The sequence below is a fragment of the Fluctibacter halophilus genome (assembly GCF_020687825.1).
Taxonomy (GTDB): Bacteria; Pseudomonadota; Gammaproteobacteria; order Enterobacterales; family Alteromonadaceae; genus Fluctibacter; species Fluctibacter halophilus.
In genome coordinates this window covers 518310-574375 of record NZ_JAJEWP010000002.1, presented here as the reverse complement: position 1 = coordinate 574375, position 56066 = coordinate 518310, and the positions used below count along the sequence as shown (strand labels likewise).

Sequence of the window (56066 nt, the reverse complement as noted above, 5' to 3'; positions counted from 1 at the left end):
ACGCAGCATAAATTCGCAGTGTATAAGCCTGGGTCATGACGCCCCCTCTTTCATGCTGCCACGCATGTAACAGGCTTTTTCCGGGATGTCGTCAAACTTGCCGCTTAAGAACGCATCGCAGTCATCCAGTGTGTCATTCAGCGGCACACTGACACCTGCCACCCCGGAATGGGCTTCGGTAACAAAAAAGGGCTGCGTGAGATAACGCTGCAGCTTTCTGGCACGTTTCACCACGCGCTGATCTTCCTGCGAGAGTTCTTCCATGCCCAGCATGGAGATAATATTTTCCAGCTCTTTGTATCGACTTAAATGTTCGCGCACCTGTTGCGCAATGCGGTAATGACGCTCGCCCAGCACGTAGGCATCGACCAACCGACTGCCGGACGCAAGCGGATCAACGGCTGGGTACAGTCCCTGGCTGGCGGCCGCGCGTGAGAGAATAACCCGCGTATCCAGGTGGCCAAGAATTTCACTGACGGCCGGATCGGTCATGTCATCGGCCGGTACATAGACCGCCTGTACCGAGGTGATAGCCCCTTCCGGTGTCGAATTAATCCGCTCTTCCAGCTCAGAAACTTCTGACGCCAGCGTGGGCTGATAGCCGACAGTGGCTGGCATGCGGCCCAGCAGGCTGGATATTTCACTGCCCGCCTGTACAAACCGATAAACGTTATCGACCACAAACAACACTTCCTTTTGTAGCGTGTCGCGCAGATACTCTGCATAGGTCAGCGCACTTAACGCAGCGCGAAAGCGCACCCCCGGCGATTCATCCATCTCGCCATAAACCAGCACCGAGTGCGGTAGCACATTGGCTTCCTTCATTTGGTGCCATAGCTCATGACCTTCCCTGATCCGCTCGCCAATACCGCCAAACACCGCCAAACCTTTATGCAGGTGAGCTATCGCATGCATAAATTCCATGATCAGCATGGTTTTGCCCACCCCGGCGCCGCCAAACAGGCCGGTTTTCCCGCCGCGTACAAACGGACACAGCAAGTCGATAACCTTGATACCCGACGGCAGAATGTCGTCGGTAATAACCGATTCACTTAAGGGACGGGGTGGTGAATGAATATCACGGTAATCACTGATGTCTGCCGCTGGCTGGTTGTCCAGCGGCGCGCCAAAGATATCCAGTACCCGTCCCAGGCAGGCGTCACTGACCGGCACCCGCACCGCAGCACCAGTGTCATACACCAGGGTTCCGCGCTGCAGTCCGGTGCTGCGGTGCAAGATGATGGCGCGAACATGATCATCGTCCAGATGCTGATGCACCTCAAAAAAATAGGTATCACCGTTTACCCTGGCCATCAGGGCACGATTGAGGGGAGGCAGACGATTGCATCGCACCACAATCACCGGTCCCTGCACCTGGGTTACTTCGCCAATCGGCTGCTGCGTTGTTGTCACTGCTATCCTTTCCTGCAAAACAAACCTTTTTGCTCCCCTTAATAGGTTGTAGCAGTGAAAGTTATAGCAGGAAAGAAAACACCGAACTTTGATCCCGAATAACTTTTCCGCCAATGATCAGCGACATGGCTTATGCTGTTGTCATACACTGACACGGCATCGCCGAGAGAATCAGGAGCTGTTATGAACAATAAAAGGATACCTGGCGACACGCCAGCCACCGTGAAGATGCCGGTTCCACCACATCCGCAACAGCGCCATGCGCCACTGCCGTGGAGCCAGCCTAAGTCAGACCGGCATGACGCCAGCATCGATGCCAGAACTCGTGCGATACTCGAAAGCCCAAGCTACCGGCAGGCCGATCAGGACATTGATTACCTCAACACCGATGCCACGCGCGGTACACGGTTGCAGATTGATTATCAGAAGGCCGAAAACCTGCTGACCGAACACAATATCCAGCACACCATTGTGGTGTTTGGTAGCACCCGCATTACCGACGAAGAAACGGCACATGCCAATCTGCAAGCGCTGAATCAGCAGCTAGCGCAAACTCCGGACGATGCCATCCTTCAACAACGTCTGAAAGTCGCCCGCCAGTTACTGATTAAATGTCGTTACTACGATGTCGCAAGGCAGTTCGCCCGACGTGTCAGCGAGGCCAGCAAGATCCTGCCGGACGGACAACTTCTGATCATGACCGGTGGTGGTCCCGGGATTATGGAAGCCGCCAATCGCGGCGCGTTTGATGCCGGCAGTAAGAATATTGGTCTGAACATTAACCTGCCACACGAACAATACCCCAACCCCTATATCACCCCTGAACTGTGTTTCCGGTTCCATTATTTTGCCGTGCGTAAACTGCACTTTTTGTTGCGCACCCGTGCACTGGTGGTTTTTCCGGGCGGCTTTGGCACCCTCGATGAACTGTTTGAAACACTCACCCTGATGCAGACACGAAAACTCAGACCCATGCCCGTGGTCCTGGTGGGTGAAACCTACTGGCGCCAGGCCGTTGACATAGATTTTCTGGTTGCCGAAGGGGTGGTTGATCCGGAAGACCGGGATTTGTTCTGGTATGCCGAAACCGCCGAGGAAATCTGGGAGAGCATTTGCCGCTGGCACCGGTTAAACGGGACGCGACTGCCCTGTGACTGCAGTGACGACTGACGCGGGTTGCTTTCGCGTGAGGGGGTTCTTTGCTGTCATCAGTGTACCGGTTACGTCATCGAAACACGGACAATCCGTCTGGCCCGCGAGCGCAGTGATTTGCCCTGTGTGATAGTCCGCGGCCAGGATCACAACTCCATTCAATTGCCCGCGCGATCTTTTCTCGTCGCTTCAAGTTGACCCATTAAGTCAATGCGCTGGCCATCAATGTTTAGTTCCATCCCGCTCACATCGGGTGCCACATGCTCGCCAGCGCTGAGTGATGTCCTGCCGGCGCCTATATGCGGCTTATTGGCATTGGCTACTGTGCCGGCTTTACCGTCCAACTGCTTATTGCCTGGGTGGTTAAATCAATCGAATAGATTGTATGGACACCTGATTCAATATCCGAGCACATTAATTCCAATGAGTTCCGGTCGCCCCCTGGGTTAACGTTGCCACCGACGTCTTTCATCTCGTTAGTGCTTTCAATAATTTGACCCATCCCTGCAGACCACATCCCAGGCAAAGCACCTTCTTTGGCCACATACTGTCTCGCGGTTGAAGCCAACGCAACCAGAGTGAGGTGAAGTTCCTCTTCACTCGCTTGGCAAGGTCGGGGCACCGAAGCATTGGAGGACAAAGGTAACAACATTAACATCAGGAATACGATGTTTCTCATCTGCATACTCACAAAAAAATGATGCGTTTCCTTTAAAACAGACAATGTATTTTTACCAAACAGGGGTTACAGCAGTCGTCTGTTACTAAACACCTAGTTCTGCAAAAATACTCGAAAAACGCTGTGACAACTTTTCAGATCCAACTGGCATGGCAACAAAGTGCCGTTTCAGTGTTTTCAGATTGTTCAGAGTGGTCTCTTCGATACACCCTATTTCTTTTAAGGACACAATGGTATCCAGTAACAGCCTGTCTAATTCGTCAAGATCGAGTTGGTTATCTTGCTGATTCAGCTCCTTCCTTAGGTGGGCTAACCTGACTAAGTAGTGCTTGTAAGGATCTGACGCATAAAATTCAGACGTGCTACACGTCGATGCCCTTGTGGCATCCGCGCGCACACCATAGGATGTCATAAATACTGCAACCAGAATCGATGCCCTACATGCAATGTTGAGCACGAAATGGCAACTCGTTCGTGATGCCATACAGACTACCTCCCATCGATTAAAAGCACTGAAGACAGAGGCTGCAACCACTGCTGTATGGCGGTATTACTCTGTGCTGCGACCACAATGCACTGTTGTTTATCACAGATAGAATATTGTTTGTATTCTCCATCATCGGTTTCTTCCTTCGCGAACATATGGGTATACCCGTCGATTTCCCTGGCCTCAAAAAAAATCCCGTCTTTGGATGTATTTTTATAGGCCGAAAAAATCTCATCCACGTACGCGACATTGTGGAATTCAACAAATGCATCGGCGTCTCTACAAACATACCGATTGGGCTTCACATAGTGTATGCAGTTGTCCGGAACTGATTGCGGGTTATCAAAAATGTAGACCTCGCTCGAATCCGAATGTAAGGGCAAAAAAAGGAGCGCCAAAAATGTGATTTTTTTCATGCCTGACACCTTAACGGTGGATGTATAAACCCTTGATAGGAATGTGTAAAAACCGGGCCCCAAACCAACGATGTCGTGCCCAGCGAAAAGCCCAGTAATCCCGTTAACGTGTGGCTCAGCCAAATCACGCAAACTGAAAGCCCGCCGGGTACCGATGAAAACCGTCGTAATCCTGTTTACTCAATGGCACCCCGGCTGCACGGAGCGTCGCATAGGCCATGTTGATATGAAACAACATGTTGGGAATGGAAAACAAATGCAGGTAATCCTGTGGACTGAACTGACATTCGGCAAACCCTGCCACCAGGGCGATGGGCTTGTCAGTTGCTTCCTCCCCCTGCTGCGAGGCGGTTTGCAACGCGCTGAGGGTCTGGTTGATGGCCTCCTGCAGCGCTGACCAGGTCACCGCAATCTCAATCTGTTCGCGGTGTTGTGTGCCCAGCAGTGCATTGATGGCGCGGTACACAAACGACAGCGCGGTAGTGAACTGTTGATGCACCGGGAACATGTCATCGCTCAGGCGGGCATGCAACAAGGCCTCTGCCTTTGCTGAATGGGCCTGTGCTTTGTTGATCAGGGCGAGCAACTGTCGGGTGTAGTGGCGGTGCACGGCAAAAGGGTCGGTGGTCATGGCAAACTCATGTCATGGTTGGGGTGTCAGGGGCGCACCTGCTCAGGGGCATCGTCCCCGGTGGGCGGCTGTTCCTCATCCACCACCAGCAGCTGCTCCTGGGCAGTGGCCTCTTCGATACGGGGGTCCATCGCCGCGGCCAGCGGCGAACTGGTGATGTCAGAGGGGCTGACCACGTAATCGGAGTGTTTCATGCGCTCGGCTTTCTGACGATGGTTGATCAGGGTAAGGGCGGTGAACATCAACAACGACAACACCGCAATCGCGCCATACAGGGCTGGGTGACCAAAATATTCCATCACCTGCGACAGCGCCGCAGAGCCTGCCCCGGCACCTCCACCGAAGGCCACCAGCAACGCCGATGAAACCCCCACCCGGTCTTCATCATCGACCCGGGAGTTGGCCAGTGCCGACGATAGCGGATACAGAGTGAAAGCAAACAAACCAAACAGGAAACTCACCACCAGCATCTGGGTCTGACTGAGGGGCAGTAAAAACAGCGCGGCGGCGATCAGGGTCAGGGCCACTGCATTGCTGCGCAATAACACGCTGCGGCGTACCCGATCAGACAGCACACCCATCGGCCATTGGGCCAACAAGCCGGCAAAAATGGTCACCGCCATAAACGATGCAATGCCGGCCGCATCAAACCCGGCCTGGCTGGCGAACACCGGTGCCAGACCGTAAAAACTGCCGTTGATGATGCCGGCAAACATCACCGCGGTCAGTGACTGGGGCACCAGTTTTACATAATTGAAAAAGCCCACCGCCATCGGCCGCAGCGGTTTAGGATGGATGCGACGGGTAATGGCGATGGGTACGATCCCTATTGATACCGCGATACAAACCAGAAACAGCGGCGCATAGCCAAGCTCCGGAAATTGTGACAACGCCAGTTGCCCCACCACGGTGCCGAGATAGGAGGTGATCATGTACAGGGAAAACACCCTGCCGCGGTGTTCGTGACTGGCCTGCTCATTCAGCCAGCTTTCCAGCACCATGTAGTTACACATCATGCCCGCCCCCACAACCAGGCGCAGTGCCAGCCACAGGTAAAGGTTGTCGGACACCCCGTGGGTGGCCACGCAGGCAGTCACCAGCGCCGTGGTAGCAGCAAACGAGCGAATGTGACCCACCGAGCTGATCAGGTAATAGCCGACCTTAGCGCCCAGCAACAGGCCGAGGTAATAGCAGGTGGTCAGCAGACCAATCCAGAACGTCGACACATCGTGCTGGCCCAGATACAACGCCAGGTAAGTGGTCAGCAGACCCGCGCCACCGACCAGGAACAGATTGGCAATGTAAAGGGACAGAAATGAGCGCAATGTATTCTCTCGTCAGTGGACAACGTGCCCTTTAAGGGTAAAAGAAAATCACCGGATGGGAAAAAGGAATTTTCACTTCATGGTGTACAAAACACAACGTAAGTCGTTGCATTTGGTTACTTTTCATCCCTGTACTCGTTGGCGCACATGCCTTAGGCTGGGCGCGCAGTTTCCCAACAAGGACCGTGACGCATATGCTTACCCGGACATTGGCAGGCTTATCCCTCACCCTGCTGGCCCACACCGTCAGCGCCAACGACGTACTGATCCGAAACGTCACCGTTGTCTCCGCGCAGCATCAACAACCACTAACACAACGTGATGTACGGCTGGTCGACGGGCGCATTGCCACGGTGTCTGCTGAACCATTGAGCGCCGATCCAGCGGATACGATGGTGATTGATGGCAGCGGCAAGTTTCTGGTTCCCGGCCTGATGGACAGCCATGTGCACGTTGGCAGTATTCCCGGACTTGGCTTTGTGTCATCGCCACTGGCCCAGCAACATCCCCAACTGGTGGCAGCGTATTTTGACCAGCAGCCACGCAGTTTTCTGTACCACGGCGTCACCCAGGTGATGGATCTGGGCAGCCAGGACGGCCGTGAAGCCTTTACCTCAGCGTCACTGCACCCGGATTTTTACAGCTGTGTACCCATCCCGGTGGTGGGCGGCTATCCCGACACGGACGCCGAATTTACCCTCGGCCACAGTAACACCTTTATCGTGGACGCCAACACACCGCCACTGGAGGGGTACGCGATTGATGCCAGCCAGCACAGCCCGGAAGCGGTTGTGGCACGTATTGCCAAAACCGGCACCCGCTGTATCAAACTGTACCTGGAAGACGGTTTCGGTGCGGCCAGCCACTGGCCACTGCCCTCGGATGATACCCTGCAGCGGGTGCGCAGCGCTGCTGACGCCCATGGTCTGCAACTGCTGGCCCACGCCAATGCCATCGACATGTACCAGATTGCCCTGAAACACAACATCGACGTGCTGTCCCACGGCTTGTGGAACTGGCAATGGCCGGAAGATAAGGGTGAACCGCCGGTTTCCGACACCCTCGATGCGCTGATCGCACAGCGTACCGGCTATATGCCGACGCTGCAGGTGATGCTGGCCCTGCAAAGCATGTTTGATGAGGATTTCCTGGCCGACCCGGCCAGGCGCAAGGTGTTACCCCCGTCGTTAGTGGCGTGGTTTACTACTCCCGAAAGTGAGGCCTTCAAACAGGAGCTGCGGGATGATTTTGGCCCTGACACCCCTGACGACACCATTCATCAATTATTGGGTTATGGACTTGGGCGGGCCAAACGGGCCACGGCTTATCTGGCACAACAGGATTACCCGATGCTGCTGGCGTCCGACTATCCCTCCAGCCCCTCCGTCGCTGCAGCTCCGGGACTCTCGACCTACCACGAGCTGCTGCAGATGCATGACGCGGGCGTTTCGCTGCGCGCCATCTTCGAGGCCGCCACTGTCAATGGCCCGAAGCAGTTCGGCTTAGCGGATGATTACGGCACGGTGGCGGTTGGTAAAGTGGCCAACCTGCTGCTGCTTGCGGGTAATCCGTTATCGGACATCCAGGCCTGGAATGACATCGACACCGTGTTCTTGCACGGCCAACCCATCGCCCGTGACAGCCTGATGGTCAAAGACGATTAATGGGTATGTACAAAAGCTTTTTTGCTAATCCGCCAGCACCATGTCCACATGATCGATGCCACCGTCGTCATAGGGGTCGCTGCACACCACAAAGCCGCGGCGGCGGTAAAATTCAATCACCTCGACCTGGGCACTGAGGCGTACCGGCAGCTCAGGCCAGCGCTGGTGAGCTTCACTCAGGGCGCGGTCCATCAGTTGCCCCGCCAGTCCACGGCCACGGGCGTGGGCCGCGGTGACCACCCGTTCAATTTTGACGCACTGCCCCTGCTCTTCGCGCAGACGCAAGTAAGCCGCCATCTCAGAGGGTTGCCCCCACAGCAGGTGCAGTGATACCTGGTCAAGATCATCCAGGTCGCCATACAGGCTTTGCTGCTCCAGCACGAAGACATCCTGACGCAGTTTCAGCACGGCGTACAATTCATCGCCAGACAGTTCGGAAAAGGATTTGAGGATCAAGGACATGGCTTGCTCTGGTAGTCTACGGACAGGCTTGCTAGGATAACCGCTCTTATAACAATAACAAAGGTTTCCTATGGCCACCGGCACCCTGATATCCCTCGCCCTGTATTTCATCACCATGCTGGCCATCGGCCTCTACGCCTACCGCAAATCCACCAGCGACATGCAGGAATACATGCTCGGTGGTCGCAATCTCAGCCCCAAAGTCACTGCCTTATCCGCAGGCGCGTCAGACATGAGCGGATGGATGCTGATGGGCGTGCCCGGTGCCATGTATGTGTCGGGTTTTTCCAGCGCCTGGATTGCCATTGGCCTGACCATCGGGGCATACCTGAATTACGTGTTTGTGGCCCCCCGTCTTCGGGTGTATACCGAAAAAGCCAAAAACGCCATCACCATCCCGGATTTCTTTGAAAACCGCTTCAATGACACCAGCCGTACCCTGCGGGTGGTGTCCTCGGTGGTGATTATCGTGTTCTTTACCCTGTACACCTCCTCGGGCGTAGTGGCCGGGGGCAAATTGTTCGAGTCCTCCTTCAACACCAGTTATGAACTGGGTCTTTACATCACTGCCGGTGTGGTGGTGGCCTACACCCTGTTTGGCGGCTTCCTGGCGGTCAGCATGACCGACTTCGTGCAAGGTTGCATCATGTTCATCTCGCTGGTGCTGGTACCGGTGGTGGTGATGATGGAGCTGGGCGGCTTCGGGGAAACCGTTGCGGTGTTGCAGACCCAGAATGAAAACCTCACCAACCTGATGGTCGATGCCGCCAGCAACCAGGCACTGGGCGCCATGGCAATCATATCCCTGATGGCCTGGGGACTGGGCTACTTCGGCCAACCCCACATCATCGTGCGCTTCATGGCCATACGCCACGTACGGGAAATGAAAGTGGCCCGACGCATCGGCATGAGCTGGATGATCGTATCCCTCATCGGCTCGATGGCCACCGGCCTGTTCGGCCTGGCCTATGCAGTGAAAACCGGCAGTTTCGACGGTGATCCGGAAACCATCTTTATCTTCCTGTCACAAATTCTGTTCCACCCACTGATTGCCGGATTCCTGCTGGCAGCTATCCTGGCCGCCATCATGAGTACCATCTCGTCGCAACTGCTGGTGACCTCCAGCTCGCTGACCGGCGATATCTACCATGCGTTTTTGCGCAAAGAGGCCAGTCAGAAAGAACTGGTCCTGATGGGACGGATTTCGGTCGCCATTGTCGCGCTGGTTGCTATTTACCTGGCGTATGATCGTGACAGCACTATACTGACCCTGGTCAGCAATGCCTGGGCCGGTTTTGGTGCCGCCTTCGGTCCGATCATTCTGTTCAGTCTGTTCTGGAAGCGCATGACCCGCATGGCGGCGATTGCCGGTATGCTGGTCGGCGCGATCACGGTGTTGTTCTGGATCTATGCACCGGTGACTATCGGTGGTCAGAGCCTGAGCGCATGGATGTATGAAATCGTCCCCGGCTTCTTGGCCTGTAGCCTGACCATCGTAGTGGTCAGTTTGCTCAGCAACGAACCGGATGCAGAATTGCAGGCAACATTTGATGCCGTTGACGCAGAATTGCGCGAGCATTTGTAAGCAAAAAATGGTCCGATGAGTATCTGAACAGATGCCCTTCGGGCCCTTGCTGTTAACGGGCTGTTAACAGTAATAGCTCAGTTACACCATTTTGCTTTTATCTATAGCAAAACATAATACTTAGTGGTGAAAGGATATGTTAAGGTTCTAACCATATAATTCTTTCGTATATAACCAAGCACTCTGGACACATTCATGACGCAGTCAATCCCAACCGTGACCCATCTCAAGCAACTGGAAGCTGAGAGTATTCATATTATTCGTGAAGTCGCCGCGGAGTTTGATAACCCGGTCATGCTCTATTCGATCGGAAAGGACTCATCGGTACTGTTACACCTGGCACGCAAAGCCTTTGCGCCGGGTAAAATCCCGTTTCCTCTGATGCACGTGGACACCACGTGGAAATTCAAGGAAATGATCGAGTTTCGCAACGAGATGGCGAAAAAATACGGTTTCGACCTGATTGTACACATCAATCAGGAAGGCGTAGACATGGGTGTGGGGCCGTTCACCCACGGCAGTGCCAAACACACCGACATCATGAAAACCGCCTCGCTGAAACAGGCGCTGAACAAATACCAGTTCGACGCTGCTTTTGGTGGCGCCCGTCGTGATGAAGAAAAATCCCGCGCCAAAGAACGAGTGTATTCGTTCCGTGACAGCAATCACCGCTGGGATCCGAAAAATCAGCGTCCGGAGCTGTGGAATATCTACAATTCACAGATCAACAAAGGCGAGAGCATCCGCGTGTTCCCCATGTCCAACTGGACTGAGCTGGACATCTGGCAATACATCTACCTGGAAAACATCGACATTCCTTCCCTGTACCTGGCCAAACCGCGCCCGGTGGTTGAGCGTGATGGCGTGCTGATCATGGTGGATGATGAGCGTATGCCACTGAAAGACGGCGAACAGCCTGAGATGCGCTCGGTTCGCTTCCGTACGCTGGGTTGCTACCCGCTGACCGGTGCAGTGGAATCGACAGCAAGTACCCTGCCCGAAGTTATTCAGGAAATGCTGCTGGCCAAAACCTCCGAGCGTCAGGGACGGGTCATTGACCACGATTCCTCTGGCTCGATGGAGAAAAAGAAAATGGAAGGGTATTTCTGATGAGCAACAATATCGTATGGCATCAGCATGACGTGGATAAAGCCCGTCGTGCCGAGGCCAAAGCACAAAAACCCTGTGTGATCTGGCTGACCGGTCTGAGCGGTTCAGGCAAATCCACCATCGCCAATTTGCTGGAAAAACGCCTCGCCGACGCTGGCAAGCACACCTACCTGCTCGACGGTGACAACATTCGCCATGGTCTGTGTGGTGATTTGGGCTTCAGTGACAAAGACCGCGTCGAGAACATCCGTCGCATCAGTGAAGTGTCCAAACTGTTTGTTGATGCCGGCGTGATTGTACTGACCGCGTTCATTTCGCCGTTCAAAGCCGACCGTGCGTTCTGTCGCTCTTTGCTGGATGATGGCGAGTTTATCGAAGTGTTTGTCGATACCCCGCTGGAGGTGTGTGAGTCGCGCGATCCCAAAGGCTTGTACCAGAAGGCACGCCAGGGCGACATCAAACATTTTACCGGCATTGATTCGCCTTATGAGGCGCCCGACGCAGCGGAAATTCACCTGACCTATGACGGTGAAGATGCAGCGGCCTCGGCAGAAAAAATCTTCGCCCAGTTACACCAAAACGGATGGATTTAGACAACATGGATTTAGTAGCACTTGGCGATGGCTTGGAGCGTATCGCCCGCCAGGCTGGCGCCGCCATCATGGACATCTACCAGCAAGACTTTGGTGTGTATGAAAAGCAGGATGCCAGTCCGCTGACCGATGCCGATTTGGCCGCCCACAATGTGATTGTAAAGGGCCTCAGCGGTTTGTCTGAGTTGCCCATCCTGTCCGAAGAATCGGCCGACATTGACTGGCAGACCCGCCAGCAATGGGATCGTTACTGGCTGGTTGATCCTCTGGACGGCACCAAAGAATTTATCAAGAAAAACGGTGAATTCACCGTTAATATCGCCCTGATTGACAACGGCAAACCCGTTCTGGGCGTGGTCTATGCGCCCGCATTGGACGTGTGTTATGTGGGCATTGACCAGCATGGCGCGTTTAAGATCAGCGAAGGCCAGCGCAGTCCAATCACACCCAAGGCACACCAACAGGGTGAAACCTGGAAAGTGGTGGGTAGCCGCTCGCACCAGAGCCCGGAAATCCAGGCATTGCTGGAACGTCTTCCCGGTGATACCGAACTGGTGGCGATGGGCAGTTCGTTGAAACTGTGCCTGGTGGCTGAAGGTGCAGCACACTTGTACCCACGCCTGGGCCCCACCTCTGAGTGGGATACCGGTGCCGCACAAGCGGTCGTGGAAGCTGCCGGCGGCAGTGTGACGGTCATCGACAGCGACGACCCACTGCGCGAAGACGCCGCGCCCCTGCGTTACAACCAGAAAGAATCCGTATTGAACCCCTATTTTTTAGTGAGTTGCTAAGGTCATGAACAGCGAAAACGAATTATTGCAATCTGACATCCTCAAATACCTGGAACAGCACGAGCAGAAAGATCTGCTGCGCTTCCTTACCTGCGGTAGCGTGGACGACGGCAAAAGTACCCTGATTGGCCGCTTGTTACATGACTCCAAAATGATCTACGAAGATCAGTTGGCCGCCATTACCAAAGACAGTAAAAAAGTCGGTACCACCGGCGATAAAGTCGACCTGGCCCTGCTGGTTGACGGTCTGCAGTCCGAGCGTGAGCAAGGGATCACCATCGATGTTGCCTATCGCTATTTCTCCACTGAAAAGCGTAAGTTCATCATCGCTGACACGCCGGGACACGAGCAGTACACCCGTAACATGGTGACCGGTGCGTCTACCTGTGACCTGGCTATCATTCTGGTTGATGCCCGTGGTGGTGTGAAAACCCAGACCAAGCGTCACTCGTTCCTGGTGTCCCTGCTGGGCATCAAACACGTTATCGTGGCGGTCAACAAAATGGATCTGATGGACTTCAGTCAGGACGTGTACGAGCAAATCCGTAAAGACTACCTGGAATTTGCCAAGCAACTGGACATCCCGGATATTCAGTTCGTGCCGATCTCCGCACTGGACGGTGACAACGTGGTTAACCTGAGCGAAAAAGCCCCCTGGTACAAAGGCTTGCCTTTGATGCAAATGCTCGAAACCATTGAAGTGGCTGACGACATCAACACCGAGGACTTCCGCTTCCCGGTACAGTACGTCAACCGCCCGGATCTTAACTTCCGTGGGTTTGCCGGAACTGTAGTATCCGGTGAAATCCGCAAAGGTGATGCGATCACGACCCTGCCTTCCGGCAAGCAGTCCAAAGTGAAATCGATTGTCACCTTTGACGGCGAGCTGGACTATATCCATGCGCCTTTGACGGCGACCATCACCCTGGAAGATGAAATCGATATCTCCCGTGGCGACATGATCGTCAAGTCAGACAATCTGCCCATGCACAGCGATGCCTACAAGGCTCACATGGTGTGGATGGCAGAAGAGCCGATGATGCCAAACAAACAGTATGGGTTTAAATTTGCCACCAAGTTTGTGCCGGGTTCGGTGTCTTCCATCGATCACCTGATTGATGTGAACACCCTGGAGCACACCGAAGGGGTGCATCTGGCGCTGAACGAAATTGCTGTCACCAACATCAAGCTGACTCAGCCGGTGGCCTGTGACCCCTACACCCGTAACCGCTCGACGGGGGCCTTTATCATTATCGATCGCATGACCAACGGTACAGTCGGTGCCGGTATGATCATCGATGCGGTGCAGGACAGTGGCAAGACCGGCGAATACTCAGAGTTCGAACGGGAGCTCAATGCCCTGGTCAGAAAGCACTTCCCGCACTGGAACGCGCTGGATATTTCAGCCCAGTAAGGGACAGGATTGCACAGCATGGAGCTGAATCAACTGCTGGTATTGGCAGTGTTTTTTGCCACGATTGCGGCGCTTGTGTTTACGCACAAGCGCCCTTCTTTTATTTTCGCCGCTGCCATTCTGGTGCTGATCGGCAGCCAGCAACTGTCGTTGCAGAATGTCGCCCATAACCTGACCAACCAAGGGTTACTGACCCTGATCTTACTGCTGATGGTCAGCAACGCGGTGGACAAAACCGCGATCATCAAGAAGCTCAGTCGCACCCTGGTTACGGCCAATTTTAACGGCAGCTTCCTGCGCCTGTTTGGTGTGACCTTTGTGTCCTCCGCACTGCTGAACAACACCGCAGTGGTGGCCAGCATGATTGGGCCGGTCAAGCAAAACCAGTATCATCCGGCGTCCCGGCTACTGATCCCCCTGTCCTACGCAGCCATACTCGGCGGCACAGTGACACTGATCGGTACCTCCACCAACCTGATCGTGGACAGCTTTCTGATTGAACACGGCCACCCCGGCTTTGCATTCTGGGATTTCACCCTGTACGGCGTGGTGGCGGGTCTTAGCTGCGGCTTGTTGATGTTTGTGCTGCAACCCCTGCTACCGACGATTGAAAATCGCCAGGCCGACTATCAGCACTATATGATTGAGGCAGAAGTGGAAGCCGACTCGGAACTGGTCGGCAAAACCGTGGAGCAGAACCATTTACGTAACCTGCCCGAGCTGTTTCTGATTGAAGTGGTGCGTAACGGCAAGCTGATCACCCCGGTCACCCCGGAGCTGGAAATCCACACCGGCGACAAACTGATCTTCTCCGGCAACGTCAAAAATGTCAGCAGCCTCAGTCACATCAAGGGGCTGACCCTGTTCGCGGAGAGCAACGGCTTACTGACCGACAACCTGACCGAAGTGATTGTGTCCAATCGTGCACAAATCATCGGCCGGACCCTTAAAGCCCTTGGCTTTCGGGCCCTGTTCGATGCGGCTGTGGTGGCCATGCGCAGGGACGGCGAGCCGGTATCCGGCAAACTCGGTGAAGTAAAACTGCAGGCCGGTGATTTTCTGTTGTTGGCGACCGGCAAAGACTTTCTCAGTCGTCACAACCTGACCAAAAACTTTTTCATCCTGTCAGAAAAGAAAATCCCCACCAAGCTGACCCCGTTCCAGGAAACCCTGACCATCGGCGGCTTCCTGCTTACGGTGCTGTTGGCAGCAACCGAAGTCCTCTCTTTGGCCACAGGACTGCTGTTTTTCCTGGCCGCGCTGGTGTTGTGTGGCATCACCAACAATGGCGAAATCAAACGCAACTTACCGGTCAACCTGATCATCGTGATCGTCGGCGCCCTGAGTCTGGCCACCGCCCTTGAGCAAACCGGCGTCATTGCCGCCGTGACCACGCAGTTAGGGCCGGTATTGGGCAGTACCGATCCGTTTTGGGCACTGGTGGCCGTTTACCTGTTAACCCTGTTGCTGACAGAACTGGTCACCAACAATGCAGCGGCGGCGCTGATGTTCCCGTTTGCGTATGGTCTGACCGAAGCCCTGGGTGCCCCGCTGATGCCCTTTGCGCTGGCCGTCGCGTTTGGCGCCAGCGCCAGTTTCCTGTCACCTTACGGTTACCAGACCAACCTGCTGGTATTCAGCGCCTGTAATTATCGGGTCAAGGATTTCCTGCGTTTTGGTTTACCCATCTCGATAACCTATTCGGTGATTGTGTTGTGGTTATTAAAGGTTTCTTACGGCTTATGAAAAAACATTTATCGGTTATACCGTTGACGAGTGCATTGCTCACCACTTCGCTCGCCAGTGCCCCCGCTGTTGCTGCCCATACACCCCAGGAGGCGTTTTTTGAACAACTCAGAACACTGTGCGGCCGCGCGTTTGCAGGTGAGATCGTCGAAAACACCCCCGCCGGTGGTAGCTTCGAGGGCAAACGCCTGATCATGCACGTGCGACGCTGTTCGGATAAACAGCTGCACATTCCGTTTCATGTCGGCGATGACGCCTCGCGCACCTGGATCATTACCCGTAATGATGCTGGCCTGGTACTTAAACATGACCATCGCCACCAGGACGGCAGCAATGATGTTCTGACTAACTATGGTGGCCACACGGTTTCTTCCGGCTGGCCACAGGTACAGGACTTTCCGGCCGACACAGAAACCCAGGATCTGTTTGTTGCCCAAGGGATCCCCCAATCCAACGGCAATACCTGGTCGATTTACCTGTACCCGGATCGTTTCAGCTATCGCATGAGCCGTGATGGTCGGGTTTTTCAGGTCGATTTCGACCTCACCACGTCGGTCAAACCACCTGCGGCCCCCTGGGGCCATGAAGACCACTAGGTGATCCCTTCCCCGTCATCCTGACACCCCACAACGGTGTCAGGGTGGCATAAAACCGCCCATCGCGCTGTTGCTCCCTGACCGTTCTGACGTGCTGCTCCCCAGCCTTGTGCGGACCATTGCACGCGGTCACAAAAAAGACACTTGCAAAACCGAACAACATTGCTATACATTATTACTATGCATTACATAGTAACTTTCATTACAAAGTAAAAGGTGAAACATAATGAGCGACACCGCTACAAAGTGGGATGCCCAGTTGCGCAAAGGCTCTCTTGAACTGGTGGTACTGGCAGCACTGGCCCCCGGCCCACGCTATGGCTTGGCATTGCTCAACCACCTGCACCAGTTCGACACCATGCAAATCACCGAAGGGACCCTGTATCCCCTGCTCGATCGGTTGAAGCGGGATGGGGTGATCAGCGCCAACTGGCAGCAACAAGGTGATGAGCGACCACGCAAATACTACGCCCTGACGACCGAGGGACAACAACGACTGACCGATTTAGGCGCACGCTGGCGTCAATCCGTTGCAGACATTGAAGCACTATTGCAGCAAGCGGCATAAACAAGGAGTACCCAATGACCGAACGCGAACAGATCAATACCTACCTGACAACCTTATCCCGGTACCTGTCCCGTCTTGACAAAGGCCAGGCCGACGAAGTGCTGCGGGAAATTGAGTCACATATTTTTGATGTTATCGAAGCCACCGAGCAGCGCGGCCAGGTCGTGGATGCCGACCAGATCCTACAGGGATTTGGCTCGCCTCGCTCGCTGGCACAGAGTTATGTCGAGCATGTTACTCAGGGCACCCCACCACCTGAAGGGTTCGCCGCGATCGGACCGGTGCGCCGCAACGTGACCAAAACCCTGTACTACGGCATGGCCGTATTTGGATTTTCCATCGCCGCAGCACTGATCCTGACCGGTTTTGCCAACCTTATCGTGCCCGATTCGGTGGGCGTGTGGTCGGCCGCTGGCGGCGATTCTATCGTGGTGGGTATGGTGAGCGACAAGGTGCCACCGGGCGATGAGCTGACCGGCTTCTGGTACACCCCACTGGCGGTTATCCTCGGCTACTTGCTATTGCGGCTGACGGTCAGCGTGATGCAGGTGTTAAAGCGTCAACTGGCCTGACGCAAAACACCCGCGCCCGGTTTATCGCGATAAATCGGGCGCCCTGCCCGTCTGGCGCCTGTTTATACCAAAGACCGATGGGCAATCGTCACCAAGCGAGCTATGCTTTACAACACGTCATGATCCCTGGCCTTGGACGTCATTTTGAAAAAACTCATCCTGTGTGGTGTGCTGCTGTTGTTGTCACTGCACTGCAACAGCAAAGACAGCATCCTGTGGTTGACGGATGATCAGGATGATCTCAACCATTATCGCGTATCAGAGCCTTACTCCATCGGCATGGACACCACCAATCTGGTGCTGGCAGCACTGGACGAGTATGACATCTCGTTTGTGTTCTCTTCCGTGGCGCGCATGGACGCGCAACTCAGAGCAACCGCCAATACCTGTGTTGCCAACCGGATAAAAACGCCCGAACGGGAAGCAACCCACCTGTTCAGCCTGCCCCTTAACGTGCACCCACTGGCCCAGTTGTACTACAACGCCACACGCATCCATATTCCACCGTCATTGCGCAACCAGGACGGTCAGGTAACAGACCTCAAAGCCCTGCTGGATGCCAACCCCGGCACCCGCATCGCACTGGTCAAAGGGGTATCCCTTGGCGCAACACTCGACCGTCAGGTCAAAGCCCTGTCCGAAGAACAAATCAGCTACTACAGCGTCGACAACCGCTTCCAATCGGGTCCCAAGCTACTGCTCGACGGATTGGTTGACGCGTCACTGGACTACCCGACCCAAATCGCATTGTTTTTTCCCCAGCGCGCCCAACGTACCGACATCAAGACCGCCGCCATTGCCCAGGAAAAACAGTTTGTGATCAGCCATATCAGTTGTTCACGCTCCCCGCTGGGCCAGCGGGTTATCGATTCCGTGGATCAGGCACTGCGTAAACTATACCGCTCAGCGGCATTTCTGGAAGCGCACCTGCGTCATGTGCCGCAGGAAAACAAAGTCGCGTTGCGCGCCTTTTACGACGAAACCATCAGCCCGTACATCACACCAACATTGACCATGGCAGTGGATCACTTTCCGCCTTACACCGTGCTCAATGACAATCAACCACCCAGTGGCCTCGATGTACAAATCATGCGCGCCATTGCCACGCCATTGCATGCGCAGCTGAATTTTGTCCAATGCCCCTTCGCCCGCTGTGTCAAAATGCTCGAAAATGGCAGTGCCGACGTCTACGTCAGCCTGTTTCGAAGTCCTCAACGGGAAAAACGGATCCATTTTGTCGAACCGGCCATTGCCAAAGAGCCACCGCAGGCATTTTATGTCAGGGCAGACAGTCCGCTGCGCATCGACAGCTACGATGCGCTCAGCAACCTGACCATCGGCGTGCTCAGAGACAGCGAGTACTTCGCTGAATTTGATCAGGACAAAAGATTACGCAAAGTGCCGCTGAGTACCCTCGAAGGCCTGATAGACATGTTGCTCAAAGGCCGCATCGACACTTTTATCGGCTCACAGACGGTGACAGATTACCTGCTCGCCAGCACCGGGCACAGTGAGGAAATCCGCCATGCCAGCTATGTCCACCCGGGCAGCCGGGATGTCTATATCGGCCTGTCAAAAGCATCAGCGAATGCGTACCTGCGCCGCGAAATCGGTGAGATTGTTGAGCAGCTCAAAGCACAGGGCACCATCAACGCCATACTCGGCCAGTCGCCGGGCAAGCCGGCGTCTTCAGCGCCCTAGCACGGCGGTTTAAAAACCCGAACCAGGCGTTTCCAGAAACGCCGTTTCTTCTGCACTGCTGTTGCGGCCTAAAATGGCATTGCGATGGGGATAGCGACCAAAACGATCAATGATGGCTTTGTGACGATATTCATATTCCAGCTGTTCGGCATCCCCCAGCGCGCTGTATAAGCGTACCGCCTGATCATGAATGGCACGGGACTCGCTGTGCATGTAAGGCAGGTACACAAATCCCCGTTGACGTTCGGTCAGGGCCTGATCCTGCTGCAGCTCGACCATCCGTTGGGCCAGCACCAACGCCAGCGGATCACTGGCAAATGCGCGGGCGGTATTGCGGAACATGTTGCGGGAAAACTGATCCAGCACCAACACTTCGGCCAGTGCGCCTTCAGGCTTTTCCCGCCAGTGCCACAGCTCGCCCATGCTTGCCCTGGCGTGCACCGTTGCAAACTGGGCATGAATCGCCTTATCCACCTCGGGGTCAACCTGAAACCATTGTTGTGGCGTCAGGGTGTCAAACCAGAAATGCAGTACATCATCAGGGTACATGGTTAATCCTAATTCTCCGTCAACACGCGTTTGCTGTAACACGCCCGGTCAATGTCTAACACTTCGACGGTCAGTGACACCCGTTGTTGGGACAGTGACAGCAACCCGTTCAGCACAGTATTACTGAGCATAGCCTTTTGTTGCTCGCTGCGCCCGGGCATGATGCGCACAATACAATGGATAAACGCCAGTCTGCCACTGCCACTGCCACAACGGTAATGGGCAATGGGCATAAGGCGGGTCTTGATGTCTTCAGGGTCAAACAGTCCCGAATCGGCGGCGCTTTGATGCACGGCTTCAACCAGGGTGTCTGCACCGAATTGGTCAACCAGCGACTGGCTGGCCTCAATCACGCAATGGGGCATACGCTCTCCTGCAAATAACAGCGGGGCACCTGTCAGGGTGCCCCGCCTTTTGGTCACATTGTTGGCGGCCAAAAGGACGCCCTACAGTTTACCGGAACAACACTTTTTCTTTGTTAAACCAATGCACACAGAAGGCAATCAGGGCGCCGGCGATCAACGCCGTGGAGCCAAAGATACCGACCAGTTGAACATAGTCCATGGTGCCTTTGATCAATTCTTTGATCGCCAGTGCCACATTGGTCAATGGCACCCACGCCCAGCCGTCTTCCAGTTCAACACCGGGCAACATGGCCAGGATGATGGGCACGATCACAAAGATCACCAGGGAACCCATGTAGCTCTGCGCTTCTTTGAAGCTGCGGGCATAGATGGACAGGCTGAGCAAAACGGAAGCGAAGATAGACACCACCGGTACCAGCATCAGGAACATCAGGATAAAGTCCAGTGCGCTGATGGCGCCCATAAACTCGGCGACCATTTCTATCGCCATGCCCTGGCTCAGTACCATGCCCCATATCGCCATACTCGACACCGTGATAAGGGCTGCCACCACACCAGCAAAGGCGATGGTGAAGAACTTGCCCAGTACCAGTTTGTGACGCTCAATCGGTGAGATCAGCAGGGTCTCCAGTGTGCCGCGCTCTTTTTCTCCGGCGCCCAGATCGGTGGCCGGAAACATCGCGCCCTGCAGACACAAAATGAAGATAATGTAAGGCACCAGACCACCAATCCGCTCGCCCCAGTTTTCGCGCTGGTCAGCCACATTGACTTTCTCCAGCACTACCGGTTCAAGCAATGCCGTTTTCTGGTTGTCAGACAGGCCCAGTGTGGTGAAGGCAGCCTGTTGCAATTGCTGGGAGGCGTCATCGGTCAGCTTGCTGACCCGCCGCTGGACCATATTGACGCCGGCATCGTTGAGGTACAACTTGATCACCGACTGGCCGTCCTGAAGCGCGTCGCGAGTAAAGCCGGCGGGAATTTCCAGCACAAACTCGACGGTTTCGGCGTTGATCAGTTCGGCATAGTCGGCACTGGGGTCCACCTCAACCAGAGCAAACTGCTCATCGCTGGCTAACCCTTCAGCCAGCGCCGGTGCATGCTCGGCACCGATGATGGCGTATTTGAGCACCTTGTTTTCAGCATCCTGCAGGGCTTTGCTGGAAAAATACCCCACCACACCGAAAATCATCGGGAACAACAAAATCGGCAATGCGATCATGAAAAACAGGGTTTTGCGATCCCGGGTAAGTTCCTTGATCTCTTTTAAAAACACTAACCACATAACGACACTCCCTATTGAATTGCGGTTAAAAATGACTGGTGCAAAGAACCGTCTGCGAGGTCTGAAAAAGCCGCCAGACTGCCGGAGAACTTGGTCTCGCCCTGGTTGATCACCGTTACCGCATCGCACAGCTCTGCCACTTCATCCAGGTGGTGAGTGGAGAAGATGACCGGCACCTGCTGATCTTTGAGGCGACGAATAAAATCCAGTACGGTCTGGGTCGCCATGATGTCGAGGCCAGTGGTGGGCTCATCGAGGATCACCACATCGGGGCTGTGGATCACCGCGCGGGCGATGGCGGTCTTCTGCTTCATGCCGGTGGAAAAGTTTTCACTGCGCCGGTCGATAAAATCGGCCATGTCGAGCAATTCAATCAACTCTTCCAGGCGACGATCAATCGCACCTTCATCCATACCGTGAAGCTGACCGAAATAGCGGATATTTTCACGTCCGCTCAGGCGCCCATACAAGCCGGTTGAGCCGGACAGGAAGCCGATTTTCTGGCGCGCCAGCAACGGGTTTTTCATCACGTCGATGCCATTGATCTCAACGCTGCCTGCATTGGGTTGCAACGCGGTGGACAACATCCGCAACGTGGTGGTTTTGCCCGCCCCGTTGGGACCGAGTAAGCCCAGCACCTGACCTTTTTCACAACGGAACGAAACGTCCTTTACCGAGTGGAAAAAACGCCCTTGCAGGCGGGGATCTTTCTTCTCTTGCTCACTCAGTTTTTTCGGGTTTTCGACCTTGAATTTCTTGGCTAATTGTTTGATTTCTATCATGCCTTTTCCTTGTTGCGCGTTTTCCATGCCAGCATAGTATGCCCGCCTGCCGATTTTATTACACACAAACGGCAAATTTTTTTGTAACACCCTGGAGTTCTGGCAGACTATGGGAAAAAACAACTCAGACAACAAGGAAATTTGTCCCGATGGAAACTGTATCCAACCCCATCCAGGCCTGTAACGACGTGTTCTTCCGCCCCCGGGCGGTGTTTGCCACGCTCAAGGAGCGCAACAACTGGTCATGGATCCCCTTTGCACTGGTGGTCATGATGGCCCTGCTGCCCAGCTACATGTATTACCAGTTTGTCGACTTCAGTTGGTTTACCGACATGCTGATCGCCAAGGATTATGCCGAAGTGAGTCCTGCCGAACAGGATCAGGTGCGCAATTACATGACCCCCGGGGTGATGACCTTCAATGTGCTGGTGTTCGGCTTTCTGGGCATCGTGGTGATCAACGCCATCATGGCGATTTACCTTAATGTCACCAGTAAAATGGACGACGATTGTGTGATGGGCTTTACCGACTGGTACGGGTTTTGTTGGTGGGCCGGTATGCCGACCCTGATCGGTGGGCTTATCAGCCTGTTGTTGATTGCGTTGGCCAGCGATCACCAATTATCCCCCGCTTATCTCAGCCCATTGTCACTGGCATTTATCGCCGGTGTGGATTTCAGCAGTGAATGGTTCAACCTGCTGTCCGCCATGCGGCTGGAAAATGTGTGGAGTATGTACCTGATTGCCGTCGGTGTTTGTCAGTGGACCAAACTGCCCAGCAACAAGGCCTGGATCATCGCCATTGCCCCTTACCTTATCATCTGGGGCCTGATGGCGGTGTTTGTGGTGGTGTAGGCTTGGGCCTGAACACCGCAGTATTGTCGTAAAATGCTGGGTTCTGGTTATCGGGCCAGAATCCGGGTATGCCCAACAGCGGCAACGGCCGCAGCGGACGCGGTTGTGAAAACGTCTGTTGCTGTTGCAACTGACTGGCCAGCAATGCATCCAATTGATGGCACTGCTCGGCAAACGGCAATTGATGAAAGTCATTCTCCACCGCCACCGCCAACCACTTGCCGGTTAAGGACAAGTGAGGCGTCAATAACATCTCCAGATTGGCGTGTCCGAACACAAACGGGCTGATGGTGTTCCCCCAGGCTTCACGCTTGTTCGCCAGCGCATCGCGCCACTGGTGTTCAGCCATTAGCTCGGGCACCGATGGGTCGGACACCGCCAGTACCACACCACACTCGTCAAAATGGGTGATGTGATTGCGCCGACGGGTACGGGGATGCACACCGTGCGCCGCGATATCATCCATGTGTAAGCGATTTAACAGCGCCTTGGTGCGGGGAAACAATAGCCAGATGATGCCGTTGAACAGGTCATGCCAATTGCGCGAACGGGTTGGAATGATCCCTTCGCTGGCAATGATCTCCTCATAGTACCCCAGCCCTTGTGCCAGACTGTCCTGATCCACAAAAGCAGGCACAGTGGCTACTCCCAGCGCTTCTACCCAGCGGTTTAAGCCATCGGCATCCGGCCAGTCAGGCAAGTGACTGATCGACAACAGATCATTGAGCTGGTTGAACGGTGAGACGTCAGCACGGGCGTGAAAAAGGGCGTTCCAATGCGATGGATGGTCGGGGTTTAGCGACATGGGGCTAGAGCTTGTCAATGGCATTCCTTATACTGGGCGCACGATTAAACCAAGCAGAGACAAAAAATGCAAAAACATCACCTCTGCGGCTTGTTGCTTGCCTCAACACTGGCGGCATGCAGCAATCCGACACCGGCTCCTGACAACTATTCCCAGGTATACAACGGCATCGACGACAGTGCCCTGCGCCTGCACACCAAAACCTTATCCTCTGACGAGTTTGAAGGCCGTTTGCCAACCACTGAAGGGGAAAAGAAAACCCTCGATTACCTGGTAAGCAACTTCAAAGCGATGGGACTCGAACCGGGCAATGGTGACAGTTACCTGCAAGCGGTGGAGTTGATGGAAATCACTGCTGATCCCGACATGACACTGACGCTGGGTAACCAAAAATTGACCTACAAAGAAAACATGGTCGCGTCTACCAAGCGTGAACAGCAAACCGTCAGCCTGAATGATTCCGAACTGGTGTTTGTCGGCTACGGTGTCAATGCGCCGGAGTATGGCTGGAATGACTACGAAGGCCTGGATGTGGAAGGCAAAACCGTGGTTATCCTGGTCAACGATCCTGGCTTCGAGAACCCCGATAGCGGCAAGTTTCAGGGCACCACCATGACCTACTATGGTCGCTGGAGCTACAAATACGAAGAAGCCAGCCGCCAGGGCGCTGCCGGCGCATTGATCGTGCACGAAACCGCCCCCGCCTCCTACGGTTGGTCGGTGGTGGCCAATAGCTGGAGTGGCCCGCAATACAGCCTGGTCACTGACAACGGCAATGCCGATCGGGTGGCGGTAGAAGGCTGGATTTCGCTGGACGCTGCGCAAACGCTGTTCAAAGACGCCGGTCTGGACTTTGCGGCGGAAAAAGCCAAAGCATTGCAGGGCCCATACCATCAAAGCCTGTCGCAAACCGCCAGCATCACGGTTAACAGCCAGTTGAAAAAATCGGTCAGCTACAACGTGCTGGCCACCCTGCCCGGCAGTGAGCGTCCGGATGAACATATCATCTACACCGCCCACTGGGATCACCTGGGTCGTGACACCAGCAAAGAAGGCGACCAGATCTACAACGGTGCCCATGACAATGCCACCGGTACTGCCGCGGCCCTGGTCATGGCTGACAGCTTCGCCAAGCTGGCCCAACGCCCGGCCCGTTCGGTGACGTTCCTGGTGGTAACCGCCGAAGAACAGGGCTTGTTAGGCAGCTTGTATTATGCCGAGCACCCTGTCATTGCCCTCGACAAAACCGTCGCCAACATCAACATGGACGCGATGAACATTCTGGGTCGTACCAAAGACATTTCGGTCATCGGTATGGGCAAGTCTGAGTTGGAAAAATACCTGGCGTCGGCGGCTGAACAACAAGGCCGTTACCTGACCCAGGAAGATCGTCCTGAAGCGGGTTATTACTACCGCAGCGACCATTTCAGCTTCGCCAAGAAGGGCGTGCCGGCGCTGTATGCCAAAGGTGGCAAAGAGCCGATTGATGACGCTACGGCGACTTACCGCAAGCGCACCGGTCTGGTACAGCGCGGTTGCTATCACCAGGTGTGTGATCAGTACCGCGAACACTGGGACTTTGGCGGTATCGTGGAAGATACCCAGTTGTTGTTCGATGTGGGCTACCACATTGCCAACGACGAGCACTGGCCTGAATGGTCACAGACCAGCGAATTCCAGCGCCCCTAGCCCACCCGCAGACACGGGCGCAACGCCCGTGTCTGTAATTTAATTACAGCTTATTCCCTTACGTTGTAAGCAAACCGCACTTTCTCCTTGCATTTTTTAACCAGACTGGCACATTCAAGGTGAGGTCTGCAGTACTGCCGCTTGCCTGTCATTTCCCCTTCCATTGGTGTCAGACACCCCCTTCGTGCTGGAACACAGGGTCGGAAGCGAAATGTCGACAGCCCAACAGCCTGCCCCTCAACACTCATTCATTATTCAACAAGAGAGAACAAAAACTATGTGTGGTATTTTCGGTATTCTGGACGTCAAAACCGACGTGTCAGAACTTAGGACGCAAGCCTTAGAGCTTTCCAAATTGTTACGCCATCGCGGCCCTGACTGGTCAGGTATTTGGAATAATAATAATGCGATCCTATGCCACGAGCGCCTGGCCATTGTCGATGTCGATAATGGTGCACAGCCGCTGATCAGCCGAAATAACCAGCACATTTTGGCCGTCAACGGTGAGATCTATAATCACAAGAAGCTTGAGCAGAATCTGGCCGAGCCGTACGATTTCAAGACCCGTTCAGACTGCGAAGTGATACTGCCGCTGTATCAGCAAAAAGGGGTCGAGTTCATTGACGAACTGGAAGGCATGTTTGCCTTCATTCTGTATGACGAAACCGAAGACGCCTACCTCATCGCCCGTGACCATATCGGCATTATTCCGCTGTACACTGGCTTTGACGAACACGGAAATTTCTATGTCGCGTCGGAAATGAAAGCCCTGGTGCCGGTGTGTAAAACCGTGCAGGAGTTCCCGCCAGGACACTACCTGTGGAGCAAGACCGGTAAGCTGACCAAGTACTATCAGCGCGACTGGATGGACTATGCTGCGGTCGAGAACAACACCACGTCGCTGGAAGACCTCAAAGCCGCCTTCGAACAATCGGTCAAATCACACCTGATGTCAGATGTGCCTTACGCCGTGTTGTTGTCCGGCGGACTGGACTCGTCACTGGTATCCGCCATTGCGGCCAAATACGTGGCCAAGCGGATCGAAGACGAAGACAAAACCGATGCCTGGTGGCCCCGTTTGCACTCCTTCTCGGTCGGACTGGAAGGGGCACCGGACCTCGCTGCCGCGCGCAAAGTGGCGGACATGATCGGCACCGTGCACCATGAAATCCACTTCACCATCCAGGAAGGCATTGATGCCATCCGTGATGTGATTTATTTCCTCGAAACCTATGACACCACCACCATCCGTGCTGCCACGCCGATGTACCTGATGAGCCGTAAGATCAAGGCCATGGGGATCAAAATGGTGTTGTCCGGGGAAGGGGCCGATGAGATCTTTGGTGGCTATCTGTATTTCCACAAAGCCCCCAATGCCAAAGAGTTCCATGAGGAAACCGTGCGCAAATTGTCACGCCTGCACATGTTCGATTGTGCCCGCGCCAACAAAGCCACCTCGGCCTGGGGTGTGGAAGCCCGTGTGCCCTTCCTCGACAAGCGCTTTGTGGATGTGGCCATGCGCCTCAACCCACAGGACAAAATGTGTCTGGACGGGAAGATGGAAAAATGGATCCTGCGTAAAGCCTTCGACAATGGCGAATACCTGCCAGCCGAAGTGCTGTGGCGCCAGAAGGAACAGTTTGGCGACGGTGTAGGCTATTCCTGGATTGACTCGATCAAAGAGCACGTTGAGGACGAAATCAGCGACCAACAACTGGCCACGGCTGAGTTCCGCTTCCCGGTTAATACCCCGGACACCAAAGAGGGCTACTTCTACCGCACCATTTTTGAGAGCTACTTCCCGCAGGAAAGTGCCGCCAAATGTGTGCCCGGTGGCAAGTCCATCGCCTGCTCCACGGTGGAAGCACTGGAGTGGGACGAAAGCTTCAAGAACATGGCGGACCCTTCCGGTCGCAGCGTGATCAGTGTGCACGGCCAGCAACCATCCAAATAATCGGATCTTGGTATTAAAAAAAGCCGCCTTTCTGGCGGCTTTTTTGTCGACGCACAACGTGGTTACACTGGCTCGCTGTAGTACAGTAAACCTGATAAACACGCATTCATGCAGGCCCGTCCAACCAGACTGTCTTCATGAGGCGACTTTTTTAAGGAACAAACCACACTGTGATTGTACTGTTTTTGTTTGGCGTGGGGATGTTTGCTATCGGAACCCTGATGCTGATGCGACCGATGGCGTTTGCCAACGGCATCGCTGCGTTTAGTCGCAAGCGCTGGTTTCATGGCGTTGAAATCACCAGCCGCTTGCTCGTGGGCGTGCTGTTCATCGTGTTTGCCTCCCATTCTCGCTACCCGTGGTTACTGGCAGGGTTAGGTGGACTGCTGTGCTTTGTCAGTGTGTTTCTGATCATGATCGGTGAACAGCGCCATCGACGCTTTGCCTTGCGAACCGCCAGAATTGGCCACGGTTTTCGTCCGCTGGGCGTGATTGCCCAACTGTGTGGCGCGGTTTTCGTTTACGTCAGTCTGCCGCTAGCAGGATAAATTTCTACGCAGCCCCTGGCCAGTCTCTTCTATACTAACGTCAATGAGTCCGGTTCTGCGGTCGCCACCATCCAGCCTTTTTTGATGCGGGCAGAGACATTCCCTGCAATGGAGGCTGTGATGAAACCCCTGCTTTCCCTTATTTTGCTGTCGCTGCTGGGCGGCTGCGCACTGTTTGATGACGATTCGGCCACATCGTCCAAAGTGGCCAAACCGAGTGAAATCCCACTGGCAAGCTACCGGGATCTTAACGTTGCCACAGGTCTGGAAGGTATCACGATAACCGGTTATGACCTGATGGCCCGCACACCGGTCGACAGTGGCCTGATGGACTACACCTTTCGCGCCATTGTTGTCAGTGATGCCACCACCGTGTCCCACGCCACTGAAGGTACAGTGCAGTTACAGGATGAGCGATTCGAGCTGACCGACAACCACGCCATTTTTGGTGATCTGTACCCTGGCGCCACACAGCGCAGTCATACCGGCTTTACCGTGCGCGGTGGCGCCCAAAACGACGTCGTGCTGGATAAGCTCAACTGGCAACTGAACCACAATCCGGTCACCGTGATAGGTCAACAACCCTTCCCTGCTGAGGTAATGAAACGTTTTGAAGAACTCTATCGCGCAGGAGAATTCCTGCCCCAGTTTGTCCTGGGTGACGTCAACGGGGACGGCGTCGCCAACCAGCAAGATGCCAACCTGCTGGGGCGCTACCTTGAACAGCCCGACACTACCCCGGTGAGTTGTCTGGCCGCCGGTGATTTGACCGGTGATGGGCAGATAAGTAGCCAGGACATAGACGCCTTTGGCCATCTGATGGACGGTAAAATGTGGTTCGCCGGCACCGACATCCCGATTGACGGCCCCTTGTTGTATACCCAACCGGCGATGCCCTGTGAATTGCGCGGGCTGTTTTTTGCCGCCACACCCGCCGTCAGCGCCGGGAATACCGCGTCATTGTTTTTCCTCAACCCGGCCATTAACACCCGGCACGTCAGCATTGAGGTGCTCAGCGGTAATGTGACCCTGGCTGCCAATCAACTCAGTTATGGCATCGATGTACTCACCCATGCTGCGATGGGCGTTGGCGAGACGGTGGTCCTCAAACTGGTGGTGCCGACCATGGGCAGCTATTTGTACGCCTTTCCCATTCAGGCCCAGGTCACCACCCTTGCCCTCAAAGGCGGCGACGATGATGGCGATGATCCCACCGACACGCCACCGCCGGCAATCTATGGCGAAGAGGATGAGGCCGACGAATGCCCGGTCAAAGACAACGGCTGCGAAGCACTGCTGATCGACTTTTTCCGCTACGGCGCGTTTTACGATTTGGACATGCGCACCCATGAACTGATCGAACCCCAGCTAACCGCGCTGGGGTGCAATGTGACAGCGGTGTATCCACGCTATCTGCGCGCACCAATATTCGGCAGCCTGTTTACCGGCGGCGGCTCGCAAAACACCTACATCAACAACACGAATATCCGCACCCTTGAGGGCATTGGACAGGCCATCGACCGACATGCCCGGCTGCTGTCGCAAAAACGCGCGCTGGGGATCCAAATGGTACTGGGCCATGGCGATCGGATTGGCTGGGGCGTGTCGTTCTCCGCGCCGTCAGGTCAAACGTACTCAGATAACCCGACCGTGTCCCGCACCTCACTGCATCAACGGGTGTATGACGCGGAGTTCAGCGATGACGAATACAAGGTTTGCGGCAATGTGGCGCTGGATTACAGTTGCCAGTCGGGGTACACCGCCATCAACATTCAGACCCTGAACAACACCGGTAGTGCATCGCGAACCCCTGCCACCAGCACCAACCACACGCTGCATGCCGGGTATGACATGGACGTGGGTCGTGGCGAAGCCCTGATCGGCGATGACGACGGCAGTGTGCGGGAAGGGGTGTTGTCGGATCAGGTTGAAAAAGTCAGCGCCGCACTGGAAGCGGAGAAGACCGCACGGGAAAAAGAGAACCACGCCCCTCCCCGTTATAAGCGGCTGCGCAATCGCCTGCAGGACTATGCCAAGTCTTACCTGTCAGAGTACATGTACTATGTTGACGGTGGCTTTGAGGACGATGATTACGATCACCGCGAGAAGCTGCGTTGAGGGCTTTATTTGCCTGCCAGTAACGTAAAAGTGCCGTTGCGACTGGCTGGCTGAGTGTAAAATAGCCCGGCACATCAAGGTCAGTCAAAAACGTTACTCTCCGAGCTGAGTGCACAACTCACAGTGTCACTGGCGTGTACTGTGGTTTTATCGACATTGACGAAAAAGTACGGCAAACTATTTCCATAGGAAGTGCCATTGTTGGCAAAGGACGAACGACCAAAAAGGAACTTAGCCTTGAAGCGTATTATTTCAGTACTCATCTGCTCTTTTTTCGTGCTTTCCGCCTGTAAAAGCACCCACCGCGTTGCAATTTCCGGACAGGAATACCTGGTCAACTATAAAGCCATTGTACTGACTGGGTTCTCAATGCCTGACGCACTGGAGTACCGTACCGACATCAGAGACTATTACGCATCAAAAGTCACAGACATTTTCGAATCCAGAGGGATCAAGGTCTTCGACGAAAGCCTTTATTTTGACGAGTTTGAAAAACAGAAAGCCCTGGCAGGCGGCTATATTGATGAATACACCGGCAAGGTCGATACTGACAAGCGTAATCAAATCCGTCAAAAAACCCTGCAATCCTTACGTGCGACTCACGGTATAGACAGTGTCTTGTTTTATGACTTACGACGTCGTACTGCGCATTTTGGTGATTATCGAGCCCAGTGGGATGGACAGGAAGAACCCTACGAACTGAGTAACAGTGACCTGACCAATTTCCTCAGCACACTGGTGGCGAATACATCAGGCAAAATCCCGGCGCTTTCTTTGATGGTGTTCATGGAAGATATGGACGGTAAGGAATTGTACATGGGTGCCGGTGGTGTACAGTTGGTTGCCAAACTAAATGATGACGATGAGTTTGAATCTATCCCCGTTGATAAGCTGTTACGCGACGAGGCCAAATTGGATTTTTCTGTCGAAGAAGCGTTCCGGAAACTCTTCAATGATTAAACGGCGATTCTTATACTGTTCTGTCATGCTACTGCTGGTGACGGGATGTCGCATGATCCCTAATCCAGATATCATCGTTCAGGACAATGCCCGTTGGCTTGATCGCCCTGTCAAAACCATCGCAATCTCCGATATCCTCGTGTCTGAGGAGTTGCGCCTGCACCCGCAGTTTAAGCAGGATCTTGAACGTGGCATTCTGGCCATTCTGAAAGACAAAGGGTTTGAAGCTTTGGCTTCGAGCAGATTCCAAACGATCTATGCGCAAAAGCAACGAGAGTTTGGCGGTTTTTTTGATCCGGTGACGGGTCAGAAAGACATTAAGAAATTTAACGCATTCAATGCGTCAGTTGTTGCAACATTGGTCAGCGAGACCGATGCTCAACTACTGGTATCGTTCGAGGTTTTTAAGACCTTTGCCCGCTATTCAGGGAATGTCGCCACCTGGGACAACGCAACCGACAATACCATTCATCCGCCCAACATACTGTTTGACAGCTCAAACGGCACGACACCAGCAATCAGCATCAAGATATCGGTATTTGATATTCAAAATCAGAAGACTTACAGCAAGATTCAGGGGTTGCAAACGATCGTTGACAATGGGACAGGCTGGCATATTCACCCCGATGACCTGAATATCCACCTGATAACCCTCAGCAAAACGTTAAACGTACTCGAAAACCAAGCAACAAACGACGTGCAATAACGTAAAGAGTTGGAGAAACCTCATGCACAAACTATTCGTTATTTTTACGGCAGCCCTGTTAACTGCTTGTGCCCATGTTTCACCACTTGTGAACGAAGCTGACATGTCGAAGGCCATCAAGATCTCAACCAAAAGTGAATTTGCATTATTTGGCGTCGCCTACGCTACTCAAATTCAAAAAGTGTTCGATATACAAGGTAATATCATCATCGATGACCCCGTTGCGTTGGCTACGAAAAGTGCCATTTTGCCAGCAGATAAGTACGAAGTTGTTCTGCGCTGTGACAGCTCATCCTTTTTCATGTTCCGTCGCTATGAATTAAATGCAGAGGAGGGAAATGAATACGTTTTACAGCGCGTGGAAGAAAACGTCAGCGACGATGCCGTGATAAAGTTAGTTCAACGTAAACCTATTTCTGGCGTGTGATCCACACCAGCGTCAATAACGTTCGCAAAAAGGAGTTTTGCCCATGAACATCAGTGCCACCCTGTTTGGCCAGTTTATCGTCGCCTCTGTGGTGATCATCGGTATCTCAAGCTACCTGCTCGGTAAACGCAAAACCAACACTCCGCGACTGGCGGGTTTGATCGGTGTGCTGCTGGCCTTTATGCCACCATTGGGGTTTATTTACCTCGCGTGCATGGTGCTTAAAAATGACGTGCCCACCCCGGCGACGCAGGACTAGCCGCCTTCGAGCACCCAGCAACGTGGGTTTTTCTGAAAGCCCATTTTTTCGTAGTAGTGGTTTGAACCGTCGGTCGCCAGCAGGATCAGTTTGCACCGTGGCCCCAGTTGCTGCTGTGTGAGCTGTTGCAGCTTTTTGCCCAGTCCAAGGTTTTGATAGTCCTTGCGAATGGCCAGCTCCGACAGATAACACGCGCAGTGAAAATCGGTAATGGAGCGCGCCACGCCAACCAATTGCTCACCATGCCAGGCCGACACCAGCACGTCAGCATGGTCGAGAATGCCCTGCATAAATACCGCGTCCTCGACAAGCTCGCGCTCGCCAAGACCGGAAGCGCCGAGCACTTCAGCAAACTGTTGCACCGAAATAGGATGATTGATGGTAAACGTGATAGCCATTCTGTTGTTGTCCCTGACCAGGCATGCTGTGACTCGGCGTGCATACTAACACATTGAAACTAAAAAACTTTATGAAACAGCGACGGACGTGTGTTCGCAGTGACTCAAGGCCAACATTGGCCGATGGGTGATGGTTTGCAACGGTGGCACAGTGCTCGGTCAGCTTTGCGACACAGACCGTTACAACGGGCGCCTTTGAACCGACCCTCTGCATTGCTATATTTACATCCATGAATTCCCTTTTAGCGAGGTGTAAACACGATGCCAAATACCCTTCGTCGTCTTGCCGATGATGAACACCTCGCCGTCGCGCTCTCGCCGGTCATCAACGACATCGTGAAAGACGTCAGGCTGGTGTACTACGCCCCTGATGTGTACATGCCACCACACACTCATTCAGTTGCCCAGCTATCAACATTACTGTGCGGACAGGCCAAAGAACGCACCCTGAACACTGAATTCAGCCAAACCAAGGGCATGGTTGAATACAAGCCGGTCGCCTACCAACACAGCAACCAGATTGGCCCCAACGGTGCGTTATTCCTGTCGATCAACCTCGACGCCGAAGAGGATGAGTTTGTTGCCGAGTTTGGCCACGTAAACTGGCACCTGTCTCAGGTCAAACAGACCAGGTCACTGTGGCGCCAGCTATCTGCTGTGCTATTTAATCCAGCAAATGCCGGGCATGTCGATCTGGAGGCGACAGTACTGGGCATGTTCAGCGCCTCAAAAGGCGACACGCCGTCCTTCAGGCAACCACCGGTGTGGCTGCTACTGGCACAACAGGCGCTACATGAAACATCCATGAATATCCAACAAATTGCTCTGGATGTGGGTGTTCACCGGGTTCACCTCAGCCGGGTGTTCCACGACCATTTTGGGCTATCCATCTCCGAGTACCGGCAATCACTGGCGGTGCAAAAAGGGATTGCAGAAATCCTCAGTCACCGACAGACCATCACGACGGCCAGTGTCAGCGCGGGTTTTGCCGATCAGAGCCACTTTACCCGCACACTGAAAAAGCACTTGGGCGTGACCCCCAAGGCGCTGCAAACATTGCTGGCACACACCCCGCGCAGCGGGGCCTGATGTTACATTTGTTCTATCCCTCTGCCGGCAAGTCTGGTGCAATGGCGTCAATTGAAAAACACAGAACAGAGAAAACATGCGCCCATTGCTTCGACTTACCGCCCTGCTGCTGATGGCAGTCACCCCTAACCTCTGCGCTGAAGAAAGCGCTCTGGACACCGCTTTCCTGAACGCCTTGGTCAACGACATCAAATCCAGCGCCGCACTGCCAAGCGGCACAGCTGTTGCCGTGGTGCACAACGACCGCATCATCTATCAGGATCATTTCGGCTATCTGGACATCGAGAATCGTGTTGCCGCAGATGCCAACAGCCGATTTTACATCGCTTCGGTCACCAAACCGTTCGTTGCGCTGAACTACCTGCTGGACGCCAACACTGACAGCGGCCTTGAGACCGTTACGCTGTCAACGATGTTTCCTGAACTGGCCCTGCCGGATCGCGAAGATCTCACTGCTAAAGCGCTACTCACCCATACCGCGTCAATAAACAACTTCCCGCTGGTGCTTGCCACCGCTTACAGCGGCGTTCACAGCCCGGCCTCACTGGCGCGCCTGGTAACAGAATACTCAGCGCCGTCGTCAGAGGCGGTCGGCGAGTTTAAATACACCAATGTGGGTTACAACATTTACAGCGTGTATGCCGACAGCGCTTTTAAACGCCCCTGGCAGGACAAGCTGCAACAACAGGTGTTTGCTCCTGCCGGAATGCAGGCCACCACGGCCCGTCGTTCAGACATTGGCGACCAGGCTCTTGTCGCAAAGCCCTACTCGCTGATGAACCCGCAACGACAAACCGCGCTGTACCTGGAAAAAGGTGACAATACGCTGCACGCCGCCGGCGGCGTATTCTCCACCGCTGCCGATATGGGGCGCTTTCTGATTGCCCAGCTCAATGAGGGCATGATTGACGGCAAACAGGTCTATCCGGCAGAGGTGATTGCCCGCTCTCATCGCCAACAGGCGGTCACAGACCGTGCTTATCTGGATTTTACCCGCGACGGCTACGCCTGGGGCTGGTACACCGGTGACTACAAAGCGCAGCGCATGCTGCACCATTTCGGTGGCTTTGCCGGCACCCATGCCCATCTGTCGTTTATACCCGCACAGAAAATCGGTCTGGTGGTGCTCAACAGCGAAGATTTCCTCAGCGCGCGCCTCACCAACCTGATTGCCGATTATGTGTATGGCAGCCTGTTGGGTGAAGCTGACATTGAACAGAGGGTTACCCAACGGGCTGATGAGCTTAAGCAAAAACTCGCCGGGCTGGATGGGCAAATGGCAAAGCAGCGACAAAAGATCAACGGCCGGGAGTGGCGGTTGAGCTTACCGCAGCAACACTATGTGGGTGAGTACCGACACCCACAACTGGGCAGTATTTTTGTGCGCCACAACGAGGAACAGCGTTTCGACGTTGAATGGGGCGTGATGCATTCGTCTTCCACCGGCATGAACGAGGCCGACAAAATCCGTGTGGAACTGGAGCCCACCTCAGGCACGGTGATCACCTTTAACGTAGACGACCAGGTGCAATCGCTGGAATACGGTGGGGTTGTGTTTAACAAACTCTGAAGGTTTCACTGTCAGACCGTTCTCTGGCCTTCAGAATAATGCCAGAGGGCCGGACAGAGCGAATTGCTGACGTAGCAGGAAGTTCTAACGAATGACTGCTCTTTTGCGTTGAGCAGACCTTAGTTTTCACAACACCCTTTCCATTGAAAACACGGAACATGGTTTTTCAGGGGAAGCGAGTGTTACTATGAAGTCTCAGTAATAAGTTGTTATGTGAATTATGGATAATCGAGCATATACAAAGTTAATTGAGTTCCTAGAAAAAGTACCTGCGATAACAGGTTCAATAGGTTATGGCTCAGAAGACAATGAAAGCTGGTGGGTTAAGTTTACAATTGATATCAACCACCACTTAGCATGGCATACAGTTCAAGAGTTAGGTCATGTACTAAATTACTTATCATTAGATGAACGACTTCCAACTTCGTTTTACCCTGTGTCGCCACCACCATATATGAACGGTGGCCCCGAAGAATTCTTATCTTGGGTAATAGAGTGCGAAAACATGGACTTTAGACCAGGCACATGTGCTGAATGGTTAGAAGGCAGATTGCCAAGGCCAGTCGAAGACGTTGCTGAGTGGGATATTGAATAAATTCAGATAACAAGGCAATTATAAATGGGACGTCTAAAGCTTGGCTGGCGCTCATTCTTCCAAAGACGACATCCATCCTCAAATTTATCTTACTCTGCAATTTATGATTACGATGTGTCTACTGCGCTGGTAGAGATTCAGCGCCTCTCTATGATTGATTTTGCAAACACTTCAACTAAGACCAAATAACTCAAGAGGTTTACTTAAAATTGGACCAAACCAAGTCAAGCCAGAAAATTTTGATACTAGGTTTTGCCCAATTAGGATTGTGAATGAGAAAACAAAGAGTTCAGCCGCCATAAGTGTCCACGCTTGCTTCTTACTTTGTATTCCTCCATTTGGCACAAAATAAAGTGGAATCCATGTAGCTAGATGCAGACCACCGTATGCAACTGCAATCAAAAGATCTAGAGACAGTTTCCATTTTGAGACAATTAAGGAAGTCACCAAAAAACTCATCCATTTGAAAGTATGGAACATTGAGTAAAAGTAGGCCTTGTCGAACTCGAACAGCTCGCTTTTGTCGAGAAAAAATGAGGTGTCGACTTCAATGTCTTGCACAAAAATTCCACTAAAAAGGAAAATGGAATAAATAAATAAGTAGTTTTTTGTCTCGATATCGATAAGCGTTCCAAAAGAAAATACAGCTATCACTATCGAAATACTTAAGAGTCGCCTTTCAATCAACCAGTTGTAAAACTCAAGGTAAATACCTCTCAATTCAATATTCCCCATCTCTATGAAACCATTTATTGATAGTCCACTTCGTAATAGAAAAGATATTACACTAACTTGTTTCAATAGCCCCCTTCTGGCACTTAGCAAACACCCACCTCCATTGCATATTCAGCGCCGTACTGCCCGCTCTAGCGAAGTTCAGCAAACGCTAACGTCATTGCGGCGAAGGCCGCAATCTCCATTGGGTTGATGACTAACCAAAACAGTGTTAATTCGTGTGAGTCAATAAATGTGGGAGGTCCTCGCCTCGGCTTTGTCTCCTGAGACGCTCTACCTCCTGCATCCATGCAGTCGTGCGCGAGGATGACGACTCTTCGTAGCTCCATATGAGCGCTTAGAGCAAATGCGGACCTTCGTTGTACCGAGAAATTGATCTAGCAATTTCTCCAAAGCAGACATCCGATCACACGCTTAACTTTAAAGTATGGTAGTGATGTGTCTACTGAACAGGTGGTTATTTACCAGACTCTATGTCTGAAATGATTGGTTTGTTAGCAATCGGGGATTATCTCGCTGCCGATATAAAATGGCAGCGCATTTTCCGAATCAGCAAAATAGTGTTGGACCAGATGCTGATACTCTTTATCGGTCTCAATAAGGCGACTTAACGCCTGCAGTTCATTAAGTCTGTGTGTGTTGACTTCTAGACTGTTGGCGAGATGCCGGCAGGCCAGGATGGTTGAAAATACCAGGACCAGACCAAAATTTATCGGTTGCTCAATGTCGCTGACTTGTATGGTATCAAATAAAACATCCAGGCTTTTTCTGTAAGTCGTTTCGCCTGCCTGACGCATAAACTCACTGCTGTCATTTTTGCTAAAGTTCTTTTCCAGCAGATTTGCCCGGAAAAAGAAGATAATTGCCGCTTCAAAATCACCGTCAGCCAATCGGAAAAGCTGCGCATCTACTGTCTGATGCCATTCATCAGGTAAAAACTGCAAGGCAATCAGCAGGGAATCGCTAATTGTCCGGTCTTCCAGTAGCAACGTGGGTACCTGCTGCTTGGGGTTGTGCGCAAGTAACAGAGGATCATGAGCCAGGTTTTGCCAGCCAAGCAGATGATCAGCGTGGCTCACGTGCAGTTTTAGCAACAGCCATTTTGTCGCTCTGGAGTAGGGCGAGTCAATCACCCAAATTAACCTGTTCAAGACCCGGTCCTTTTAACCTTATCCGGCATATGGGGTGTCAGGGCTGGCGTGCTAAACACGTTGAAGCCCTGATTGCATAAGCGCTAATTAGTGTTCAGCAAATAAGCGCATTAGCAGTTCTTGCTTTTTCGGCACGATGATGGAGAGCGCCTGATCGATTTCTTGCTGACTTAATACGCGAGCGTGATGTGATGATACATATTGTTCAACATCCAATGCCAGTGCCGTGACTTTATCATTTAGCGTCTGCAAGCGGTTGTAGGTATCCAGATCCGGCCAGTTGGCCGGTGAATGAAACCCTTGCTGTAAACCGCTACCGAACATATCTTCGGAGAACAATATTTTCTGCTCTGGCAGGTAAATGACCAGATTGTGATTGGCATGGCTGTTGGGGACATCAAACAACATGACTTTGTCGTTGGCCAACAGCGTGGTATCAGCGATGGGGATAAAACGCTGTTCGGACAGAGGCTTTGACAAGTGCTGTTGTACCGCAGGTATGTTATTGGGATGAATGACTAACTCGGCGCCTTGTTTAATCACGTCATGTAAACCCATCATGTGGTCATGATGATGATGGGTGACAATATGCTGTTTTACTGGCTTATTTTTCCCTGTCGTCTTGTGCAGCAAGTCCAGACCATTTTGCCAGGCATGCGATTCGCGGTCTGTTTGCCACGCACCCGCCGAAATATAATAATCGCCCATATCAATAAACAGGCTGTAGCTCCAGTCCTGCCCGATCCAATAAACATCTTTGGCGAGTTTTTGCAGGGTAAGTTCGGTGCTATCCACTACCGCTGACCGAGAACGCTGAGGATAGATTTCTGGCAGGTTGAAATCCCCTTCCTGTGTCGTATTAAACGTAATTGTCCGGTTAGTTGAGTGATAAACAGGACGGACTGGAGTGCTCACAAAAACTTGTCTGGCCCAGCCTAAATCACCGCTTCGCTGATGCTGGAGAAAATTGTAGGTGGTTAACTGAGCGCCTTGTTTACGCAGGACCCGGCTCAGGTAACCGTTTTGCTGATTCAGGTACACGGTATATTCGTTTTTCTGGCCTGAGTTAACGCTTAGAACATCGTGAGGAACGCCCTGAATATAGGCAATGTCACGCCACTCGCTGTGATCTTTATCAGCGTAAAGTTGCTTAACAATCAGGGTGTCAATCAGACGACTCATGCCTGAATCTGCGTTATCAAAGGTCATTGCGGGCGCGTCGTAGTAGACCTGCAATGCATGGTCAACTGAGTACCCTCTTGTGTCTGTGAAAAGACGATGGGTTACGCTGGGGATTTCGCTGCCGTGACCGTCTACCAGCCTGAAGGTGGCCTGTCTGAGTGCTTTGCGATGATTAACAAAATCTATGCTTAATCTTACCTGTTGCTCACTCAAATAACCTATCATCGGCCCTTGTAACGCATGGCTGCTTTGCCATTGTGAGTATTGGTAGAAAGAATCATTCAGGGTCAGGCTTTGCAGCTTCAATAATGTATTACCGCCGTAGGCTGTAACCGTTTTTTGAATGATTTGATTTTCTTTCGTCGCAGCTGCCACATGTGACGCAACAAGCGTTGTAAGTATGAACAGTGCGCCGCGCAAGGTATTTCGTACCCTAACGTAGTGATTTTGCATTTAATATCCTAAGGCAAAACGAATCAAGGCAGATATTGAACAGGCCGCAGCAATGTGGAGCCACAATGGTAACGTGATGAATTGCTGATGAATTCCTGATGGCTGCAAATTAACGGGGATTTGCAGTAAAGAGGACCGGTAGGTGGACAGAGCTATTTCCAGCGAATAGACTGGCGCGCTGAGACTTACGTGTTGCACGATTGTATGCCGGCTAAAACAAAACTCTACATTAACGATTTCCTGATTGACTTGCCGCGCTCACTGATTATTCGCGGGGAGCAGCAGGTGCAGGTTGAACCCAAGGTGTTGAAGGTCTTATATTGCCTGGCGTCCAGACAAAATGAAGTCGTCACTCATCAGGAAATTATGCAGCATGCTTGGGCAGGCATGGAGGTGGTGCCTAATGCCTTGCAGCGTTGTATTGCCATTCTACGCAAAGAGTTAGGTGACGATGCTAAATCGCCTCATGTGATATTCACTCATCCTAAAATTGGTTACCGGCTAAATGCGGAGGTACGCTGGCTGGATGAGAATACAACCCCACTGAAACTCCCATCAACCCCTAATCTACCGAAAGGTTGGGGAATTAAAGTGACGGCTTTTACGCTGGCGGGGATCACAGCAATATTGTTCCTGAGCATGTTTGATTTTCTACCGGGCAGGCAGTCACAGCAATACACTGAAATTCAAACGCTCACCCAAACTGATGCCCATGAGTCGCAGGCAATATATAGCCCGGATGGTCACTATATCGTGTTTAACCGTTATGCCGGTGGATGCAAAAGTCATCTATGGGCCAGACAATTGGCTACTGGACAGGAAACTCAACTGACTGCTGTTGCGGCCAAATATAGTGGAGCAAGCTATACCGTCGATGGGCGCGAGCTGATATTTGCCGTGTCATCTGACTGTGAAACGGCTGCGCAGAACGTTTCCGATTGGTTTGATGACGGACAATGCAGGAGCGTCGCCACATTAGATTTTTCGTTAGCCTTGAAAACTCCGCAAAAGCCGGTATTACGTCATCAATGCCAGGCTGAATATGTTTATATGCCTAAGGCTTTGTCCAATCACCAATACGTATTCTTGCAATCCGTGGATGGGCAAAATCAAATGGTGCAATACAATGATTTAACCCAGGTCCATCAGGTGATATACGCGCCTGACGATGAGTATCTTTACCACTTTGACTATGCTCCTGAGGAAAGAAAGCTGGTTGTGTTTGGAAGAGACCAGACAGGTCACCCTGTGATGACTTTCCTTGATCATAGAGGCCACGTGCAGAGCCGAGAAGCGATTCGTTTATTACCCGGAATGCATCCTGATGTGCAGATAAAAGGTAAGTTTTCCCCGGACGCAGACTATCTCTATGCGGTCATCAATAGCGCCTTATTCCACATTGGCCTTAACGGCGATATGCAAGCCATTAAAACGCCAGCGGATAATATTGTTGAAGCGGATATGCATCCGATATCAAATGCTATGTTGGTCATTCAAGGGGGCAAAGATGTAGATATTGCCCAGATTTCGCTGTTCGACAAACCGCGTGCACAACTTCGCAACGATGTGAATGAAACCAATCTGCCGTTTAAAAGTTTTGCCCGCACTAGGGCACAGGAACATCTTGCCCGCTATCAGCCCATTGGCGAACTCATTGCTTTTTTGTCAGACAGAAGCGGCAGCGATCAAGTCTGGATTTGGGATAACCACAAAGCGTTTCAACTTAGTGATGAAAGCCCACGAAACCCGATAAGAAGCTATGCGTGGGCGCCAGATGGCCGTTCTCTGGCGTGGGCATCAACAACAGGTCTGGTTATCTCTGATCTTGAAGGAATGCGTCAGCATTATCCTACCCATCAACCCATTACCGCGGTGTTAGGCTGGGTTGAACAAGAGCAATTGCTGGTTACATTGAATGATCCAGTTCCCGGCGCGTTGTATCAGCTTGACCTAAGTAAAAACACCTTAACACCCTATCATCTCCAACGGATTGTGAACGCCTGGCAAGTGAACGACCAGATTATCTTTAGCAATGTTAAAGGCGAGGTATTCGTACGTGCTTTAGACCCTCACATACCAGGTGTAAGTCGCTTATCAGCATTAAACGGTGACGCATTGTTCGTTCACAAGCAGAAGCTATACAGCGCGGATAAAAGCTCCTTCGTATTAAATGAGTATAGTACTGACGGTACGTTTATCCGGCCAGTGATTCAGCTCACACCGACCACTTGGAAAGTATTGGACCTGAAGGATGGCAAGCTGCTACTCAGTCAGTATGTCAATATCAATCAGGAAGTAGCCGAGTTACAGTAAGCCCAAATCGCTTCACTACGTTGCTGCTGTGGGAGTTGACTATTGCAGTAATGATATGGCTAGTTTTTCCGAGAAAATCCGTTACCTCAACAAACCATCAGCTTTTCATCAGCCAGCTCACCTTGAGTTCAGGCACGAAAGCCTTCCTAATAATGTGGTGAATAAATAGTTATCTACATGGATTAGGTCGTTGAAGAATCAAAATCAGAATGTCTCCCGCTTACATCTTGCATTATTTAGTTCTCTTTTGCTGTCACTCTGCGCGCCCACTTTTGGCGATGAGCAGAAAAGCGCAGGTGAATTAAATAATCTGGCGCAGCGCTACTCAAGCAAGGGCGATGCATTAAATGCACAACGTCACTTTCAACAGGCGCTGGATTTAGCTGCCGATGAGAATTGTTCATGGTGTAGTGAGGCCCGAAGCACCCTGACCCGCTTATTGAGTGATAAGTTGGTCAACGCGATTAACTCGCAAAACTACGCGCAGATCCGTACTTTTACCAGCTCGACCATTGCCGATTCGACCCTGCAACGACTGGGTCTGGATATGTATGCAGGGTATTTATCCGCGGAAAGCCATTTCCATGGAGCCTTTACCCTGCAATCCGCCAATGTGCTGAACCATGCCGACGGTGTAGTGTCCTCTGAAGTGTTTGTGAATTCATCCAATACGCAAATGCCCTACCGAATAGAGATGTCCTACACCGACACCTTCCCGCAAAAAATCACCCGTATTCGCATTCGCGCACACGTTACCGATTCGCCTGATACTGTGGTAAGCGACGTACCGGCGGTGATGGCTGAACTCTCTGCCTACATTGATAGCCTTGCCTCTAAAGATGTGTTCTCCGGCACGGTGTTGGTCGCTAAGGACAATAAGGTATTGCTGGAAAAAGCAGTGGGCATGGCGTCGAAGCGATTTAAAGCGCCTATCAATATCAATACGCGCTTCAATCTGGGATCGATGAACAAGATGTTCACCAGTGTAGCGATTTTACAACAAGTGGAAGCCGGTAAGCTGAAATTAAGCGACAAGCTGGTGGATGTGATGCCATTAGAAGAGCCCGGCGCCGAATTAGCACAGGTACAGATTCAACACCTGCTGTCGCATACTTCCGGAGTAGGCTCATTAAGCTGCCCGATGGGCGAACTGACCACTACCGCAGATAGAAACGATTGTCTGGCTAAGCTGGCCAAAATCGGCAGTAATTTTCCCGCTGGCACGCAATATCGCTATAGCAGTGATGGTATGTTTATTCTCGGCCTGGTGCTGGAACAACTCACCGGCTTATCCTATTACGACGTGGTACAGCAAAACGTGTTTAACAAAGCCGCTATGCCGGATACGGCAAGCCTTGATTTGCAGTTCCCTGTTGAAAATGCGGCGATTGGCTACTCCTTCCATGGCCAGCAGAACCAGTGGCGCAACAATCTGTTTATCCATGATAAGAGAGGCGGGCCGGCTGGCGGTGGATATTCGACCGTGAAAGACTTATTCCATTTTGCCCAGGCGTTGATGAATCATGAGTTATTGAGCCAGGCAATGACTAAGCTGGCGATGACACCAAAAAAAGAATTCGGTGCATCAAATTATGGCTTTGGTTTTATCCTGTGGGATCGCAACGGTAAGCCTGTCGTCGGGCATAACGGCTCATTCCCAGGGGTTAGCAGCCAGATGGAAATGCACCTCAGCAGTGGCCATACCCTAGTGGTATTGTCAAACCACAGTTTTGGGGCCGACCCGGTACTGGCCAAAGCGCATCAGTTGCTGGGCTTGTAAGGAAGCTTTGTAATGCAAAAAATAACAAATCGGAGTAATCATGTGTCAGGTAGTTAGGATCTTATTCATCATCATTGGGGTTTTCGCAGTGATGAAAGTGAATGCAGCGGAAAAGCAGCTTCAGATAGAGGACGAGCGTTTTGAAAAGCCATTATTGTTTACGGTAAATCTTCCGGACGGCTATGAACAAAATGCTGATAAGCGTTATGCATTGCTGTTTGATTTTCATCCGTATGCAGATAGCTATCTCAAAGGAATGCACGACTGGTTAAGCCACAATGGTGAATGGCCATGGCCGCAAACCATTATTGTGAACCCGGCAATGGGTAATCCGGTCGGGCGGCTATTTGACGCATCGGGTAAGACGACGCCCTTAATCGACTTTTTTGAGGCTAAGCTCTTGCCTGCCCTGGATAAAAACTATCGGACCAATGGCTTTCGCATAATGAGCGGGTTTCGGGTGAACGGTACATTGGCACTGTCAGCCATGCTGCGCAAGCCGGGACTTTTCAACGCGTATTTTGTTACCAGTCCGGAGCTTGAAGACGACTATGCAGGGATCTTGTCTGCCGCAGCTTCTGGTATGAAGACAATAGATGCGCCTCCGGTTTATGTACTGATAACACATGGCAGTGGCGTGAAAGAAAAGCATCAATTGGATGAATATGCCAGGCTAAACCAGATTTTAAGTGATAATTTACCTCCGAATGTAGCCTGGGACTACCGCGATTTCAGCGAACATATGTTTATGACGCTGCCTTTGTTAACACTCCTGACAGGCATAGAACAGGTATTTGGAAAAGAGCAGGTAAAATAAGAGACGGACAGTCAGGTCGTCAATACCTGCGCTCACCATGGTACTGTCATTGCGATATCACAGACTATGAGACAGAAAAACCGCTACCCTTGCCAGGGTACTTGAGACCTGAATATGGCCCTCATGGGCTGCGCAATTCGTTTACACAAAGATAACCCGAGACCGGTACCGTTAGTCTCCCTGTGTTCAAATTGTTCAACCCGATAAAAGGGATCAAACAGTCTGGAAATAAGGAGATGCGGTATACCGCTTTCCGTATCGGTGACCGTAATCAACAACTCAGGAGGGGTAGCCTCGAAATGAAGTATGACGCTGGCGTTAACCCCGATGACGTCAGTTAAGTCAATTGCTGAAGACGTTTCCATTAACAAAGTAATGGTGGAGCAGTTTTTTTAGTCAGATGGCTGAAAAAGACCGTCTGGATGTGAAAAGCATTATGAGTGAGTACCGGAAGTGGGAGTCAGCGTTCGACGTCAAGCTGGAAAAGGCATTACAAGCGGCGTCTGAATAGCACGGCGAACTGACGGTTGAGCAGAGAAAAGTGCCGTTAGAGAAACTTCAGCGGCAATCCCGATAACTGTCCTTTATACCTCGGCTAACACTGATGGGAGAGTATTTTATGACTGTAATTGAAGGTTTTAAGCTAGCGATAGAAAAATGGTGCAGTATCGCCCTGTTGTGCATCGCAATTATGGCAAATGGTTGTGCCGCTGCCACCGCAGCTCAAGGGCTGGTTAAAGATGAGAACGGCACACTAACAATGGCAATAGACATTGGTACTGTACGAATCAATCCGGATGTTCAGCGGCTACTATCTGAGCAATATACTTCCATGTTAATTGACACAGTGACTGAAGTAGCGTCCTTGGTGCGGGAACATTTTCCCCAATTTACTGACCAATTGACGATAACAATTAGGACCACGCAACAAGACCTTGATCACGTTGGCGGGGTGATCGGAATCGCGCAATCTCCTGAATCTGTGGATATTGACATCGCAGCTTCATTTTCAGAGGAGCTGGCAGCCCCTATTCAGCAGAGTCTGAAAGTTACCCTGCTGCATGAGTTACATCACATTGAGCGCGGGTGGACCATTGAGAACAATCGTTTTGGCCCTGGAATTATGATAGCCGCCGTCAATGAAGGGCTCGCTATTGTCTTCGCCGAGCAGGTGTCCGGAATAAAACAGCCTCACTTAAGCTATCCCGATTCTGTCGATAAATGGGTGGAAGAGATCCTGGCGCTTCCTGTGAATGCACCGTATGAAACATGGATGATGGGAACACACCCTGATGGCAGGCAATATATTGGTTACCGTACGGGTAAATTTATTGTCGAACAGGCTCTGAGAAGCGGCGGGGAAACGATTGAGTCGCTTACAGAAAAAGGGAATTATGAAATTTTGTTTCAGACCGGCTTGATTGATACGAACCCATTAGCGTTAAGCAAGGTTGGGGATGATTTCGCCACATCGAATCAACCCGGGAAAGCAATTCAGGCTTATACTAAAGCGGTATCATATGCTGAGCCTGCGCTGCAAACTAAGATTGAACAACGGATTGACCTGTTGACTCACCCAGTTACCTTGTCAGACACAGAAATGAACGAGCTAGCAGGGCAATATCACTCTGACAGAATGGATATCAAAGTCAGCCGCGATAAGTCGGGGCTTTACGTTCAGTTACCCGGGAAACCTAAATTTACCCTTTATCCTACCGATAAGACACATTTTGTAATTTTAGAGGCAGATGTGTCATTTGAATTTGTAATGGACGAGCATGATGCCGTAGCGACCTTATTGTTCAATACGCCGGGTGGGACGCACCGCTTTACCCCAATAGTCCCGGCTATGTGATCACCCAGGGTGATGAAAAAATGGGGCCGTTTCGCAGATAGAGCGGGAAGAAAAGCCACTTAAACAGAAAAACTTAATGTCACCGTCCACTACTGACACTTAGCTAAAACTTATCTCCATAGCTTATTCAGAACTTTACTGCCCGCTCTAGCGAAGTTCAGCAGATAGCCAAAACAGCAAGGTGGAAGCCGAGACAGTAGCTCGAGGCAGTACCGAAGATGTGGGATTCATTTTTGGGTACGGTGACACCTTACCAGGCTAGCTGTTGAACGTTTTTCCCGATACGGAATGCGGGGAGTCCAGCGGGTGAAGCGCGGTTGCGTTAGCAACGAGGGGTGACTTAACGTCACGCCAACAAACGGGTAAGGAACCAGTTTGAACAGCTTTAGCTGGCCTGCGAAGCAGGTGAGCCACATGGAAGTGGTGAATAAAGAGCTGAGCGACTGACCGTGGAAGGTCAGACTGGGCGCAACGCCATGGATGGATTGATACTTTGCATTAACTGCGCCTTCTGGTCGCTGTCGGCAATCCGACATACCTGTCTCCTTCTGGCCCTACTCGCCCCTTATACTTTGCAACACCGTGCGCATTATTTGCACCTGCAAGGCATAAGTTGTTTCACCACCATTGCTGAGGATCACCACTTCTAAATCGTGTTGGGGATCGATAAATAATTCGGTCTGATAGCCATCCTGCGAGCCGCCGTGGGCAAAAAATGGCTGCTTTCCTGGGCCAATAAACCATCCTAAACCATATACGCCATCCTCCCCCAAATCTCCGTGTATCCGTGTCATCTGCGTCAAGGTGTCGGACCGCACAATACGTCCAGCTTTCAGGGCACGGATAAAGCGATTTAAGTCCGACACAGAGCTGACTTGGGCCATGGCGCCGGTGGTGTATTGCCGGATCCCTAAAAATGTCCTTGTTTGGGCATAATTGAGTGCATCAGAGGCCGCCAATGCCTTACCTGAAGCGACAATATGGCTGTGGACCATTTGTGCCGGTTCGAACACTTCCCTTTGTAAAAAGTCTGCAAACGGTATTTTGCTTACTTGGGAAACCACCTCGGCCAGCAGCACATAACAACTGTTGCAATAAATACCGCGCCCCCCCTCCAACGGACGCACTATCAGCTCATCGGAGCTAAGAAAAGTCACAAGGGTAGCATTGTCAGCCCCATCAGCTAATGACAGGTTGTCATCGGCAAAAAAATCCTGCGACAAAAACACCCGATGGGCCAACAAATCTTCAAGGGTGATGGATTGCCACACGGTGGGCAACGTCGGTATGTAGCGGCTCACCTGATGACCGAGCGACAATCTACCCTGCTCTGCCAGACGCATAATCGCGACTGCAGTAAACGGTTTACTGATTGACCCAAGACGAAATCCGGTATCCGCGGTAATCGCCTGTCCGGTATGCCGATTGGCCAGTCCTTCGCTGCGTTGATAGATCACTTTGTCATGATGGCGCACCAGCACGCTCAGGCCAGGTTGATCGGGCGCTTGTTGTGCCATGATGTCATCCAACAACGAAGGCAGTGGCACAGCCTTGACCATCGAAGGCACTAACAGTAACAGTGTACAGATACGTTTGAGCATGAGTTTCAATCCATTGGCTTTTGCTGGTGCGGTCATTGGGGTTTATTGTGCTTGTTTGTCCCCGGGGAGTGGGTACAGGGATTCCGTCGCCTGCTTCAGCCCCGCATCGGGCAGGAAGGTGTCGCTAATGGTCAGAATGGCATTGAGGTTGTTGCGCAGCTTGTCGTCACGCAACTCACCAGGATTGAGCGCGGTCTGCAGCAGGTGCAGTGCCATATCCGCCAGCAACAGACGCTGTCTATCCGCCCAGTCGTCATCGCCTTTTTTGGCCGGATGCTGCAGACAGGCCTCTTCCACCTGAGCATGTAAAGCCCAACTGGTGTCGATGATGTGTTGTCGTTGTTGATCGTCCATTGTTGCCGCTTCCTCTACAAAGCTGATCAGGCCAACAGGCCTGCTTGTTTTAAGCCGTGTTTGACCGGGCCTACTGCGCCATCACCATCGCCAGTTGATAGCACCACACCAGCGCAATGACCACCTGCACCGCGAAGGCACTGAAACGCAACGTCACCGCGGTGACACTTAAACTGCTCAGATGCAACAACGACTGGGCGATGCGCGCGGCCAGGAAAATCCAGGCCAACGGATCGGTGATGGCCGTGTTGTCGGTCAGGATCGCCACCACCATCAAGCCGCCGAACAAGGGTAACCCTTCAATACAGTTGGCGTGGGCGCGCGCCAGACGCTGCATAAACGGCGACAGATTGGTATTTGACGGGTTAAATTGATTGGCTGCGACCGCCTTGGTCATCACCAATTTGGAGCGGATCACTTCCATGGCAACCAGCAACACCAATGTCCAGGCGATGAACCCGAGTAACGCGATCACTGTGGCAGAATACATCCTAAATCTCCTTGGTTTCGTTCAACGTCTTGTCACGCTAATCCCTGCACCAGAGAGTGGCAGGGCTTAACCTTTGGCTAGTGCAAGGCTTGCCCAGTTGGCCAAGACCCCAAGCAGGTAACACACACCAAACAGGCTGCAAATCAATGAACTGACGAGCCAGAACGTCACGCTGTTTTGGGTGATAGCCGGGTGGGAAGACACAAATGGCAGGATAAACCCGCCAATACCGCGCACAAGATACACCGCGGTGATCACTACTAATGCAGGCCTGAGCAGTGGCAAAGGGCTGATCACGCCGGCCCCTGACAGGCCGTAAAGTCCCCACAGCGCCAGCACGGTGGCGATCAATAAGGTGATGAAGGCAGGACGCAGGCTGCCCGCTTCGGCCAGTGATGCCATCTGTTCACCGGCGCCGAAAAAGCGATACCAATCAGGGCCGCCCAACACGATAGCAACATGGGCCAGGGCCGCACTGAAGCTGAGCCCGGCGGCAACGGTTAATAAGGTGTTTCCATTCATCGTGCGCTCCAATTCCCGCTATTCAGGGTGCCAGCCCCATGTCATCCAGCCGCAACAGTATCTGTGTGCGTTGTTGTCTGGCGACAGTTTGCCAATGGCACCCTTGCTGTGCCCCTATCATGGCATACAGCAGGTTCAGGTTGGTATAGCCGGCTTCGGCCAGTTGCCGATATAACGCGAAGGGATCGGCGACCATAAACGCTTCAACGGAATGCACGCCGACCATGGCCAACAGCGCTTCGCTGCGTGGCCCTAAACCGGCAAGCTGGCGGACTCGGGTGACTTCAGACATAACAATCCGCCCTCTTAATTTATCCCGTCAGGAAGACGGACGATACCACAGTTCCTCACGGGATAGTGGTGTTTCGGGCGGCAACAGCGGGTTTTCCAGTTGGTAAAACTGTCGCTCATTGAGGCGGCTTTTGTCGATGATGTCCTGATGGTACTGCAAAAACAGCCGATCAAACTCACCGTTGGCAATGGCTTTTTCCAGCCCATCACGGATCAGGCGGCCCATGGTGGTGTTGCGCTTATTGACGAAGTAATACATCGCGCTGGGATAGCGAATACCCAATTCCGGTTCCAGAACGATACCGTCAGGCATCCGTTCGCCGTCCAGCTCTGCCCAGATCTCCACCACCGAGCGTGGCACGAAGTCGCCCTTGCCCTGATCGAGCATGGTGAACAGATCCAGGTACTCCTTGGCCGTACTGACGTCAAAGCCGTTGGATTGCAGGATCTTGGTATCCGGCCAGTCATGCCCCTGGATTGGGCGCAATTGCATCAGTTGTTCAATTTTTTCCATCCCCACATAGCGGTGTGCCTGCTGCTGACGGATCAGAAAAATGCGCCAACCTATCAGGCCCTTGTAAATGGGGATCCGGATCGGTAACAAGCTGTCTTCACGGCTCTGGTCGGTCATGCTCCAGACAATATTGACCTCGCGGTTTTCCGACAGTTGCTTGAGCGCCTTGTTCTGCAACATGATGCGCTCCGATGGCATCAGGCTGTAACGCACCCCGGTCTGTTGCAGCGCGACTTCCAGCAAGGCAATCGGATACTGGTTACGCTGATCATTGTCGGTCAGCGGTCGGGGATAATGAATGTTCCATTTGGCAGCATGGGCCGCCGACATCCCGATCAGCATCAGCCCCACCAGGCACAGCAGACTATGGCGCATGTACACCTCCGTTGAGCATCGCGCTGAACAGTTTGTCCTCGTCATCCAGCACGGCAACGATGATGTGCAAATCGCCTGCCGCATCGCGCTGTAAGGTGTAGGAGCAATGACACACGCTGAGTTTTTTGTCTGCCTGGTCAAACAGCTGCCAGCGCACGTTGACGAAAAACACTGAATCAGACAAGCGCATGGCCTGGTTCACCAGCGCTTCGCAGCGCGACGCGCCGGCGTTATTGATCCCATCGATCATGCTCTGGTTGACGGTGCGAATATCATCAACCTGACTGCAGACCCGTTTGGTCTGATCAGATACAAAGATACTGGGGGTTTGATGCAGCGCCGTCATCGCTGCGGCATCGTTGGCATTCAATGCCTGCTGATAGCCTTCAAAAAAACGTTCCGCCTGGCTCGACATGATCCCTGCCTGTTATTATTCGATACCAATAAATTTATGGGTTTGTAGCGACAAACGCCAGTTATTTTCAATGCAATGCTTAATCGCCAACTCGGTGGCGCGGGCCTGTTGCGAGATAGGCTGCAAGTAGATCAGCGGCGCCGCCCCTTCAGGCAGTCTTGTCAGCAAGGCCTTGAGTTCATCCACATGGCGCTCCATGGCAACCGGGTGTTTGATTTCATTGGCCCGGGCCAATGCGCTGTCGAGAATGTCGTAGCCGCCTTTCATGTTCACTTTGGGTGACACAGTGACCCAGGTGTCCGGGTGGGTCAGGACTTCAAATGTGCCGCTGGTTTCAATCGACACCCCGTATCCCCGCGCAATCAGTTGGCTACTCAGCTCCGTCAAATCGAACATGCACGGCTCACCGCCGGTCAGGATCACATTCTTCGCGGTGTAGCCTTCACGGGCAAACAGCGCCATCAGCTCGTCAAAGCTGCTCTGGAACCAGTGACTCGATTCACCCTGTTCAGCCATGACATCATCGGCACTGCGTTCATCGTCCGGGTTGATGTCCCAGGTGTGTTTGGTATCGCACCACGGGCAGCCCACCGGGCACCCCTGTATGCGCACAAATATCGACGGAACACCGGTCAGCGCCCCCTCACCCTGTATCGACTGGAACACTTCGTTAATTTTGTAGCGGTTCACACCGTTCAAGACTTCACCTATCGTTTTTTTGACGGGACTCACGTAAAATCCCTGCTTCATTGGCGAATTATAAAGAAGCGAGCAGCATGGCACAAAAGGTGGTTGTAATTTTTTCCGGCGGTATGGATTCCTTCACGGTCCTGAACAAAACGGTACGGGCAGGCAATGAGGTGTACGCCCTGTCATTTGACTACGGTCAACGACACCGTAAGGAGCTGGATTACGCAGCCCGCGCCTGTGCTGATCTCAATGTGCCCCACAAAGTGGTGGACATTTCCGCCATCAACAGCCTGGTCGGCGGTTCATCACTGACCTCTGACATTGATGTACCGGAAGGTCACTATGAAGAGCAGAGCATGCAGTCAACGGTGGTGCCTAACCGCAACATGATCCTGCTCTCGTTGGCGGTTGGCTATGCGGTGTCACTGGGTGCCGGTGAAGTCCACTACGGTGCCCATTCCGGCGACCATGCCATTTATCCCGACTGTCGACCGGAATTTGTCGAGAAAATGAAAGACGTGTGTGCCATCGCCAATTACGAACCGGTGGATATCGTCACCCCCTACCTGCATGACAGCAAAATCGCCATACTGGCCGATGGTCTGGCAATGGGACTGGACTATGGCAAGACCTGGACCTGTTACAACGGCCGCGAAAAAGCCTGCGGTAAATGTGGTGCCTGTCAGGAACGGTTAGAAGCGTTTGCACTGAATAACGCCAGCGATCCACTGGACTACGAATAACTCACTGCGAAGACGTATCGGCCTGACCCAGCAACACAGCATGATCTTTGGGGGAAAATGTAAAGCCCTTGTCGACTAACCAACGGGCGGCCTCTTCCACGGTACGGGTATAAACCTGGGTGTTGGCATCGTAACTGGTGCTTTCACTCACAATACGCTTCTGTAAATCAAAGCTGCACACCGTCGCCTCATGGGTCTGGTTGTTAGCGGCACACCAGTCATAAATGGCCTGAAAGCTCTCCTGCCCTTCCATGGTCGGCATGATCCACTCCCGCATGTCCACCAGCGCCGCCCACGGCTCATGCCGGATGTCTTTCACCAGCGCCCGGGTCTGTTCAAAGATGGTGTTGATCAGGGTTTTGGGCCACACGCCGCGCATTGACACGCACAGCACGTTGCCACTGAGCTTGAGTTTGTAAAGGTCGTCTGAACCAAAGGGCATATCGTATTGATTACTGATTCCTAATGCTCGCTACAGCATACGCGAAAAAAAATGGGCTGAAAACTCCGATGTCCTGCCTGGTTGCACTGCAGCGGCGCGTCCGCTACCGTAGCGATCTTGCCCGATGGCGGGCGATTGTTCAAAAAAGGAGTACCCATGAACAACGAAACGGACGATGAACTGAATAACATCAACAAACGGATCCGCACTGCCACACTGATTTCCGCCCCCGCAAATATCCTGGTAGGGCTGGGCCTGTTTGGCACCCTGTCACCGGATCCAGGCGGATTGCACAGCTTTTTTGACACCCCAACCAACAGCTATGCACTGCTGCTGATCGGTGGGGTCATCGCTTTATCCCAAACCGTGCCGCTGATTAAACTCAGCTTGAAGCGCCAGGCGTTGCTACAAACACAAAACGGCGAGTAACGGCGCGACGGGCAAAAAAAAGCCCCGCCAGAGCGGGGCAACACACATCACAACGGGCCTAATGATGTTTTAACAGGTAGTCGAAGGCTGCCAGTGAGGCTTTGGCTCCCTCGCCCATGGCGATCACAATCTGCTTGTACGGCACAGTGGTCACATCGCCGCAGGCAAAGATGCCCGGCTCACTGGTTTCACCTTTTTCGTTGATCACGATTTCACCGTAGCGGGTCATTTCAACCAGATCTTTAAATGCACCACTGTTGGGTACCAGACCAATCTGGACAAACACCCCGGCCAGGTCCACGCGATGGTTTTGGCCGCTTTCGCGGTCCTGGTATTCCAGCGCCGTAACCTTGCCATTCTCGGCCAGAATTTGCTGGGTTGCGGCGTTTTTGATCACCGTAATGTTGTCACGTTTCTCAACCTGATCGACCAGCACTTTGTCGGCTTTCAGCGCCGGTAAAAACTCAAACACCGTGACCGACTTCACAATGCCGGCCAAATCCAGCGCCGCTTCGATACCGGAGTTTCCGCCGCCGATGACGGCAACATCTTTACCTTTGAAGAACGGGCCGTCACAGTGGGGGCAGTAGGCCACACCATTGCCAATGTTCTCTTTCTCACCGGGTACGCCCAGCTCGCGCCAGTTTGCACCGGTGGCGATGATCACGGTTTTGCTCTGGAACACTTCACCGGAAGACAGGTGCAGGGTTTTCACGTCACCTTTTTCAATCTGATTGACACGCAAGTGTTCTTTAAGGGTTACGTTGTATTCGTTGAGATGGTTCAGTAACGCACCACTCAGTTCAGGGCCCGTGGTCTTGGGCACCGAGATAAGGTTTTCAATCCCCATAGTATCCTTGACCTGACCACCAATACGGTCAGCCACCAGCGTCACGGCCAATCCCTTACGGGCAGCGTAAATGGCCGCAGCAATACCACCGGGTCCACCACCGATCACGGTCACATCCTGCACCGGTAATTGCGGGGCATCGGCGCTGACGTTGGCAATCTCAGGATGACGCTCAATCAGTTTGTCCAGTAGCTGTGCAGTGTCGATTTTACCGTTGGCAAACACCTCACCGTTGAGAAACACCGTGGGTACGCCCTGAATGTTGTTTTGTTCAATCAGCTCAGGGTACAAACCGCCATCGATCATCTCGGTACTGATGTGCGGGTTTAGGATCGCAAACTGGTTCAGTGCCTGTACGACATCCGGGCAGTTGTGACAGCTCAGGCTCACGTACACGTCAAATTTCAGCGGCGTGCGTACATTGCTGATCATGGTGCGGATGGTGTCATCCAGTTTGACCTCTTTGCCACCGGCATGCAGCACCGCCAGCACCAAAGAATTAAATTCATGACCGCCGGGAATACCTGAGAAAATGATCCCGGTCGGTTCACCGTTGACTTCCAGCGTGAAGCTCAACGGGCTGCGCAGCTCGGCATGCTCGCTACGCTGTTCAAACGACAGTTTGTCGGACACGCCAGCAAAGGCGCTAAGAAACTCGACCAGTTCCTGACGTTTGTTGTGTTCACCTTCTTTCAGCACAAACGTGACAGCATGCTGCATGTCAGCCGTGTACTGCTTCAGGGCGGTTAAGATATCGTTTGACAACATGTGACTGTCTCCTGCGTTGTGGCTGTCAGAAAAAAGGGCGGCCATTGCCGCCCTTTCGGTTCAAGGGCGTTGGGCGGTTAGATTTTGCCAACCAGGTCCAGGCTAGGAGTCAGGGTTTTCTCACCTTCTTCCCAGGCAGCAGGACAAACTTCGCCGTCATGGTTTGCCACGTACTGAGCGGCTTTGACTTTGCGCAGCATGTCTTTGGCGCTACGACCGATACCCAAATCGTGGATTTCGGCGACTTTGATGATGCCTTCAGGGTTAGCCAGGAAGGTACCACGCAGTGCCTGACCGGCTTCTTCGATCATGATGTCGAAACCACGGGTGATACGGCCAGTCGGGTCACCGATCATTGGGTAGTTGACTTTGCTGATCGCATCTGAGGTTTCGTGCCATGCTTTGTGCACGAAGTGAGAGTCAGTGGATACGGCATACACTTCTACGTCCAGCGCTTGCAGCTCGTTGTAGATCTTGGCCATGTCTTCCAGTTCCGTCGGGCAGACAAAGGTGAAGTCTGCTGGGTAGAACAGGAAAATTGACCATTTGCCTTTCACACTGTCACTGGTGATGGTCTTGAACTCGCCGTTGTGGAAAGCTTCAGCGGTAAATTCAGGGATCATCTGGTTAATTTTAGCCATGTTCAATTTCCTCTAAGTTACTCAAATAAATGTTGAATGTTGTTCAACGTCTTGAAACGTTGGGTGTAGATTAGAGGAAAGTTAAAAACTATTAAAACGAATCAATTCGATTCATTTAATCAGTTTTTTTGATAATGATAAAAAAAAGGATTTATCCCGGCTGGCATTCAGGATCGATGAACACGGCTTAAGCTTCAAATCGATTATTACTATTAGAACAATCAATTATAATTGGTTTTACTATTTATTCTCTGGACGTAGAGTGACCTGGAACTGAACGGAGGATAACCATGAAACGCTTACTACAATCTTTGACCCGCCTGACCCAAAAGCCGGCAGCGACCGTCATGCAGTGCAACTACGCCAACAACTATTACGGCGACCAGGTGTGCACACTGTCGACCAACACGCGATAAAAAAAGGCGTCCCGAAGGACGCCTTTTTCATATCCATAAACCCGGCTTACTTCTGGCTTTCTTTAATGAAGTAACACAGTTCTTTGATGCAATGACGCAAAACCGGGTTCAGACGGGTGTTCTTGCCGTTCATCACAAACAACTCGTGAGAAAACTTGAAATACTCACCGCCGCCAACCGGCACCAGCCCCAGACCGGCCCCCTGCTCTTTGGGTACATAGTCAGGCAGAAGTCCAACGTATTCACCGGTCATGATTGCCGACATACAGGCATCATAGGAATCCGAGAAGGTTTGAATCGACAAGCGACGCTCGTCTTCGATGTAGTTGGCAGACGACAGGCCGGAAATACCGATGGCGGGATAATCTTCGATATTGATGTTGT

61 protein-coding genes (2 of these 61 cut by a window edge) are annotated in these 56066 nt (G+C 52.5%); 31 read left to right on the top strand and 30 right to left on the bottom strand.

What is annotated here, in order from left to right:
- A protein-coding gene (locus LJ739_RS11415) for a hypothetical protein (protein ID WP_229160615.1) crosses the window boundary here: on the bottom strand, nt 1-37 show its beginning. The gene continues 365 nt to the left of window position 1, outside the view; the window shows 37 of its 402 coding nt (coding positions 1-37); its start codon is at nt 35-37; its stop codon lies off the left edge, out of view.
- A complete protein-coding gene (gene atpD, locus LJ739_RS11410; protein ID WP_407646775.1) occupies nt 34-1413 on the bottom strand; it encodes a F0F1 ATP synthase subunit beta in 1380 nt (459 codons plus the stop codon). Before atpD ends, LJ739_RS11415 begins: the two co-directional genes overlap by 4 nt.
- 183 nt (nt 1414-1596) lie before the next feature.
- Between atpD and LJ739_RS11405 the strand changes: the two genes are divergently transcribed.
- Entirely contained in the window at nt 1597-2583 is a 987-nt protein-coding gene (locus LJ739_RS11405; RefSeq protein ID WP_229160614.1) for an LOG family protein, read from the top strand.
- A 301-nt stretch (nt 2584-2884) separates the two neighbouring features.
- On the opposite strand, the gene LJ739_RS11400 is transcribed toward LJ739_RS11405, so the two are convergent.
- From LJ739_RS11400 to LJ739_RS11385, 4 genes are all read right to left on the bottom strand, one after another.
- The gene (locus LJ739_RS11400) at nt 2885-3289 is read right to left on the bottom strand and encodes a hypothetical protein (protein ID WP_229160605.1); all 405 of its coding nucleotides are present in this window, start codon (nt 3287-3289) and stop codon (nt 2885-2887) included.
- A gap of 444 nt (nt 3290-3733) precedes the next feature.
- On the bottom strand, nt 3734-4147 hold the full coding sequence (locus tag LJ739_RS11395; protein ID WP_229160603.1) for a hypothetical protein: 414 nt from the start codon (nt 4145-4147) through the stop codon (nt 3734-3736).
- A 124-nt stretch (nt 4148-4271) separates the two neighbouring features.
- A complete protein-coding gene (locus LJ739_RS11390; protein WP_229160601.1) occupies nt 4272-4778 on the bottom strand; it encodes a DUF1993 family protein in 507 nt (168 codons plus the stop codon).
- A gap of 26 nt (nt 4779-4804) precedes the next feature.
- Nucleotides 4805-6103, bottom strand: a complete 1299-nt coding sequence (locus tag LJ739_RS11385) for an MFS transporter (protein WP_229160599.1) — start codon at nt 6101-6103, stop codon at nt 4805-4807.
- Between the two features lie 194 nt (nt 6104-6297).
- Here LJ739_RS11385 and LJ739_RS11380 point away from each other — a divergent pair, with 194 nt between their 5' ends.
- Entirely contained in the window at nt 6298-7767 is a 1470-nt protein-coding gene (locus tag LJ739_RS11380) for an amidohydrolase family protein (protein WP_229160597.1), read from the top strand.
- 24 nt (nt 7768-7791) lie between these two features.
- On the opposite strand, the gene LJ739_RS11375 is transcribed toward LJ739_RS11380, so the two are convergent.
- Complete coding sequence (locus tag LJ739_RS11375; RefSeq protein ID WP_229160595.1) at nt 7792-8229, bottom strand: GNAT family N-acetyltransferase; 438 nt, start codon at nt 8227-8229, stop codon at nt 7792-7794.
- Between the two features lie 70 nt (nt 8230-8299).
- Here LJ739_RS11375 and putP point away from each other — a divergent pair, with 70 nt between their 5' ends.
- The 10 genes from putP (at nt 8300) to LJ739_RS11325 (ending at nt 18905) form a co-directional block, all read left to right on the top strand.
- Complete coding sequence (gene putP, locus LJ739_RS11370; RefSeq protein WP_229160592.1) at nt 8300-9814, top strand: sodium/proline symporter PutP; 1515 nt, start codon at nt 8300-8302, stop codon at nt 9812-9814.
- A gap of 195 nt (nt 9815-10009) precedes the next feature.
- Nucleotides 10010-10924: a sulfate adenylyltransferase subunit CysD gene (gene cysD, locus LJ739_RS11365; RefSeq protein ID WP_229160590.1), complete on the top strand. Its 915-nt coding sequence runs from the start codon at nt 10010-10012 to the stop codon at nt 10922-10924.
- Nucleotides 10924-11517, top strand: a complete 594-nt coding sequence (gene cysC, locus LJ739_RS11360) for an adenylyl-sulfate kinase (RefSeq protein ID WP_229160589.1) — start codon at nt 10924-10926, stop codon at nt 11515-11517. The genes cysD and cysC overlap by 1 nt, the downstream gene beginning before the upstream one ends.
- 5 nt (nt 11518-11522) lie before the next feature.
- Entirely contained in the window at nt 11523-12308 is a 786-nt protein-coding gene (cysQ, locus tag LJ739_RS11355; protein WP_229160585.1) for a 3'(2'),5'-bisphosphate nucleotidase CysQ, read from the top strand.
- A 4-nt stretch (nt 12309-12312) separates the two neighbouring features.
- Nucleotides 12313-13722 (top strand): sulfate adenylyltransferase subunit CysN, encoded by a 1410-nt coding sequence (gene cysN, locus LJ739_RS11350; protein ID WP_229160583.1) that lies wholly within the window; start codon nt 12313-12315, stop codon nt 13720-13722.
- An 18-nt stretch (nt 13723-13740) separates the two neighbouring features.
- Nucleotides 13741-15468, top strand: coding sequence for an SLC13 family permease (locus tag LJ739_RS11345; protein ID WP_229160581.1), 1728 nt, complete (start codon nt 13741-13743; stop codon nt 15466-15468).
- Nucleotides 15465-16064: a hypothetical protein gene (locus LJ739_RS11340; protein WP_229160579.1), complete on the top strand. Its 600-nt coding sequence runs from the start codon at nt 15465-15467 to the stop codon at nt 16062-16064. The genes LJ739_RS11345 and LJ739_RS11340 overlap by 4 nt, the downstream gene beginning before the upstream one ends.
- 226 nt (nt 16065-16290) lie before the next feature.
- Entirely contained in the window at nt 16291-16632 is a 342-nt protein-coding gene (locus tag LJ739_RS11335; RefSeq protein WP_229160577.1) for a PadR family transcriptional regulator, read from the top strand.
- 14 nt (nt 16633-16646) lie between these two features.
- Entirely contained in the window at nt 16647-17204 is a 558-nt protein-coding gene (locus LJ739_RS11330) for an HAAS signaling domain-containing protein (protein ID WP_229160575.1), read from the top strand.
- Nucleotides 17205-17348: 144 nt separating this feature from the next.
- Nucleotides 17349-18905: a transporter substrate-binding domain-containing protein gene (locus LJ739_RS11325; protein ID WP_229160573.1), complete on the top strand. Its 1557-nt coding sequence runs from the start codon at nt 17349-17351 to the stop codon at nt 18903-18905.
- A gap of 9 nt (nt 18906-18914) precedes the next feature.
- Here LJ739_RS11325 and LJ739_RS11320 read toward each other — a convergent pair whose 3' ends face one another.
- From LJ739_RS11320 to LJ739_RS11305, 4 genes are all read right to left on the bottom strand, one after another.
- A complete protein-coding gene (locus tag LJ739_RS11320) occupies nt 18915-19454 on the bottom strand; it encodes a DUF924 family protein (RefSeq protein ID WP_229160571.1) in 540 nt (179 codons plus the stop codon).
- A gap of 8 nt (nt 19455-19462) precedes the next feature.
- Nucleotides 19463-19819 carry a 5-carboxymethyl-2-hydroxymuconate Delta-isomerase gene (locus LJ739_RS11315; RefSeq protein ID WP_229160569.1) on the bottom strand — a complete coding sequence of 119 codons (357 nt, stop codon included), beginning with the start codon at nt 19817-19819 and terminating at the stop codon, nt 19463-19465.
- A gap of 88 nt (nt 19820-19907) precedes the next feature.
- Complete coding sequence (locus LJ739_RS11310) at nt 19908-21101, bottom strand: ABC transporter permease (RefSeq protein WP_229160567.1); 1194 nt, start codon at nt 21099-21101, stop codon at nt 19908-19910.
- Between the two features lie 11 nt (nt 21102-21112).
- Complete coding sequence (locus LJ739_RS11305) at nt 21113-21883, bottom strand: ATP-binding cassette domain-containing protein (protein ID WP_229160565.1); 771 nt, start codon at nt 21881-21883, stop codon at nt 21113-21115.
- A gap of 149 nt (nt 21884-22032) precedes the next feature.
- Here LJ739_RS11305 and LJ739_RS11300 point away from each other — a divergent pair, with 149 nt between their 5' ends.
- Nucleotides 22033-22737, top strand: a complete 705-nt coding sequence (locus LJ739_RS11300; RefSeq protein WP_229160563.1) for a Yip1 family protein — start codon at nt 22033-22035, stop codon at nt 22735-22737.
- Here the strand turns inward: LJ739_RS11300 and LJ739_RS11295 are convergent.
- Nucleotides 22700-23560, bottom strand: a complete 861-nt coding sequence (locus LJ739_RS11295) for a DUF3025 domain-containing protein (RefSeq protein ID WP_229160561.1) — start codon at nt 23558-23560, stop codon at nt 22700-22702. The two genes, LJ739_RS11300 and LJ739_RS11295, sit on opposite strands and share 38 nt — an antisense overlap.
- Nucleotides 23561-23608: 48 nt before the next feature.
- Between LJ739_RS11295 and LJ739_RS11290 the strand changes: the two genes are divergently transcribed.
- From LJ739_RS11290 to LJ739_RS11255, 8 genes are all read left to right on the top strand, one after another.
- Nucleotides 23609-25231, top strand: coding sequence for a M28 family metallopeptidase (locus LJ739_RS11290; RefSeq protein WP_229160559.1), 1623 nt, complete (start codon nt 23609-23611; stop codon nt 25229-25231).
- A gap of 277 nt (nt 25232-25508) precedes the next feature.
- Nucleotides 25509-27185: an asparagine synthase B gene (gene asnB, locus LJ739_RS11285; protein WP_229160549.1), complete on the top strand. Its 1677-nt coding sequence runs from the start codon at nt 25509-25511 to the stop codon at nt 27183-27185.
- Nucleotides 27186-27355: 170 nt separating this feature from the next.
- Complete coding sequence (locus LJ739_RS11280) at nt 27356-27733, top strand: hypothetical protein (protein WP_229160547.1); 378 nt, start codon at nt 27356-27358, stop codon at nt 27731-27733.
- A gap of 120 nt (nt 27734-27853) precedes the next feature.
- Nucleotides 27854-29851 (top strand): dockerin type I repeat-containing protein, encoded by a 1998-nt coding sequence (locus LJ739_RS11275; RefSeq protein WP_229160545.1) that lies wholly within the window; start codon nt 27854-27856, stop codon nt 29849-29851.
- 237 nt (nt 29852-30088) lie between these two features.
- A complete protein-coding gene (locus tag LJ739_RS11270) occupies nt 30089-30811 on the top strand; it encodes a hypothetical protein (protein WP_229160543.1) in 723 nt (240 codons plus the stop codon).
- Nucleotides 30804-31517: a hypothetical protein gene (locus LJ739_RS11265; protein WP_229160541.1), complete on the top strand. Its 714-nt coding sequence runs from the start codon at nt 30804-30806 to the stop codon at nt 31515-31517. The genes LJ739_RS11270 and LJ739_RS11265 overlap by 8 nt, the downstream gene beginning before the upstream one ends.
- A 22-nt stretch (nt 31518-31539) precedes the next feature.
- The gene (locus LJ739_RS11260; protein WP_229160539.1) at nt 31540-31944 is read left to right on the top strand and encodes a hypothetical protein; all 405 of its coding nucleotides are present in this window, start codon (nt 31540-31542) and stop codon (nt 31942-31944) included.
- Nucleotides 31945-31987: 43 nt separating this feature from the next.
- On the top strand, nt 31988-32203 hold the full coding sequence (locus tag LJ739_RS11255) for a hypothetical protein (protein ID WP_229160538.1): 216 nt from the start codon (nt 31988-31990) through the stop codon (nt 32201-32203).
- On the opposite strand, the gene LJ739_RS11250 is transcribed toward LJ739_RS11255, so the two are convergent.
- On the bottom strand, nt 32200-32601 hold the full coding sequence (locus LJ739_RS11250; protein ID WP_229160537.1) for a GNAT family N-acetyltransferase: 402 nt from the start codon (nt 32599-32601) through the stop codon (nt 32200-32202). The two genes, LJ739_RS11255 and LJ739_RS11250, sit on opposite strands and share 4 nt — an antisense overlap.
- A gap of 261 nt (nt 32602-32862) precedes the next feature.
- Here LJ739_RS11250 and LJ739_RS11245 point away from each other — a divergent pair, with 261 nt between their 5' ends.
- From LJ739_RS11245 to LJ739_RS11235, 3 genes are all read left to right on the top strand, one after another.
- Entirely contained in the window at nt 32863-33690 is an 828-nt protein-coding gene (locus LJ739_RS11245; protein WP_229160536.1) for a helix-turn-helix domain-containing protein, read from the top strand.
- Between the two features lie 76 nt (nt 33691-33766).
- Nucleotides 33767-35260 (top strand): serine hydrolase domain-containing protein, encoded by a 1494-nt coding sequence (locus LJ739_RS11240; protein WP_229160535.1) that lies wholly within the window; start codon nt 33767-33769, stop codon nt 35258-35260.
- 220 nt (nt 35261-35480) lie between these two features.
- Nucleotides 35481-35855 (top strand): hypothetical protein, encoded by a 375-nt coding sequence (locus tag LJ739_RS11235; RefSeq protein ID WP_229160534.1) that lies wholly within the window; start codon nt 35481-35483, stop codon nt 35853-35855.
- A 171-nt stretch (nt 35856-36026) separates the two neighbouring features.
- On the opposite strand, the gene LJ739_RS11230 is transcribed toward LJ739_RS11235, so the two are convergent.
- The 3 genes from LJ739_RS11230 to LJ739_RS11220 form a co-directional block, all read right to left on the bottom strand.
- Nucleotides 36027-36656: a hypothetical protein gene (locus tag LJ739_RS11230; RefSeq protein ID WP_229160533.1), complete on the bottom strand. Its 630-nt coding sequence runs from the start codon at nt 36654-36656 to the stop codon at nt 36027-36029.
- Nucleotides 36657-37084: 428 nt separating this feature from the next.
- Complete coding sequence (locus LJ739_RS11225) at nt 37085-37741, bottom strand: glutathione S-transferase family protein (RefSeq protein WP_229160532.1); 657 nt, start codon at nt 37739-37741, stop codon at nt 37085-37087.
- Between the two features lie 87 nt (nt 37742-37828).
- Nucleotides 37829-39376: an MBL fold metallo-hydrolase gene (locus LJ739_RS11220; RefSeq protein ID WP_229160531.1), complete on the bottom strand. Its 1548-nt coding sequence runs from the start codon at nt 39374-39376 to the stop codon at nt 37829-37831.
- Between the two features lie 204 nt (nt 39377-39580).
- Between LJ739_RS11220 and LJ739_RS11215 the strand changes: the two genes are divergently transcribed.
- The 3 genes from LJ739_RS11215 to LJ739_RS11205 all read left to right on the top strand — a co-directional run bounded on the left by LJ739_RS11215 (nt 39581) and on the right by LJ739_RS11205 (nt 44286).
- A complete protein-coding gene (locus LJ739_RS11215; protein ID WP_229160530.1) occupies nt 39581-41689 on the top strand; it encodes a winged helix-turn-helix domain-containing protein in 2109 nt (702 codons plus the stop codon).
- Nucleotides 41690-41879: 190 nt separating this feature from the next.
- Nucleotides 41880-43469 (top strand): serine hydrolase domain-containing protein, encoded by a 1590-nt coding sequence (locus LJ739_RS11210; RefSeq protein WP_229160528.1) that lies wholly within the window; start codon nt 41880-41882, stop codon nt 43467-43469.
- 40 nt (nt 43470-43509) lie between these two features.
- Nucleotides 43510-44286, top strand: a complete 777-nt coding sequence (locus tag LJ739_RS11205; protein WP_229160526.1) for a hypothetical protein — start codon at nt 43510-43512, stop codon at nt 44284-44286.
- Nucleotides 44287-44369: 83 nt separating this feature from the next.
- Here LJ739_RS11205 and LJ739_RS19195 read toward each other — a convergent pair whose 3' ends face one another.
- Nucleotides 44370-44651: an ATP-binding protein gene (locus LJ739_RS19195; protein WP_407646774.1), complete on the bottom strand. Its 282-nt coding sequence runs from the start codon at nt 44649-44651 to the stop codon at nt 44370-44372.
- 254 nt (nt 44652-44905) lie between these two features.
- On the opposite strand from LJ739_RS19195, the gene LJ739_RS11200 reads away from it, so the two are divergent.
- Nucleotides 44906-46141, top strand: coding sequence for a DUF2268 domain-containing putative Zn-dependent protease (locus LJ739_RS11200; protein WP_229160524.1), 1236 nt, complete (start codon nt 44906-44908; stop codon nt 46139-46141).
- A 227-nt stretch (nt 46142-46368) separates the two neighbouring features.
- On the opposite strand, the gene LJ739_RS11195 is transcribed toward LJ739_RS11200, so the two are convergent.
- The 9 genes from LJ739_RS11195 to queE form a co-directional block, all read right to left on the bottom strand.
- Nucleotides 46369-46677: a hypothetical protein gene (locus tag LJ739_RS11195; RefSeq protein WP_229160522.1), complete on the bottom strand. Its 309-nt coding sequence runs from the start codon at nt 46675-46677 to the stop codon at nt 46369-46371.
- 18 nt (nt 46678-46695) lie between these two features.
- Entirely contained in the window at nt 46696-47778 is a 1083-nt protein-coding gene (locus tag LJ739_RS11190) for a serine hydrolase domain-containing protein (RefSeq protein ID WP_229160520.1), read from the bottom strand.
- A gap of 6 nt (nt 47779-47784) precedes the next feature.
- Nucleotides 47785-48096, bottom strand: a complete 312-nt coding sequence (locus tag LJ739_RS11185; protein WP_229160518.1) for a hypothetical protein — start codon at nt 48094-48096, stop codon at nt 47785-47787.
- 70 nt (nt 48097-48166) lie between these two features.
- Nucleotides 48167-48586: an MAPEG family protein gene (locus tag LJ739_RS11180; protein WP_229160508.1), complete on the bottom strand. Its 420-nt coding sequence runs from the start codon at nt 48584-48586 to the stop codon at nt 48167-48169.
- A gap of 66 nt (nt 48587-48652) precedes the next feature.
- Nucleotides 48653-49108, bottom strand: coding sequence for a hypothetical protein (locus LJ739_RS11175; RefSeq protein ID WP_229160507.1), 456 nt, complete (start codon nt 49106-49108; stop codon nt 48653-48655).
- Between the two features lie 22 nt (nt 49109-49130).
- Nucleotides 49131-49400 carry a TfoX/Sxy family DNA transformation protein gene (locus tag LJ739_RS11170; protein WP_229160505.1) on the bottom strand — a complete coding sequence of 90 codons (270 nt, stop codon included), beginning with the start codon at nt 49398-49400 and terminating at the stop codon, nt 49131-49133.
- 27 nt (nt 49401-49427) lie between these two features.
- Nucleotides 49428-50288: a transporter substrate-binding domain-containing protein gene (locus tag LJ739_RS11165; RefSeq protein ID WP_229160503.1), complete on the bottom strand. Its 861-nt coding sequence runs from the start codon at nt 50286-50288 to the stop codon at nt 49428-49430.
- The gene (locus LJ739_RS11160; protein ID WP_229160501.1) at nt 50278-50703 is read right to left on the bottom strand and encodes a hypothetical protein; all 426 of its coding nucleotides are present in this window, start codon (nt 50701-50703) and stop codon (nt 50278-50280) included. Before LJ739_RS11160 ends, LJ739_RS11165 begins: the two co-directional genes overlap by 11 nt.
- 15 nt (nt 50704-50718) lie before the next feature.
- Complete coding sequence (gene queE, locus LJ739_RS11155; RefSeq protein WP_229160690.1) at nt 50719-51393, bottom strand: 7-carboxy-7-deazaguanine synthase QueE; 675 nt, start codon at nt 51391-51393, stop codon at nt 50719-50721.
- 86 nt (nt 51394-51479) lie between these two features.
- Here queE and queC point away from each other — a divergent pair, with 86 nt between their 5' ends.
- Nucleotides 51480-52136 (top strand): 7-cyano-7-deazaguanine synthase QueC, encoded by a 657-nt coding sequence (queC, locus tag LJ739_RS11150; protein WP_229160499.1) that lies wholly within the window; start codon nt 51480-51482, stop codon nt 52134-52136.
- Between the two features lies 1 nt (nt 52137).
- On the opposite strand, the gene LJ739_RS11145 is transcribed toward queC, so the two are convergent.
- On the bottom strand, nt 52138-52578 hold the full coding sequence (locus LJ739_RS11145) for a hypothetical protein (RefSeq protein WP_229160497.1): 441 nt from the start codon (nt 52576-52578) through the stop codon (nt 52138-52140).
- A 156-nt stretch (nt 52579-52734) separates the two neighbouring features.
- Here LJ739_RS11145 and LJ739_RS11140 point away from each other — a divergent pair, with 156 nt between their 5' ends.
- A complete protein-coding gene (locus LJ739_RS11140; protein ID WP_229160495.1) occupies nt 52735-53007 on the top strand; it encodes a hypothetical protein in 273 nt (90 codons plus the stop codon).
- Nucleotides 53008-53065: 58 nt separating this feature from the next.
- On the opposite strand, the gene ahpF is transcribed toward LJ739_RS11140, so the two are convergent.
- Together ahpF and ahpC are read right to left on the bottom strand one after the other, a co-directional pair.
- Complete coding sequence (gene ahpF, locus LJ739_RS11135) at nt 53066-54625, bottom strand: alkyl hydroperoxide reductase subunit F (protein WP_229160487.1); 1560 nt, start codon at nt 54623-54625, stop codon at nt 53066-53068.
- 77 nt (nt 54626-54702) lie between these two features.
- Nucleotides 54703-55272, bottom strand: coding sequence for an alkyl hydroperoxide reductase subunit C (gene ahpC / locus LJ739_RS11130; RefSeq protein WP_407646773.1), 570 nt, complete (start codon nt 55270-55272; stop codon nt 54703-54705).
- Nucleotides 55273-55556: 284 nt separating this feature from the next.
- Between ahpC and LJ739_RS19075 the strand changes: the two genes are divergently transcribed.
- Entirely contained in the window at nt 55557-55682 is a 126-nt protein-coding gene (locus LJ739_RS19075) for a hypothetical protein (RefSeq protein WP_267494301.1), read from the top strand.
- 46 nt (nt 55683-55728) lie between these two features.
- Here the strand turns inward: LJ739_RS19075 and LJ739_RS11125 are convergent, their stop codons facing one another.
- A protein-coding gene (locus tag LJ739_RS11125) for a LysR family transcriptional regulator (RefSeq protein ID WP_229160482.1) crosses the window boundary here: on the bottom strand, nt 55729-56066 show its 3' portion. It continues 586 nt past the right edge of the window; only the last 338 of its 924 coding nucleotides appear in the window; the start codon falls outside the window, past its right edge — the gene reads right to left on this strand; its stop codon occupies nt 55729-55731.

What these genes read in the sequence shown, in the direction of transcription:
- LJ739_RS11190 (WP_229160520.1), bottom strand. Translation starts at nt 47,778, where the DNA reads ATGACCGCACCAGCAAAAGCCAATGGATTGAAACTCATGCTCAAACGT.
- LJ739_RS11290 (WP_229160559.1), top strand. Translation starts at nt 23,609, where the DNA reads ATGCAAAAACATCACCTCTGCGGCTTGTTGCTTGCCTCAACACTGGCG.
- LJ739_RS11265 (WP_229160541.1), top strand. Translation starts at nt 30,804, where the DNA reads ATGATTAAACGGCGATTCTTATACTGTTCTGTCATGCTACTGCTGGTG.
- LJ739_RS11275 (WP_229160545.1), top strand. Translation starts at nt 27,854, where the DNA reads ATGAAACCCCTGCTTTCCCTTATTTTGCTGTCGCTGCTGGGCGGCTGC.
- LJ739_RS11380 (WP_229160597.1), top strand. Translation starts at nt 6,298, where the DNA reads ATGCTTACCCGGACATTGGCAGGCTTATCCCTCACCCTGCTGGCCCAC.
- LJ739_RS11145 (WP_229160497.1), bottom strand. Translation starts at nt 52,578, where the DNA reads ATGCCCTTTGGTTCAGACGACCTTTACAAACTCAAGCTCAGTGGCAAC.
- LJ739_RS11255 (WP_229160538.1), top strand. Translation starts at nt 31,988, where the DNA reads ATGAACATCAGTGCCACCCTGTTTGGCCAGTTTATCGTCGCCTCTGTG.
- LJ739_RS11390 (WP_229160601.1), bottom strand. Translation starts at nt 4,778, where the DNA reads ATGACCACCGACCCTTTTGCCGTGCACCGCCACTACACCCGACAGTTG.
- cysD (WP_229160590.1), top strand. Translation starts at nt 10,010, where the DNA reads ATGACGCAGTCAATCCCAACCGTGACCCATCTCAAGCAACTGGAAGCT.
- LJ739_RS11320 (WP_229160571.1), bottom strand. Translation starts at nt 19,454, where the DNA reads ATGTACCCTGATGATGTACTGCATTTCTGGTTTGACACCCTGACGCCA.
- LJ739_RS11330 (WP_229160575.1), top strand. Translation starts at nt 16,647, where the DNA reads ATGACCGAACGCGAACAGATCAATACCTACCTGACAACCTTATCCCGG.
- LJ739_RS11215 (WP_229160530.1), top strand. Translation starts at nt 39,581, where the DNA reads ATGCCGGCTAAAACAAAACTCTACATTAACGATTTCCTGATTGACTTG.
- LJ739_RS11340 (WP_229160579.1), top strand. Translation starts at nt 15,465, where the DNA reads ATGAAAAAACATTTATCGGTTATACCGTTGACGAGTGCATTGCTCACC.
- cysQ (WP_229160585.1), top strand. Translation starts at nt 11,523, where the DNA reads ATGGATTTAGTAGCACTTGGCGATGGCTTGGAGCGTATCGCCCGCCAG.
- ahpF (WP_229160487.1), bottom strand. Translation starts at nt 54,625, where the DNA reads ATGTTGTCAAACGATATCTTAACCGCCCTGAAGCAGTACACGGCTGAC.
- LJ739_RS11205 (WP_229160526.1), top strand. Translation starts at nt 43,510, where the DNA reads ATGTGTCAGGTAGTTAGGATCTTATTCATCATCATTGGGGTTTTCGCA.
- LJ739_RS11175 (WP_229160507.1), bottom strand. Translation starts at nt 49,108, where the DNA reads ATGAATGGAAACACCTTATTAACCGTTGCCGCCGGGCTCAGCTTCAGT.
- asnB (WP_229160549.1), top strand. Translation starts at nt 25,509, where the DNA reads ATGTGTGGTATTTTCGGTATTCTGGACGTCAAAACCGACGTGTCAGAA.
- LJ739_RS11395 (WP_229160603.1), bottom strand. Translation starts at nt 4,147, where the DNA reads ATGAAAAAAATCACATTTTTGGCGCTCCTTTTTTTGCCCTTACATTCG.
- LJ739_RS11405 (WP_229160614.1), top strand. Translation starts at nt 1,597, where the DNA reads ATGAACAATAAAAGGATACCTGGCGACACGCCAGCCACCGTGAAGATG.
- queC (WP_229160499.1), top strand. Translation starts at nt 51,480, where the DNA reads ATGGCACAAAAGGTGGTTGTAATTTTTTCCGGCGGTATGGATTCCTTC.
- LJ739_RS11235 (WP_229160534.1), top strand. Translation starts at nt 35,481, where the DNA reads ATGGATAATCGAGCATATACAAAGTTAATTGAGTTCCTAGAAAAAGTA.
- LJ739_RS11200 (WP_229160524.1), top strand. Translation starts at nt 44,906, where the DNA reads ATGACTGTAATTGAAGGTTTTAAGCTAGCGATAGAAAAATGGTGCAGT.
- LJ739_RS11240 (WP_229160535.1), top strand. Translation starts at nt 33,767, where the DNA reads ATGCGCCCATTGCTTCGACTTACCGCCCTGCTGCTGATGGCAGTCACC.
- putP (WP_229160592.1), top strand. Translation starts at nt 8,300, where the DNA reads ATGGCCACCGGCACCCTGATATCCCTCGCCCTGTATTTCATCACCATG.
- LJ739_RS19075 (WP_267494301.1), top strand. Translation starts at nt 55,557, where the DNA reads ATGAAACGCTTACTACAATCTTTGACCCGCCTGACCCAAAAGCCGGCA.
- LJ739_RS11195 (WP_229160522.1), bottom strand. Translation starts at nt 46,677, where the DNA reads ATGTCGGATTGCCGACAGCGACCAGAAGGCGCAGTTAATGCAAAGTAT.
- LJ739_RS11260 (WP_229160539.1), top strand. Translation starts at nt 31,540, where the DNA reads ATGCACAAACTATTCGTTATTTTTACGGCAGCCCTGTTAACTGCTTGT.
- LJ739_RS11170 (WP_229160505.1), bottom strand. Translation starts at nt 49,400, where the DNA reads ATGTCTGAAGTCACCCGAGTCCGCCAGCTTGCCGGTTTAGGGCCACGC.
- LJ739_RS19195 (WP_407646774.1), bottom strand. Translation starts at nt 44,651, where the DNA reads ATGGAAACGTCTTCAGCAATTGACTTAACTGACGTCATCGGGGTTAAC.
- LJ739_RS11245 (WP_229160536.1), top strand. Translation starts at nt 32,863, where the DNA reads ATGCCAAATACCCTTCGTCGTCTTGCCGATGATGAACACCTCGCCGTC.
- LJ739_RS11140 (WP_229160495.1), top strand. Translation starts at nt 52,735, where the DNA reads ATGAACAACGAAACGGACGATGAACTGAATAACATCAACAAACGGATC.
- LJ739_RS11160 (WP_229160501.1), bottom strand. Translation starts at nt 50,703, where the DNA reads ATGTCGAGCCAGGCGGAACGTTTTTTTGAAGGCTATCAGCAGGCATTG.
- LJ739_RS11185 (WP_229160518.1), bottom strand. Translation starts at nt 48,096, where the DNA reads ATGGACGATCAACAACGACAACACATCATCGACACCAGTTGGGCTTTA.
- LJ739_RS11180 (WP_229160508.1), bottom strand. Translation starts at nt 48,586, where the DNA reads ATGTATTCTGCCACAGTGATCGCGTTACTCGGGTTCATCGCCTGGACA.
- cysN (WP_229160583.1), top strand. Translation starts at nt 12,313, where the DNA reads ATGAACAGCGAAAACGAATTATTGCAATCTGACATCCTCAAATACCTG.
- LJ739_RS11345 (WP_229160581.1), top strand. Translation starts at nt 13,741, where the DNA reads ATGGAGCTGAATCAACTGCTGGTATTGGCAGTGTTTTTTGCCACGATT.
- LJ739_RS11305 (WP_229160565.1), bottom strand. Translation starts at nt 21,883, where the DNA reads ATGATAGAAATCAAACAATTAGCCAAGAAATTCAAGGTCGAAAACCCG.
- LJ739_RS11335 (WP_229160577.1), top strand. Translation starts at nt 16,291, where the DNA reads ATGAGCGACACCGCTACAAAGTGGGATGCCCAGTTGCGCAAAGGCTCT.
- LJ739_RS11220 (WP_229160531.1), bottom strand. Translation starts at nt 39,376, where the DNA reads ATGCAAAATCACTACGTTAGGGTACGAAATACCTTGCGCGGCGCACTG.
- LJ739_RS11250 (WP_229160537.1), bottom strand. Translation starts at nt 32,601, where the DNA reads ATGGCTATCACGTTTACCATCAATCATCCTATTTCGGTGCAACAGTTT.
- LJ739_RS11300 (WP_229160563.1), top strand. Translation starts at nt 22,033, where the DNA reads ATGGAAACTGTATCCAACCCCATCCAGGCCTGTAACGACGTGTTCTTC.
- LJ739_RS11165 (WP_229160503.1), bottom strand. Translation starts at nt 50,288, where the DNA reads ATGCGCCATAGTCTGCTGTGCCTGGTGGGGCTGATGCTGATCGGGATG.
- LJ739_RS11375 (WP_229160595.1), bottom strand. Translation starts at nt 8,229, where the DNA reads ATGTCCTTGATCCTCAAATCCTTTTCCGAACTGTCTGGCGATGAATTG.
- cysC (WP_229160589.1), top strand. Translation starts at nt 10,924, where the DNA reads ATGAGCAACAATATCGTATGGCATCAGCATGACGTGGATAAAGCCCGT.
- LJ739_RS11315 (WP_229160569.1), bottom strand. Translation starts at nt 19,819, where the DNA reads ATGCCCCATTGCGTGATTGAGGCCAGCCAGTCGCTGGTTGACCAATTC.
- LJ739_RS11310 (WP_229160567.1), bottom strand. Translation starts at nt 21,101, where the DNA reads ATGTGGTTAGTGTTTTTAAAAGAGATCAAGGAACTTACCCGGGATCGC.